Source organism: Achromobacter sp. 1011811831, from assembly GCF_059760905.1.
The window spans coordinates 55,227-97,652 of the sequence record NZ_JCBANG010000014.1 but is presented as its reverse complement, the minus strand read 5'-3'; the positions used below and the strand labels follow the sequence as shown (position 1 = coordinate 97,652).

Annotated in this window: 40 protein-coding genes and 1 pseudogene (1 of these 41 cut by a window edge); 28 read left to right on the top strand and 13 right to left on the bottom strand. The window is 69.2% G+C overall.

Annotation, left to right across the window (positions count from 1 at the left end):
- Positions 1-3: 3 nt before the first annotated feature.
- From AC6LJ9_RS08310 to AC6LJ9_RS08295, 4 genes are read right to left on the bottom strand one after another with little or no spacing between them, the layout of a single operon-like run.
- A complete protein-coding gene (locus AC6LJ9_RS08310; protein ID WP_498147186.1) occupies positions 4-1,605 on the bottom strand; it encodes a GMC family oxidoreductase in 1,602 nt (533 codons plus the stop codon).
- 4 nt (positions 1,606-1,609) lie between these two features.
- On the bottom strand, positions 1,610-2,407 hold the full coding sequence (locus AC6LJ9_RS08305) for a shikimate dehydrogenase family protein (RefSeq protein ID WP_498147185.1): 798 nt from the start codon (positions 2,405-2,407) through the stop codon (positions 1,610-1,612).
- Between the two features lie 14 nt (positions 2,408-2,421).
- On the bottom strand, positions 2,422-3,447 hold the full coding sequence (locus tag AC6LJ9_RS08300) for a transketolase family protein (RefSeq protein ID WP_498147184.1): 1,026 nt from the start codon (positions 3,445-3,447) through the stop codon (positions 2,422-2,424).
- A 6-nt stretch (positions 3,448-3,453) separates the two neighbouring features.
- Complete coding sequence (locus AC6LJ9_RS08295) at positions 3,454-4,269, bottom strand: transketolase (protein ID WP_498147187.1); 816 nt, start codon at positions 4,267-4,269, stop codon at positions 3,454-3,456.
- A gap of 165 nt (positions 4,270-4,434) precedes the next feature.
- On the opposite strand from AC6LJ9_RS08295, the gene AC6LJ9_RS08290 reads away from it, so the two are divergent.
- Together AC6LJ9_RS08290 and AC6LJ9_RS08285 are read left to right on the top strand one after the other, a co-directional pair.
- Positions 4,435-5,139, top strand: a complete 705-nt coding sequence (locus AC6LJ9_RS08290) for a GntR family transcriptional regulator (RefSeq protein ID WP_103275669.1) — start codon at positions 4,435-4,437, stop codon at positions 5,137-5,139.
- Between the two features lie 8 nt (positions 5,140-5,147).
- Positions 5,148-6,215, top strand: coding sequence for a glycerol dehydrogenase (locus tag AC6LJ9_RS08285; RefSeq protein WP_498147183.1), 1,068 nt, complete (start codon positions 5,148-5,150; stop codon positions 6,213-6,215).
- A gap of 100 nt (positions 6,216-6,315) precedes the next feature.
- Here the strand turns inward: AC6LJ9_RS08285 and AC6LJ9_RS08280 are convergent, their stop codons facing one another.
- A complete protein-coding gene (locus AC6LJ9_RS08280) occupies positions 6,316-7,098 on the bottom strand; it encodes an SDR family oxidoreductase (protein ID WP_498147182.1) in 783 nt (260 codons plus the stop codon).
- 326 nt (positions 7,099-7,424) lie between these two features.
- Here AC6LJ9_RS08280 and AC6LJ9_RS08275 point away from each other — a divergent pair, with 326 nt between their 5' ends.
- From AC6LJ9_RS08275 to AC6LJ9_RS08250, 6 genes are all read left to right on the top strand, one after another.
- A complete protein-coding gene (locus AC6LJ9_RS08275; RefSeq protein ID WP_212320523.1) occupies positions 7,425-8,624 on the top strand; it encodes an ABC transporter substrate-binding protein in 1,200 nt (399 codons plus the stop codon).
- Between the two features lie 117 nt (positions 8,625-8,741).
- A complete protein-coding gene (locus tag AC6LJ9_RS08270; protein ID WP_103275673.1) occupies positions 8,742-9,608 on the top strand; it encodes a branched-chain amino acid ABC transporter permease in 867 nt (288 codons plus the stop codon).
- A 23-nt stretch (positions 9,609-9,631) separates the two neighbouring features.
- Positions 9,632-11,413, top strand: a complete 1,782-nt coding sequence (locus AC6LJ9_RS08265; protein ID WP_498147181.1) for a branched-chain amino acid ABC transporter ATP-binding protein/permease — start codon at positions 9,632-9,634, stop codon at positions 11,411-11,413.
- Positions 11,406-12,110 carry an ABC transporter ATP-binding protein gene (locus tag AC6LJ9_RS08260; RefSeq protein WP_212321208.1) on the top strand — a complete coding sequence of 235 codons (705 nt, stop codon included), beginning with the start codon at positions 11,406-11,408 and terminating at the stop codon, positions 12,108-12,110. The genes AC6LJ9_RS08265 and AC6LJ9_RS08260 overlap by 8 nt, the downstream gene beginning before the upstream one ends.
- Positions 12,111-12,135: 25 nt before the next feature.
- Positions 12,136-13,131, top strand: coding sequence for an NAD(P)H-quinone oxidoreductase (locus AC6LJ9_RS08255; RefSeq protein WP_498147180.1), 996 nt, complete (start codon positions 12,136-12,138; stop codon positions 13,129-13,131).
- A complete protein-coding gene (locus tag AC6LJ9_RS08250) occupies positions 13,128-13,937 on the top strand; it encodes an SDR family oxidoreductase (protein ID WP_212321210.1) in 810 nt (269 codons plus the stop codon). Before AC6LJ9_RS08255 ends, AC6LJ9_RS08250 begins: the two co-directional genes overlap by 4 nt.
- A 95-nt stretch (positions 13,938-14,032) precedes the next feature.
- Here AC6LJ9_RS08250 and AC6LJ9_RS08245 read toward each other — a convergent pair whose 3' ends face one another.
- The 5 genes from AC6LJ9_RS08245 to AC6LJ9_RS08225 form a co-directional block, all read right to left on the bottom strand.
- The gene (locus AC6LJ9_RS08245) at positions 14,033-15,472 is read right to left on the bottom strand and encodes an N-acyl-D-amino-acid deacylase family protein (RefSeq protein WP_498147179.1); all 1,440 of its coding nucleotides are present in this window, start codon (positions 15,470-15,472) and stop codon (positions 14,033-14,035) included.
- 144 nt (positions 15,473-15,616) lie between these two features.
- Positions 15,617-17,197 (bottom strand): ABC transporter substrate-binding protein, encoded by a 1,581-nt coding sequence (locus tag AC6LJ9_RS08240; protein WP_498147178.1) that lies wholly within the window; start codon positions 17,195-17,197, stop codon positions 15,617-15,619.
- Positions 17,198-17,234: 37 nt separating this feature from the next.
- Positions 17,235-18,467, bottom strand: a complete 1,233-nt coding sequence (locus tag AC6LJ9_RS08235) for a D-amino acid dehydrogenase (protein ID WP_498147177.1) — start codon at positions 18,465-18,467, stop codon at positions 17,235-17,237.
- Between the two features lie 93 nt (positions 18,468-18,560).
- Complete coding sequence (locus AC6LJ9_RS08230; RefSeq protein WP_498147176.1) at positions 18,561-19,487, bottom strand: DUF6963 family protein; 927 nt, start codon at positions 19,485-19,487, stop codon at positions 18,561-18,563.
- 123 nt (positions 19,488-19,610) lie between these two features.
- Complete coding sequence (locus AC6LJ9_RS08225) at positions 19,611-20,273, bottom strand: thiopurine S-methyltransferase (RefSeq protein WP_212321219.1); 663 nt, start codon at positions 20,271-20,273, stop codon at positions 19,611-19,613.
- 116 nt (positions 20,274-20,389) lie between these two features.
- On the opposite strand from AC6LJ9_RS08225, the gene AC6LJ9_RS08220 reads away from it, so the two are divergent.
- From AC6LJ9_RS08220 to AC6LJ9_RS08205, 4 genes are all read left to right on the top strand, one after another.
- Positions 20,390-20,971 carry an RNA polymerase sigma factor gene (locus AC6LJ9_RS08220; RefSeq protein ID WP_498147175.1) on the top strand — a complete coding sequence of 194 codons (582 nt, stop codon included), beginning with the start codon at positions 20,390-20,392 and terminating at the stop codon, positions 20,969-20,971.
- Positions 20,968-21,669, top strand: a complete 702-nt coding sequence (locus tag AC6LJ9_RS08215; protein ID WP_498147174.1) for an anti-sigma factor — start codon at positions 20,968-20,970, stop codon at positions 21,667-21,669. Before AC6LJ9_RS08220 ends, AC6LJ9_RS08215 begins: the two co-directional genes overlap by 4 nt.
- 103 nt (positions 21,670-21,772) lie before the next feature.
- Entirely contained in the window at positions 21,773-22,321 is a 549-nt protein-coding gene (locus AC6LJ9_RS08210) for a fasciclin domain-containing protein (RefSeq protein WP_498147173.1), read from the top strand.
- A 65-nt stretch (positions 22,322-22,386) separates the two neighbouring features.
- Positions 22,387-23,115 (top strand): tetratricopeptide repeat protein, encoded by a 729-nt coding sequence (locus AC6LJ9_RS08205; RefSeq protein ID WP_498147172.1) that lies wholly within the window; start codon positions 22,387-22,389, stop codon positions 23,113-23,115.
- Between the two features lie 74 nt (positions 23,116-23,189).
- Here AC6LJ9_RS08205 and AC6LJ9_RS08200 read toward each other — a convergent pair.
- Positions 23,190-23,939: pseudogene (locus AC6LJ9_RS08200) on the bottom strand (YoaK family protein); the annotation flags it as partial.
- A 143-nt stretch (positions 23,940-24,082) separates the two neighbouring features.
- Here AC6LJ9_RS08200 and AC6LJ9_RS08195 point away from each other — a divergent pair.
- On the top strand, positions 24,083-24,574 hold the full coding sequence (locus AC6LJ9_RS08195) for a GNAT family N-acetyltransferase (RefSeq protein WP_498147171.1): 492 nt from the start codon (positions 24,083-24,085) through the stop codon (positions 24,572-24,574).
- Here AC6LJ9_RS08195 and AC6LJ9_RS08190 read toward each other — a convergent pair.
- Positions 24,571-25,617 carry an aldo/keto reductase gene (locus AC6LJ9_RS08190; protein WP_498147170.1) on the bottom strand — a complete coding sequence of 349 codons (1,047 nt, stop codon included), beginning with the start codon at positions 25,615-25,617 and terminating at the stop codon, positions 24,571-24,573. The genes AC6LJ9_RS08195 and AC6LJ9_RS08190 overlap by 4 nt on opposite strands.
- Before the next feature lie 318 nt (positions 25,618-25,935).
- On the opposite strand from AC6LJ9_RS08190, the gene AC6LJ9_RS08185 reads away from it, so the two are divergent.
- From AC6LJ9_RS08185 to AC6LJ9_RS08135, 11 genes are all read left to right on the top strand, one after another.
- Entirely contained in the window at positions 25,936-26,871 is a 936-nt protein-coding gene (locus AC6LJ9_RS08185; protein WP_212317632.1) for an AraC family transcriptional regulator, read from the top strand.
- A gap of 167 nt (positions 26,872-27,038) precedes the next feature.
- Positions 27,039-28,340: an alanine racemase gene (locus AC6LJ9_RS08180; RefSeq protein WP_498147169.1), complete on the top strand. Its 1,302-nt coding sequence runs from the start codon at positions 27,039-27,041 to the stop codon at positions 28,338-28,340.
- A gap of 3 nt (positions 28,341-28,343) precedes the next feature.
- Entirely contained in the window at positions 28,344-29,012 is a 669-nt protein-coding gene (locus AC6LJ9_RS08175) for an amino acid ABC transporter permease (protein ID WP_498147168.1), read from the top strand.
- A 9-nt stretch (positions 29,013-29,021) separates the two neighbouring features.
- Complete coding sequence (locus AC6LJ9_RS08170) at positions 29,022-29,672, top strand: amino acid ABC transporter permease (RefSeq protein WP_498147167.1); 651 nt, start codon at positions 29,022-29,024, stop codon at positions 29,670-29,672.
- A complete protein-coding gene (locus tag AC6LJ9_RS08165) occupies positions 29,659-30,399 on the top strand; it encodes an amino acid ABC transporter ATP-binding protein (protein WP_498147166.1) in 741 nt (246 codons plus the stop codon). Before AC6LJ9_RS08170 ends, AC6LJ9_RS08165 begins: the two co-directional genes overlap by 14 nt.
- Positions 30,400-30,433: 34 nt before the next feature.
- The gene (locus AC6LJ9_RS08160; protein WP_498147165.1) at positions 30,434-31,219 is read left to right on the top strand and encodes a transporter substrate-binding domain-containing protein; all 786 of its coding nucleotides are present in this window, start codon (positions 30,434-30,436) and stop codon (positions 31,217-31,219) included.
- Between the two features lie 32 nt (positions 31,220-31,251).
- Positions 31,252-31,599, top strand: coding sequence for a RidA family protein (locus AC6LJ9_RS08155; RefSeq protein WP_103275696.1), 348 nt, complete (start codon positions 31,252-31,254; stop codon positions 31,597-31,599).
- A 55-nt stretch (positions 31,600-31,654) separates the two neighbouring features.
- The gene (locus AC6LJ9_RS08150; protein WP_498147164.1) at positions 31,655-32,686 is read left to right on the top strand and encodes a M14 family metallopeptidase; all 1,032 of its coding nucleotides are present in this window, start codon (positions 31,655-31,657) and stop codon (positions 32,684-32,686) included.
- A 32-nt stretch (positions 32,687-32,718) separates the two neighbouring features.
- Positions 32,719-33,807 (top strand): LacI family DNA-binding transcriptional regulator, encoded by a 1,089-nt coding sequence (locus AC6LJ9_RS08145; RefSeq protein WP_498147163.1) that lies wholly within the window; start codon positions 32,719-32,721, stop codon positions 33,805-33,807.
- A 91-nt stretch (positions 33,808-33,898) separates the two neighbouring features.
- Positions 33,899-34,840 (top strand): LysR substrate-binding domain-containing protein, encoded by a 942-nt coding sequence (locus AC6LJ9_RS08140; RefSeq protein WP_212317630.1) that lies wholly within the window; start codon positions 33,899-33,901, stop codon positions 34,838-34,840.
- 169 nt (positions 34,841-35,009) lie between these two features.
- Entirely contained in the window at positions 35,010-35,687 is a 678-nt protein-coding gene (locus tag AC6LJ9_RS08135; RefSeq protein WP_498147162.1) for an isochorismatase family protein, read from the top strand.
- Positions 35,688-35,714: 27 nt separating this feature from the next.
- On the opposite strand, the gene AC6LJ9_RS08130 is transcribed toward AC6LJ9_RS08135, so the two are convergent.
- Complete coding sequence (locus AC6LJ9_RS08130) at positions 35,715-36,860, bottom strand: sterol desaturase family protein (RefSeq protein WP_212317625.1); 1,146 nt, start codon at positions 36,858-36,860, stop codon at positions 35,715-35,717.
- Positions 36,861-37,132: 272 nt separating this feature from the next.
- Between AC6LJ9_RS08130 and AC6LJ9_RS08125 the strand changes: the two genes are divergently transcribed.
- The 4 genes from AC6LJ9_RS08125 to AC6LJ9_RS08110 all read left to right on the top strand — a co-directional run.
- On the top strand, positions 37,133-37,354 hold the full coding sequence (locus tag AC6LJ9_RS08125) for an HP1242/YdcH family protein (RefSeq protein ID WP_103275702.1): 222 nt from the start codon (positions 37,133-37,135) through the stop codon (positions 37,352-37,354).
- Positions 37,355-37,587: 233 nt separating this feature from the next.
- The gene (locus AC6LJ9_RS08120) at positions 37,588-38,190 is read left to right on the top strand and encodes a LysE/ArgO family amino acid transporter (protein ID WP_498147161.1); all 603 of its coding nucleotides are present in this window, start codon (positions 37,588-37,590) and stop codon (positions 38,188-38,190) included.
- Between the two features lie 211 nt (positions 38,191-38,401).
- Positions 38,402-41,740: an autotransporter outer membrane beta-barrel domain-containing protein gene (locus AC6LJ9_RS08115; protein ID WP_498147160.1), complete on the top strand. Its 3,339-nt coding sequence runs from the start codon at positions 38,402-38,404 to the stop codon at positions 41,738-41,740.
- Positions 41,741-41,873: 133 nt separating this feature from the next.
- A protein-coding gene (locus AC6LJ9_RS08110; RefSeq protein WP_498147159.1) for a C45 family autoproteolytic acyltransferase/hydrolase crosses the window boundary here: on the top strand, positions 41,874-42,426 show its 5' portion. The gene runs 584 nt beyond the window's last position; only the first 553 of its 1,137 coding nucleotides appear in the window; it begins with the start codon at positions 41,874-41,876; the stop codon falls past the right edge of the window.

Genomic DNA, 42,426 nt, shown 5'->3' with positions numbered 1-42,426 from the left:
GGCTCAGCCCGCCCGCGCCGCGTCCTCCAGGATCAGCTCGGCGCCGCGCTCGGCCACCATCATCACGGCGGCCTGGGTATTGCCGGACACCATCCTCGGCATGACCGAGGCGTCCACCACTCGCAGGCCGTCCAGCCCGTTCACGCGCAGCCGGGAATCCGTCACGGCATCCGCGTCCGCGCCCATGCGGCAGGTGCCGATCGGGTGATAGATGGTCTGGCCGTTCTGGCGCGCGAAGTCCAGCCATTCGTCGTCGCTCTGCACGTCCTTGCCCGGACTCAGCTCGGCCGCCACGAAGGGCTGCAGGGCCGGCCGCGAGACGATGCGGCGCGCCGCCCGCATGCCGCCGACCAGGCTGTCGCGGTCGATCCGCGCCGCCAGGAAGTTGGGGCGGATGGCGGGCGCGGCCAGCGGATCGGCCGACACCGCATGGATCGAGCCCACCGATTCTGGCCGCAGCTGCGCCACGCCGATGGTCATGCCGGGAAAGCGGTCCAGGATGCGCTCGGCCGCGTTGGCATAGCTGGCGTGCACGAAGAAGAATTGCACGTCGGGCAGCGCGAGCTGCGGCGCGCTCTTGACGAAACCGTGCGCCAGCCCCGTGCCCAGCGTCAGGATGCCCTGGCGCGACAGCGCGTAGCGCGCCACCTGGCGCGCCAGCCGCCAGCCGCGCGACATCTCGTTCAGCGTCACCGTATTCTTCACGCGCCAGTTCATGCGCGTGGCGTAGTGGTCGATGTAGTTCTCGCCCACCTGCGGCAGCGCGTGCGCCAGCGGAATGCCCAGGCGGGCCAGCAACGCGGGATCGCCCACGCCCGACAGCTCCAGCAACTGCGGCGATTGCACCGCGCCCAGGCACAGCAGCGTTTCGCGACGCGCGCGCACCACATGCTCGCCGTCCTTGCCGCGATAGGCCAGGCCGACGCAGCGCCTGCCCTCGAACAGCAGCCGCGTGATGCGCGCGCCGCACTCGACGGTCAGGTTGGGCCGGCCCGAGGCCGGTTTCAGGTAGCCGTCCACCACGCTCCAGCGTCGCCCCCGGTGCTGCAGCACCTGGTAGTAGCCCACGCCTTCCTGGCTGCCGGCGTTGTAATCGGGATTGAGCGGCTGGCCGTCCTGCTGCGCGGCCTTCAGGAAGGCCTCGGCCACCGGGTAGCGTTCCGAGACTTCATGCAGGCGCATGGGGCCGTCGCGGCCGCGCCCCGCGCCGCCTTTTTCATAGGTTTCGATCTTGCGGAACAGGCGTTCGGCCTGGGCCCAGTTCCAGCCCGCCGCGCCGGCCGCTTCCCAGCCGTCGTAGTCCGCCGGCTGGCCGCGCACGTAGATCATGCCGTTGATCAGGGTGGAGCCGCCCACGCCCTTGCCGCGCGGCACGGCGATGCGGCGGCCATGCACGTTGTCCTCGGGCTCGGTGGAGAAGCGCCAGTTGTAGTCGGGATCGACCAGCAGCTTGGAAAAGCCCGCCGGAATGCCGATCCAGGGGCTGCGGGCCTCGTGGCCGGCCTCCAGCATCAGCACGCGGTACTTGCCGTCGGCGCTCAGGCGGTTGGCCAGGATGCAGCCGGCGGTGCCGCCGCCGGCGATGATGAAATCGTAGTCGCCCATCTGCTCAGGCCCGCACGCCCATCATCTCGGCCATCAGCGCGATCTGGCAGGCCAGCATGGGCGCGCCATGGTGGATGCGGCAGCCGCGCGCCGCCGCCGCTTGCAGCAGCGCCGTGTCGCGCGGCTGCATGATGACCTCGCACACCAGCTGGTCCGGCGTCAGGCGGCCGGCATCCAGCGGCAGCGGATCCGCGTCGCGCATGCCCAGCGAGGTGCCGTTGACGACCAGGTCGTGGCCGGACGGATCCGCCGTGCCGATGTCGATGCGGGCATCCGGCAGCAGCGACAGGATGCGCGCCTTCAGGTCCTCGGCCTTGGCCGTCGTGCGGTTGGCGATCGTCAGCCGCGCCACGCCGGCCTGCGCCAGCGCGAAGCCGATGGCGTTGGCCGCGCCGCCGGCGCCGGCCAGGTAGGCGCTCTTGCCCTTCGGGTCCACGCCGGCTTCGATCAGGCCGCCGACGAAGCCCTCGCCGTCCAGCATGTGCGCCGTCAGCTGGCCGTCGGCGTCGCGCCGCACCACGTTGGCCGCGCCGATCTTGCGCGCCACCGGCGTGGCCTCGTCGACCAGGTCCAGGATGGCCGTCTTGTGCGGCATGGTGACGATGAAGCCGCCCAGGTTCCGCAACTGGCGCAGCCCCTGCACGATCTGAGCCAGCTCCGCCGGGCGCGCGTGGAACGGCACGCACACGCCGTCGAAGCCCAGGCGCGCGAAATGCTCGTTCATGCGCTGCGGCGTCTTCACGTGGTGGATGGGGTCGGCCAGGATGCCGAACAGCCGGGTATGGCCGCTGATTTCCTTCATGGTGTGCTCCGAGGCTATTTCTGTTCCAGCAGCTCGCGCGCCACGGCGGCGATGCCGTCGGCGTCCAGCCGGTAGTGGGCATACAGCGCGGTGGGCGGCGCGATCAGGCTGTATTCGTCATGAATGCCATGGCGGCGCAGGCGCACGCCCAGGCCGCCGTCGGCCAGCACCTCGGCCACGGCCGAGCCCAGCCCGCCCATCACATTGTGCTCTTCCACCGTCAGCATGCGGCCGGCGGCGCCGGCCGCGGCCAGCACCGCGTCGCGATCCAGCGGCTTGATGGTGGGCATGTCGATCACGCCGACCGACAGGCCGGCCTCGCGCAGCCGTTCGGCGGCCTGCAGCGCCGCGTGCACGGCGATGCCGCAGGCGATGATGTTCAGGTCGCCGCCCAGCGCGTGCGTGATGGCGCGGCCGAACTGGAACGGCGCGCCATCGGCGTAGACCTGCGGATCGCGGCCTCGGCCGATGCGGAAGTAGATGGGCTCGGGCCAGTCGACGCTGGCCTTGATGGCCGAGGCCAGCTGCGGGCCGTCTGCCGGCGACACCACGGTCAGCCCGGCGATGGCGCGCGTGGTGGAGATGTCTTCGGTGGCATGGTGCGAGGTGCCGTAAAAGCCCAGGCTGATGCCGGTGTGATGGCCGATCAGGCGCACCGGCAGCCGGGTATAGGCCACGTCCATGCGGATCTGCTCGCAGCACAGCAGGCCCAGGAAGGACGCGAAGGTGGCGACGAAGGGCATCAGCCCCGTGGTGGCCATGCCGGCGGCGGCCGAGACCATGTTCTGTTCCGAGATGCCGAACTGCACATAGCGTTCGGGAAAGGCGGACGCGTAGCGGTTCAGGCCGTTCGAGTATTGCAGGTCGGCCGAGCCGGCCACGACGGGATGGCCGGCGCGCGTCAGATCGATAAGCGCGTCGGACAGATAGGACAGGCCGGGCGTGACCGCGTTGAGCGCGCGGTACTGCCAGGAATCAGGGGAGAGCGGCGCGGACGGCGCCAAGGCGTGTGGCCGGGTGTGCTGCTGGGATTGCGGCATGGCGGTTCAGATCTCGCGGGACAGGATTTCGGCGACAGCGGCATCGGCATCGGACGGGGCCAGGTAGCCCAGGTGCCAGCCGGGTTCGGTTTCCATATGGGACACGCCCTTGCCCTTGACCGTGCGGGCGATCACGCAGGCGGGCCGCTCGCGCGCGCCGTCCGCGCGCAGCCGGCGCAACAGCGCGGTCAACGCGGACAGGTCGTGGCCGTCGACCTCGTGCACGTCCCAGCCGAAGGCGCGCCACTTGTCGGCCAGCGATTCCACGCCGATCACGTCGTCGACCCGGCCATCGAGCTGGTAGCCGTTGCGGTCGACGATGGCGATCAGGTTGGACAGCCGGTGATGGGCGGCGAACAGCGCCGCTTCCCAGACCTGCCCTTCCTGCATCTCGCCGTCGCCCAGCATGACGAAGACGCGGAAATCGCGCTGTCCCAGACGCGCGCCGACCGCCATGCCGGCGCCGTTGGACAGCGCGTGGCCGATGGAGCCGGAGCTGAAGTCCACGCCCGGCACCTTGCTCATGTCGGGATGGTCGCCCAGCGGGCTGCCCAGGCGGGTGTAGTCATCCAGCCAGTCGCGCGGAAAGAAATCATGGTCGGCCAGCACCGGGAACAGACCGACGGCGGCATGCCCCTTGCCCATGAGGAAGCGGTCGCGGTCCGGCCAGGCGGGTTCGCCCGGCCGCAGCCGCATCACGCCGTAGTACAGCGCGGCGAAGATCTCGGCGCAGGAAAAGACCGAGCTGTAGTGGCCGACCTTGGCGATTTCGATCAGGCGGATGGTTTCGAGCCGGATGTGACGGGCCTTGCCCCGCAGCATCCGAAGCTCGTCCTGGGTGGGCATTTCCAGGTCCTGGGGCATGGCGTCTCCTGCCGTTTTTAGATATATCATATATAATATACCCATCGCGCTCGAATTGGCTATGCCGGGCTAGAATTCGTTCCGGATTCACCCGTTCCTTCCCATACGCACGCCGCAACCGCCATGCCCAGCCTTAAACCGGTCAAGAAAGAGAACCTGTCCGTCAGGGTCTACAACGAAATCCGCAACGCCCTGATCAACGGGCAGTACGAGCCTGGCGAACGCCTGATCATCGGCGAGCTGGCCCAGGAAATGGGCGTGTCCATCACGCCCGTGCGCGAGGCCATCTTCCGGCTCATCAGCGAGCAGGGCCTGGAGATGCAGGCCGCCACCGCGGTCTACGTGCCCTATGTGAATTCCGAGAAGCTGCGCGAGATCCAGCAGATCCGCTTCCACCTTGAAGGCATGGGCGCGGCGGAAGCCGCCAAGCACATCACCCGCAAGCAGCTCGACAACCTGATCGCGCTGCAACAGGAATTCCTGTCCTACACGGCCAGCGATCCCAAGCGGGCCAGCTACCTGAACCGCAAGTTCCATTTCGGCATCCTCGAAGCCAGCAACAAGCCCATCCTGCGCAACACGGTGGAATCGTTCTGGGTCATCACCGGCCCCATCCTGAAGGTCTTCCACGTCAAGACCGCCGGCATCGACTACACCCAGGACGAGCATCGCCACGGGGCCGTGCTGGCCGCGCTGGAGGCGCGCGACTCCGAGGCCGCCGCCCGCGCCATCCAGGCCGACCTGGTCTGGGGCGGCAAGATCATGATCGACTGGCTGGTCGAGCGCGAGAAGGAAATGGACTACCGCCCGCCCGCCCCACGCAAATAGGAAACCGCATGCTGACGATCTTCGGCGCTCCCGGCCGCTACATACAGGGCCCCGACGCACTGGACACCCTGGGCGAGCAGGCCGCCCTCTTCGGCCGCCGCGCCGCGCTGGTGATCGACGGCCCCATGCATGCCATCCTGGGCGCGCGCGCCCAAGCGCTGTGCGCCGCCAGCCAGGTGCGGGCAATGCCGCTGATCGTCGAAGGCGACCTGACGCCCGGGACCATCGAAGCGCTGCGCGCGCAGGCCGGCAGGCTTGACGCCGACATGGTCATCGCGGTGGGTGGCGGCAAGGCGCTGGACGCCGGCAAGGCGGTGGCGCGCTCGCTGCACTGCCACCTGATCACCGTGCCGACCGCGGCGTCGAACGACGCCCCCACCAGCAAGAACTACGTGCTCTACGACGCCGACCACAACCTGCTGGCGGTCGAGCACATGCTGTTCAACCCCACCATCGTGCTGGTGGACACCACCGTCATCGCCAGCGCGCCGGCCGCCTTCTTCCGCGCCGGGCTGGGCGATGCCGTGTCCAAGAAGTTCGAGGCCGAGCAATGCCGGCGCCACGGCGGCGCCAATATGTATGGCGGCAAGCCGCCGCTGGCCGCGCAGCTGCTGGCCGAGGGCTGCCTGCGCATCCTGCTGGAAGACGGCGCCCAGGCGCTGGCCGTGGCCGGCACCGGCCGGCCCACGCCCGCCTTCGAGCGCGCGGTGGAAGCCATGATCCTGCTGAGCGGGCTGGGCTTTGAAAGCGGCGGCCTGTCCATCGCCCACGCGCTCACGCGCGGCCTGCCCCGCATCGCCGGCCTGGCCACCTCGGCCCACGGCATGCAGGTGGCGCTGGGACTGCTGGTGCAACTGGATCTGGAAGCGCGCGACGACGGCGTGCTGGCCGCGCTGACGAGCTGGTACGCGCAAGTGGGCCTGCCCGTCAGCCTGCGCGAGCTGGGCGCCACGGCGCCGACGGACGCAGAGCTGGAAACCGCCGCCACCCTGACCTTGAACGCGCGCCACGCGGCCAACTTCGACCGGACGCTGTCGGTGGCCGAACTGGCCGCCGCGCTGCGACGGCGCGCCTGAGACCGGCAGCCTGAAACGCGCGCCGCGCATTCCTGCCTTTGCCTGTCGCGTGATCGACAAACCGGCGCCGCGATCTTCGGCGCCGGCGGGCCTCATCCCATCAATAGAGTTTCTGCGTGAAGCCGTCCACCACGATGGCCTGGCCGCTGACGCTGCGCGCCGCCTCGCTGGCGTTGAACAGCACCATGTTGGCGATGTCGCGCGCCGTGACCATGCGGCCCATCGCGGCCTGGTTCTCGTAGAGCGCGGCGATCTCCTCCACCGGCTTGCCCAGCGTCTCGGCCTTGGCGGCGATGACGGCGCGGATGCGCGGCCCTTCCACCGCGCCCGGCAGGATCGCGTTGACGCGGATGCCGTGCGGGCCCAGCTCGATGGCCAGCGACTTGGTGAAGCCGATCACCGCCCATTTCGACGCCGAATAGACCGAACGGCCGGCGAAGCCCAGGTGGCCGGCGGCCGAGGACAGGTTGATCATCACGCCGGCCTTGGACGCTTTGAGCAGCGGGATGGCCTGGCGCGCGCACAGGAACTGGCCGGTGATGTTGACGGCCAGCGTGCGATCCCAATCTGCCTTGGACAGGGTCTCGACGAAGCCGGTGGGGCCGGCCACGCCGGCATTGTTCACCAGCACGTCCAGCCCGCCCAGCTCGCGCGCCACGGCCCGGAACAGGGCCGCCACGCTGTCCTCGTCCGATACGTCGGCGCGCAGCGCGCGCACGCCGGGCAGCTCGGACGGCAGCGCGGCCAGCCGGGGCTCGTTCACGTCGCAGACGAACACCTGGGCGCCGGCGCGGTGAAACACGCGGGCCATCTCCAGGCCCAGCCCGTCGGCGCCCGCGGTGATCAAGACCTTCTTTCCAGCGAAATCGACTTCTTCGAACATGCTAGCTGCCTCCTGGTTCTCACATGGCCAATGCCACTTGGTGATATACGATATATTTTTTCATTACGCGGAATAGGATTCCGAAATCAAAACAGGGACAGGCTTTCCGGCAGGCTGAAGCAGCCCGCAATCTTGCCTTTCGTTGCGCCAGAATCGGCCGCAAAGGCTTTATTCATGCGGCTTGAGGGAAATCCCCGATTCGTCCTCCTGGCACCGCCACTAGAATCCATGGCGAGGTTTCACGACCCGATATCACATATATCATATATTCAAAAGACGGACGCAGCACCGGCCAGTCCGCATCCCATACCGACAAAGGAGCGCAGATGTACAAGTTCAAGAAACTCGTCCTGGCCTTGGGGCTGTGCGGCGCGGTGGCGACCGGAACCGCGGCGGCGGACATGAAGGTGGGCGCCCTCTTCCCATTCAGCGGCGCGCTGGCGCTGCTCGGGCAGGAGAGCTATCGCGGCCTGGAGCTGGCCGTCAACGAGATCAACGCCGCGGGCGGCATCAACGGCGAGAAGATCCAGATCATCAAGGCCGACGCGGTCGACCCGACCCAGGCCGTGTCCGAAACCAAGCGCCTGATCTCGTCCAACGTGATCGGCGTGTTCGGCAGCTACGCGTCCGGCATTTCCTACGCCGCCTCGCCGGTCACCGAGCTGGCGGGCGTGCCCTACTTCGAGCTGGGCGCCACCGCCCACAAGATCACCACGCGCGGCTACAAGTACCTGTTCCGCAGCAATCCCAACACGGCGCTGTACGGCGTGTCCGTGGTCAACGCGCTGCACGAGACCATCGCGCCGGGCATGGGGCTGAACCCTAAGGACATCAAGATCGGCATCATCCACGAGGACGGCCCCTACGGCACCGACGTGGCCGCCACCGAGAAGAAGCGCGCGCAGGAACTGGGCTACACGGTGGCCGAGGTGCTGCCCTATTCCGCCAAGACGGTGGACCTGTCCTCGCTCATCCTGCGCCTGAAGGGCGCCAAGGTGGACGTGGTGCTGCAGACGGCCTACCAGAACGACGCCATCCTGTTCTTCAGCCAGGCGCGCGCGGCGGGCTTCAAGCCCAAGGTCGTGATCGGCGCGGGCGGCGGCTATTCGCTGGCCGACACCGCCAAGGCGGTGGGCGCCGACATGAACGGCGTGTTCGACCTGGACTTCCCGCAGTCCTCGATCAATCCGGCCGGCGCACCGGGGCTGGACAAGTTCCTGGAAGCCTACAAGTCCACCTACAAGAGCGATCCGCAGTCGGGCCACAGCCTGACCAACTACGTGGGCGCCAAGGCCTTCTTCGACGCCATCGCCAAGGCCAAGTCCACCGACAAGGACAAGATCCGCGCCGCGGTGCTGGCCTACAAGGTGCCGGCGGGCCAGACCGCCAACGGCTGGGCCTTCGACTTCGGCGAGGACGGCCAGAACAACGCATCGACCTTCTACGTGATGCAGTGGCAGGACGGCAAGCTGGTCACCATCGCGCCCAGCAACCTCGCCCTCGGCAAGCCGGTATTCAACAAGTAAACGCCGAGCCGGCATCCGGCGCCAGGACCGCCCGCGGGGGCTCCTCGCGCCGGCCGCCGGACACACGCGGCCCCGCCGTCGCCCGGCCGGGGCCGTGCATCGACTAGAGGTTGCATCATGGATATCTTCATACAACTGGTCATCAACGGCCTGTTGCTGGGCGGCGCGTACACCATCATCAGCCTGGGGCTGACGCTGATCTTCGGCGTGGTGCGCGTGGTCAACTTCGCGCACGGCGAGTTCCTGATGGTGGGCATGTACCTGGTCTACCTGATCGCCGCGCAGTTCGGCGTCCATCCCTACCTGGGCCTGGCGCCGGTCGCCGTCATCCTGTTCGCGCTGGGCGCGCTGACGCAGAAGGGCATCATCCAGCCGCTGCTCAACGCCGACCAGCACATCCAGATCTTCGCCACGGTGGGCGTGTCCACCATCCTGCTGAACCTGGCCCTGGTGCTGTTCGGCGCCAACGTGCTGCGCGCGCCGGTACAGCTGGGCACCAGCGCCATCGACGTGGGCAGCTACTCGATGGTGAGCGGCCAGATCATCACCTTCGTGGTGGGCATCAGCCTGGCGGTGCTGCTGCACCTGTTCATGCACCGCACCTACCTGGGCCGCGCGCTGCGCGCCGTGGCCCAGCACCGCTACGCCGCCACGCTGATGGGCGTGAACGTGAACAACGTCTACGCCATTGCGTTCGGCCTGGGCACGGCCTTCGTCGGCATCGCCGCCGGCCTGCTGGCGCCGCAGTACCCGGTGTTCCCGACCGTGGGCACGTACTTCGTGCTGACGGCCTTCGTCATCGTGGTGCTGGGCGGGCTGGGCAGCCTGTACGGCGCCGTGGCCGGCTCGATGATCATCGGCATCGTCGACACGCTGGCCGGCTACTACGTCGCGCCCGACCTCAAGGAGGTCGTGTATTTCGGGATCTTCCTGCTGATCCTCGTCCTGCGTCCGACCGGCCTGTTCGGCGTCGGCACGGAATGAACGGAACGACAAGGAGAAAAAACATGTTCCCCGATCTACGCAGCCCCAAGGGCTATGTCGGCCTGATCCTGATGCTGGCCATGCTGGCCGCGCCGCTGGCGCTGGGCACGCCGTTCTGGACCAACCTGTTCGTGCTGCTGTTCGTGTTCTCGGCCCTGTCGGTGGCCTGGAACATCGTCGGCGGCTACGCCGGCCAGCTGTCGCTGGGCCACGCCGTGTTCTACGGCATCGGCGGCTACACCGCCACGCTACTGACGCAGAACTTCGGCATCTCGCCCTGGTTCGGCATGCTCGCCGGCGCCGTGATCTCGGCGGCCGTGGCCGTCGTGATCAGCTATCCCACGCTGCGCCTGCGCGGCCCCTTCTTCGCGCTGGCGACCATCGCCATCCTGGAGGTGGTGCGCCTGCTGGTGATCCACGAGGAAAGCTGGACCGGCGGCTCCAGCGGCATCAGCCTGCCGCTGAACATCGGCTGGACCTGGATCGTGTTCCGCGAGAAGGCCAACTACGTGCTGATCGCCTTCGCGCTGTTCGCGCTGGTGACCTGGGTGTCCTGGTACATGCGCAAATCGCGCATCGGCCACTACCTGATCGCCATCCGCGAGCGCGAGGACGCGGCGCTGGCCGTGGGCATCCACACCGTGCGCATGAAGATCATCGCCGCCGTGGTGTCGGCCATGCTGACCAGCATCGTCGGCGCCTTCCACATCACCTACCTGACCTTCGTCGACCCCAGTTCGGCCTTCTCGCTGGAGCTGTCGGTGCAGGTGGCCATGTTCGCGCTGATCGGCGGGCTGGGCACGGTGGCCGGTCCCATCGCCGGCACCTTCCTGGTGCTGCCCATCGCCGAACTGGCGCGCGGCTGGCTCAGCAGCGTGGGCAACGGCATGCACGGGCTGATCTACGGCCTGATCCTGGTGGCCGTGGTGCTGACCATCCCGCGCGGGCTGGCCGGCGCGTTCGGCCCGATGATCGAGCGCTGGCTGGCGCGCCTGCCCTACCTGGGCGCGCCGCGCCGCCCCGCTCCACCGCCGCAGCAGGCGCGGCCGGCGGGACCGGCGGCCGCCGGCCAGCCGGTGCTCAAGGCCGACAGGCTGTTCAAGAGCTTCGGCGGCCTGCGCGCCACCAACGACGTGTCGCTGACGCTGAACCAGAACGAGATCCTGGGCATGATCGGCCCCAACGGCGCGGGCAAGACCACGGTGTTCAACCTGCTGTCCGGCTTCCTGTCGCCGGACCAGGGTTCGGTGTCCATGCTGAACGCGCGCGGCGAGTGGGTCAGCTGCAAGACGCCGGATGCGTTCGCCCACCAGGGCCTGGGCCGCACCTTCCAGATCGCCAAGCCCTTCACCGGCCTGACGGTGCTGGAGAACATCATGCTGGGCGCGTTCATCCGCACGTCCAGCCGCGACGAGGCCGAGCAGATCGCGCTGCGGGTGGCCGAGCAGACCGACCTGACCCGGCACCTGGACACCGAGGCGCGCAACCTGACCGTGGGTGGCATGAAGCGCCTGGAAGTGGCGCGCGCGCTGGCGATCCAGCCGCGCATCCTGCTGCTGGACGAGGTGATGGCGGGCCTGAACCCCACCGACATCGAGAAGTCCATCCAGATGATCCGCCGCATCCGCGACTCGGGCGTGTCGGTGCTGCTGATCGAGCACATGATGCAGGCCACCATGGCGCTGTCCGACCGCATCGTGGTGCTGAACGAAGGCGCGGTGCTGGTCAGCGGCGCGCCCAGGGACGTGGTCGAGAACCCCGCCGTCATCGAGGCCTATCTGGGCAAGGAGTATCAGGATGCTTAAGGTTTCGAAGCTGTGCTCGGGCTATGGCAAGAGCCAGGTGCTCAACGGCCTGGATTTCGAGGTGCGCGCCGGCGAAATCGTCACGCTGATCGGCGCCAACGGCGCCGGCAAGACCACCACGCTCAAGACGCTGTGCGGCGTGGTCGCGGCCACCGGCGGCAAGGTCGAGTTCGAGGGCCGGGACCTGACCAACCGTCCGCCCTTCGACATCGTCGACGCCGGCATCACCATGATTCCGGAAGGCCGCCAGCTGTTCCCGCACTTCACCGTGAAGGACAACCTGCTGATGGGCTCGTACAAGCGCGCCGCGCGCCCCATCGTGCAGCGCAAGCTCGAAGAAGTGCTGCAGATCTTCCCGCGCGTGCGCGAGCGGCTGGCCCAGTACGCCGGCTCGCTGTCCGGCGGCGAGCAGCAGATGGTGGCGATCGCGCGCGGCATGATGGCCGACCCCAAGCTGCTGGTGTTCGACGAGCCCTCGCTGGGCCTGTCGCCGCTGCTGGTGCAGCAGATGTTCGACATCATCCGCGACGTCACCGCGCACGGCGTGACCGTGCTGCTGGTGGAGCAGAACGTGTTCCGCACGCTGCGCCTGGCCGACCGCGGCTACGTGCTGGAGAACGGCGCCATCGTGCGCGCCGGCACCGGCGCCGAGCTGCTCGGCGATCCCCATGTCAAGAAGGCCTACCTGGGCCACTGAACCTCACGCAAAGGAAACACGCGCCATGTCATTGCGCTGCGCTTACATCGACCACGGCAAGGGCGGCCCGCCCGACATCCTGCGCCTGGCCGAAAGAGAAATGGAACCCCCCGCCGGACGGCAGGTGCTGATCGAAGTGGCCTACGCCGGCGTCAACCGGCCCGACGTGCTGCAGCGGTCCGGCTCCTATCCGCCGCCGCCCGGCGCCTCGCCCCACCTGGGACTGGAAGTGTCCGGCACGGTCATCGCCACCGGACCGCAGGCCAGCCGCTGGCAGGTCGGCGACCAGGTCTGCGCGCTGACGCCCGGCGGCGGCTACGCGCAATACTGCCTGGCCGACGAGCGCCATTGCCTGCCGGTGCCGCGCGGCATGGACCTGCTGACCGCCGCCGCCATTCCCGAGAACTACTACACGGTCTGGACCAATGTGTTCGAGCGCGCGCGGCTGGCGGCGGGCGAGCGCTTCCTGGTGCACGGCGGCTCCAGCGGCATCGGCCTGACCGCCATCCAGCTGGCGCGCGCCTTCGGCGCCGAAGTCTGGACCACGGTGGGCAACGCCGAGAAGGCGGCGGCCTGCATCGAGGCCGGCGCGCGGCATGCGCTGATCTACCGCGACGCCGACTACGAGGACGCCATCCGCCAGGCCACCGGCGGCCAGGGCGTGGATGTGATCCTGGACATGGTGGGCGGCGCCTACCTCAACAAGAACATCCGCCTGCTGGCGCTGAACGGCCGGCTGGTGCAGATCGCTTTCCTGGAAGGCAGCAAGGCCGAGATCGACGCCCTGCCCATCATGACCAAGCGCCTGACCGTCACCGGCTCCACGCTGCGGCCGCGCTCGGACGAGGACAAGGGCGAGATCGCCCGCGCGCTGGCCGAGCGCGTGCTGCCGCTGATGGAGCAAGGGCGCTGCCTGCCGCGCATCCACCAGGTCTTTCCGCTGGCCGAGGCCGCCGGCGCGCACGCGCTGATGGAAAGCAGCCGCCACATCGGCAAGATCATGCTGCAGGTGCGGCCATGAGCGCGGGCACGCATGCGGCCCCGGCATCCGCCACGTCCGGCGCAGCGCGCTTCGCCGGCCAGACCGCCATCGTCACCGGCGCCGTCGGCGGCATCGGCTCGGCCATCGTCGAGGGCCTGCTGGCCGAGGGCGCGCGGGTCGGCCTGATCGACTTCAACGGCCAGGCCGGCGATGCCTGGGCCGGCCAGCTGCGCGGCCAGGGCCGCGCGGTCTGCTTCGCCCAGGCCGACGTGTCGCGCTACGAGGAATGCGAAGCCGCCTACGCCCGCATCAGCGACGAACTCGGCCCGGCCACGATCCTCATCAACAACGTCGGCATCTCGCCCAAGACCGAGGGGCGCGCGCTCAAGGTCTGGGAAATGGCGCCCGCCGAGTGGGACCGCGTGGTGTCGGTGAACCTGAACAGCGCGTTCTACATGACGCGCCTGGCGACGCCGCACATGGTGGCGCGGCGCCAGGGCCGCGTCATCAACATGTCCTCGGTGGCGGGCAAGGCCTATTGCGATATCGTGGCGGCGCACTATGCCGCCACCAAAGCCGCGCTGATCGGCCTGACGCGGCACTGGGCCGCCGAGCTGGGCGAGTACGACGTGACCGTCAACGGCCTCGCGCCGGGACGCATCAGCACGCCGCTGCTCAAGAGCGTGCCGCAGGAGATCAACGACGCCGTGGCCGGCGTGACGGCGCTGCGGCGGCTGGGCACGCCCGAGGAAGTGGCCGACGCCTGCCTGTTCTTCGCCTCCGACCAGGCCCGCTTCGTGACGGGCCAGGTGCTGGACGTGGCGGGCGGCTGGTTGATGACCTGAAAGGTCGAGATCTGAAGAAGTTGGCGGCCTGAAAGTCGATGGCCTGAAGCGCGCGGACGCCGGTCGGAACACCGACCGCGCGTCCCTGCCCCGCATCAGGCCTTGCGGCGCAGCACCTGCCCCGGCCGCTCGCCGGTGGTCTTGCCGTCCTGCCATACCGGCCGGCCATTGGTCCAGACCGACACGATGCCCGCCGACGGCGCGATCGGCTGCGCGAAGGTGGCGCGATCGGCCACCTGCCCCGCGTCCAGCAGCACCAGATCGGCATGCGCGCCCTCGCGCAGCACGCCCCGGTCCGCCAGGCCGAAGCGCGCGGCGGTCAGGCCGGTCATCTTGTGGATGGCCTTTTCCAGCGGGAACAGGCCGAGGCCGCGCGCGTAGTGGCCCAGCACGCGCGGGAAGCTGCCCCACAGGCGCGGGTGCGGCGTCTCGTCATGAGGCAGCCCGTCGGAACCGACCATGGTTTCATCGAACTGCAGGATGCGCGCCACGTCGTCTTCGTGCATGCGGAAGTAGATGGCGCCGGCCGGCTGCAGGCGGCGCACGGCCTCCTCGACCGGGCAGCCCAGCTCGCGCGCGACCTCGTCCAGGTCGCGGCCCGAGAACTGCGGATGGGCCTTGGACCAGGTGACGATGACGCGGGCGGCGCCATCGACCAGCGCCTGCTCCAGGATGGTGGACGAGGCGTTGTACGGATAGCAGTCCAGGCAGACCGGTTGCTTTTTCATCTGCTCGGCGATGCGCGCCAGCGTCTGGACTGAGCGTCCATGATTGGGCTGGCCCACCACCTTGTGGTGCGAGATCACCACCGGCACGCCCAGCTCGCGGCCGATGTGGAAGGTCTCCTCCAGGCAGTCCATCACCGTGTCGCCCTCGTCGCGCAGGTGCGTGGTGAAGATGCCGCCGTGCGCGCGCAGCGGCCGGCAGACCTCGATCACCTCTTGCGTGCTGGCGGCGCGCGACGGCGCGTAGGCCAGCCCGGTGGACACGCCGATGGCGCCGGCCTCCAGCGCCTCTTCGACGCGCGCGCGCATGACGGCGATCTCGGCCGGCGCGGCCTCGCGCTCCAGGTCCGGCACGGCGGCCACGCGCAGCGTGATGTGGCCCAGCAGCATGGCGCAGTTGGTGGCCGCCGGCTGCTCGCGCAGGGCCTGCAGATAATCGCCGTAGCGTTCGTAGCGGAACCAGCCGCCGTCGCCGTCCAGCAGGTCCAGCGGCGGCACCACGCGCGGCGGGCGCGGCGCCAGCGAGATGCCGCAATTGCCGCCGATCACGGTGGTGACGCCCTGGCTGACCTTGGGCGCCATGGCGCCGTCGGACAGCATGGCGCGGTCGTCATGGGTATGGGCGTCGATGACGCCCGGCGCCAGCACCAGGCCGCGCGCATCGATCTCGGCGCGCCCGCGCGCGCCGGCCAGGTCGCCGACGCGGACGATGCGACCGCCATCGACGGCCACGTCGCCCTCGAAACGCGGCGCGCCCGTGCCGTCGACGATCTCGGCGCCACGGATCAGCAGGTCATGGATGGCGGACATGCAGTTTCCTTGAGAGTCATCATTCGAGGCAGTTCCTTGATCGTCCATTCGAGGCAAAGTCGCCCCACTCGGGGCCGCGCAGATCCGGCTCCGCCGGTCTGCTGCGGCGCCCCCTGGGGGGAAGCGCGCAGCGCTTCGGGGGGGTCACTTCCCTATATTCCAGAATAGCGTCACGGGCGCGTCCAGCACCCCCGACAGCTTCTTGCTATAGGCCGCCGGAATCTGGAACTGCCCCAGCGGCGCCACCACGCCCTCGTCGATGGCCAGCTTCTGGATCTGCGCGGCGATCCGCTTGCGCTCGGCGGTGTCGGCGGCCTTGGCGTACTGCAGGCGCAGGGCCTCGATCTCGGGCACGTCCGGCCAGCCCGCCCAGGCCTTGCGGCCGTTGGCGGCCAGCGTGGTATTGCCGAACGGATCGCCGCTGGTGGCCAGGATGCTGTAGGTGGAAAAGATGTTCCAGCCGCCGTCGGCCGGCGATTTCTGGTTACCCTGCTGCGACACCACGCTCTGCCAGTCCATGGCCTTCATCACCACCTTGAAGCCGGCCTTGCGCAGCGCCGCGCCCACCACCACCGGCTGCGGCGAGACCATGGCGATGTCGGACGGCTGCAGGATGACCACGGGCGTGCCGTCATAGCCGGCTTCCTTGAGCAGCGCCTGGGCGCGGTCGATGCGCGCCGGCACCACCCAGTCCTCGCCGTAGTTGTCGCCCATGGGATTGCCGCAGCCCATCACGGCGGCGCAGGTCCGGTAGTACTTGGGGTTGCCCACCAGCGCCTTGAGCACGTCCTCCTGGCTGACGGCGGCGATGGCCGCCTGCCGCAGCAGCTTGTTGTCGAACGGCGGGTACAGATGATTCATGCGGAAGTAGGTCCAGGCGCCCAGCCTGTCCAGCACGCGGACCTGCAGGTTGTCCTGGCCCTCGACCATGGGCAGCAGGTCGAACGGCACCTGCTGCATGAAATCGACCTCGCCGTTCTGCAGCGCGCTGACCGCCGTCATCTGGTCGGGCATGGCCACCCATTCGACCCGCTCCACCTTGACCACCTTGCCGCCCGCCGTCCAGCTGGGCGGCTCGGCGCGCGGCACGTAGTCCTTGTTCTTCTCGTACACCACCTTCAGGCCGGGCTTGAATTCCGAGGCCACGAACTTGAACGGGCCCGAGCCGATGAATTCGGTGATGGGCTGGGCGCTGGGCGTGTCGGCGATGCGCTTGGGCATCATGAAGAGCGGACGCGAGCTGAGCTTGGCCAGGCCTTCCAGCAGCAAGGAGGTGGGCTGCTTGAGCACCACGCGGAACTGCTTCGCGTCGACCGCCTCGATGCGGTCGATCAGCGTCATCAGCACCTGCCCGGTGGCGTCGGCGTCGGCCCAGCGCTTGATCGAGGCGATGCAATCCTCCGACGTGACCGGCGCGCCGTCATGCCACTTCAGGCCGTCGCGCAGCGTGAAGACGTAGGTCTTCCTGTCCTCCGACTCGGTCCAGCTGGCCATCTGCGGCTGCACCTTGAAATGCTCGTCGGTGCCCAGCAGCGTGTCGTAGATCATGTAGCCGTGGTCGCGCGTCATGAACGCGGTGGTCATCACCGGATCCAGCACCCGCAGCCCGGACTGCATCACGGCCGTGACCGTCTGCGCCTGCCCCTGCGCGGCCGGCGCGAGCGCGGCCGCCAGGGCCAGCAACAGTGCGCCGGCCCCTTGCCGCAAGCGTCGTTTTTGTTTCATATCGTTCCCCTTGTGTCGTTGGTTGTGCTGCTCGCGGCTACCACTGGAAAAGCGTATCGGATATGAGGGACGGCCGTCCGGCGATGCGGTCGGCCAGCACGCCGGCGCTGCCCGCGGCCAGCGTGAAGCCCAGCGCGCCGTGGCCGGCGTTGATCCACAGCCCGCGCACGGGCGTGCGGCCGATCAGCGGCTTGCCATCGGGGCGCGCCGGCCGCAGGCCGGCCCATGCCTCGGGTTCGCCGGCCGGCGCCAGGCGCGGCAGATAGCGCCGCACCTGCTCCTTGAGTTGATGGATCCGGCCACCATCGATGCCCGCGTCACGATCGCCGATGTCGACCATGCCGGCCACGCGCAGCCGGTCGCCCAGGCGCGCGTAGACCACCTTGTTGTGCACGTCGCTCAGGCTGGTGCGCGGCGCGCGGCTGTCCGGTCCCAGCGCATAGGTGAGGCTGTAGCCCTTGAGCGGGTAGATCAGCGGCTGCAGGCCGGCCTGGCGGCACAGCGCCTGCGCGCCCACGCCATTGGCCACGACATAGGCGTCGGCCCGCATCTCGCCCGCGCTGGTTTCCAGCGCCTGGATCGCGCCGCCGCGCAGGCGCAGCCGCCGCACGCTCGTGCCCAGCCACAGCCGCGCGCCCAGCCCGCGCGCCAGGGACGCGCACAGCGCCTGGCAATCGGCCGCGTCCTCGCTGGGCGTGTAGACGCCGCCGACCACGCGCTGGCCGATATCGGCCAGGGCCGGCTCCAGCGCCAGGCATTCGTCGCGACCCAGCGCATGCTGTTCGCAACCCAGGCTGGCCTGGTAGCTCATCTGCGCGCGCGCGCCGGCAAAGGCGGCCGCGTCCTGATAGACCAGCAGCTTGCCGCTGGCGCTGAAGTCGCAAGACGGCGCGCCGTCTTGCACCAGCGCGCGCGTCAGTTGCCGGCTGTGCAGGCCCAGCTGCAACAGCTCGGCGGTCGTGCGCGCGGCGGTGTCGCGGCGGCAGGCCGCCAGGAAACTCAGGGCCCAGCGCCATTGCGCCGGATCGGCCCGCAGGCGCAGGCGCAGCGGCGCGTCGCGCCGCGTCAGCCAGCCCGGCAGCTTGCCCAGCACGGAAGGATCGGCCAGCGGCGCGACGAAGCTGTAGCTCAGCTGCGCGCCATTGGCCTTGCTGGTGCCGATGCCGGCCTGCGCGGCCTCGTCCAGCACGGTGACGTCGTGGCCGTCGGCCAGCAGCGCGCGCGCCGTGGTCAGGCCGATGATGCCGGCGCCGATGACGATGATGTTCATCGGGCCGCCTCCGTCGAGATGGCGACGGCGAGGGCCGGAGCAATGAGGGCGGCAACGGCTGCTATGGCAACGCGAGGCCGCGAGGCGAGCGGTTCAGCCATTGCCATCCAGCCCCCGCATCAGCATGAAGTCCTGCGCCGCGCCGCCGGCCGGCCAGGCCTGGCCGTCGCGGATCTCGACATACAGTTCGGTGCGCGCATGGCCGATCAAGCGGCCATCGCGCCAGATTTCCGCGCCCAGGTAGACCGCCGTGGCGCGCCGGTTCAATCCGGCCAGACGCGGGTCGGCCGTCTCCAGGCCGATGATGCGCCCCGCCTCGTCCACGGTCACGCGGTCGCAGGTGGCGGCGCGTAACGGCAGCGCCTGCTCCAGCCTCAGCCATTGGAGGACGCCGGCCTGCCCGGCCAGCCTGGCCCAGGCCAGCCCGCCCAGATCATCGGCCAGCGCGCCGCGTGCGTAGATGGAGTTGTGCAGCAGCGCTACGCGGCCCTGCTGTCCCTGGCGCTGGAAGGCGCCCAGGTCGTCGCGCCGCGCCGCGCGCGCGCTGTTGCCCAGGCCCAGCCCGTCTTGCGCGTGCAGCGCGATCAGGCCTGCGTCCCATTCGGGATGCGCGGCCAGCACGGCGTCGACCGCCTGCTGCGGCGTCGCGCCCTCGGCCATCAGATCCAGCGCCACCCGGTTCAGCGGACGGCCATCGGCGCCCGGCTGGTTCGGCAGGCGATGGCCGGTGACCAGGCCCAGGCCGTCGGCGCCGGCCAGGAATTGCGTCAGGGGTTCGGGGCGGTCGGGGCCGCTGGAAATGGCGGCCGCCGCGCGCGCGTCGCGCCAGGACGCCGGCAGGTCCAACGCCGTCACGCCGCCACGCTGGGTGGTCCGGTAGTGCAGCCGGCCCTGCTCGTCCAGCACGGCGAACACGGCGAAACCGCCGATGGCGCCACGCCCCAGCAGCTCGGCGCCCAGCACCGCGTCGAACACCGCCGCGCCGGCCTGGCCGCCCGCCGCCGCCACTCCTATCGTCATATCGCCCCCGAGATGATGTGACCATCAGGTCACAAAATCATGCTAGTGCGGCCGGGAACAAGACGGAAGCTCGGGAAAACCCGTTGCCCGCGCGGCGGCGGGCAACGGGGGAAAAGGAAAGCGTCAGGCGCGCTGCTGGCCCAGCCGGTACACCACGGTGTCGAGCCGGCTCACGCCCGCGGCCTGGAACTTGGGTTCCTTGTCCAGGATGTCGCGACGGTCGATGATGGCGGCCGGCGCCACGCCCTGGAACAGGGCCTGGGCCTCGCTGTCGGCGATGGCGAACGGCGGGCCGGGCATTTCTTCCTGCGGGTAGTCCAGCGTGATCAGCAGGCCGCGCCAGGACGGCGACAGCTGGCCGTAGACATGCCGCACATACGAGGCCCGCATGGATTCCGGCAGCGCCACCAGCGCGGCGCGGTCGTAGGCGCCGACGCAATGCGACAGGATCTGGGCGTCCAGGTTGTAGATGTCGCCGCAGATGATCTCGATATTGCCCGCCACGTAGTGGCGGCCATAGGACGATTCATGGATCACGGGCCTGAGCTCGTTCTCGGCGAAGAACTGCTCCACCGCGAGCGGCGCCAGCTCCACGCCCAGCACCTCGTGGCCCTGGGCCGCCAGCCACACCATGTCCAGCGACTTGCCGCAAAGCGGCACCAGCACCTTGCCGCCAGCCGGCACGTCCAGCCCGGGCCAATATTTCTGCAGCAGCGGGGTCACCCGCGTCTGGTGAAAGTGGGTACGCCCTTCGCGCCAGCGTTCCAGCCAGAATTCCGCGTCCATGACTGCCTGCTCCTCCGGGGGTGGGATTCAAATGGGCCTTGCGGCTGCGCGCAGGCCGGACGTATCGGCCATTGTAGTGCGCCGCCGCGAGCGTGACGCGCGCGCGCCGCGCCGGTATGCTGGAGCCCGCCTCGTCCTGTCCCAGGGATCCGATGACCGACGTCCAGCATCTGCAGGCCTTGCTCGCGCAGTGCGCCGCCCAGCGCGAATCCGCGCTGGAGGAGCTGTACCGCCTCGCGTCCCCGCATCTGTATGCGCTCGCCAGACGTATGTTGAGAGACCCGGCCTCGGCCGAGGACGTGCTGCAGGAGTGTTTTCTCTCGATCTGGCGACAGGCCGGACAATACCGGCCTGAACAGAGCCAGCCCATGACCTGGATGACCCGCATCGTGCGCAACCGCTGCATCGACCGCCTGCGTCGCCCGGGCCTGGAAGTGCCGGATCCGGACGACGCGCTGACGCTGGCCTTCGCCGACGAATCGCCCGGCCCGCTGGCGCGCCTGGCGGCCAGCCGGGAAGGCAGCCGCCTGGCGGGCTGCATGGGCGAACTGGACGGCCCGCAGCGCGCCGCCATCGCCATGGCGTTCTTCGACGACCTGGCGCATCCCGACATCGCGGCGCGCCTGGATGCGCCGCTGGGCACGGTGAAGAGCTGGATACGCCGCGGCCTGCAGCGGCTCAAGAGGTGCATGGAATGAACTACAGCGACCCCGATCTGCAGGACCGCCTGGCCGCGGATTACGTGGCCGGCGTGCTGCGCGCGGGCGCGCGGCGCCGCTTCGCCGGCCTGCTGCGCGAGGACGCCGCGCTGCGCCAGCGGGTGCGTGACTGGGAAGAACGGTTGCTGCCGCTGGCCCAGGCCTTGCCGCCGCAGGCGCCGCCCGAACATGTCTGGACCGCCATCGCGGCCCGCATCCGCTCGCGGCCGGAGACCGTGCCGCCCGCCCCCGCCGCCCGCCCCCGCCTGCGCGAATGGCGCGGCTGGTCCTGGTGGCGCACGCTGGGAGCCGGCCTGGCCGCGGCCATGGTGGTCCTGGCCTTCCTGGTGTTGATGCCGTCCACCCCGCGCGACGGGCTGCGCACGCTGGCGGTGCTGTCCGGCGACCAGGCGCCGGCCGCGCTGGTGCTGAACCGCCTGCCCGACAAGTCCCTGTCCGTCCAGCCCATGCGCGACCTGACGCAGCTGGCCGGCGGCCGCGCGCTGGAACTGTGGGCGATCACCCCGGGCCTGCCGCCGCGCTCGCTGGGCCTGATCGTTCCTGGCCAGATCAGCAAGCTCAGGCCGCGCCTGCCGCCCTTGCCGGGCGACACCGTGGCCGTCACGCTGGAACCGCCCGGGGGTTCGCCCACCGGCGGTCCCACCGGTCCGGTGGTGCTCAGCGGCCCCGTCATCTGACCGCGCTCGCCGGCATCAGGGTTTGTCCCAGGTCCGGCGCACGCATCCATGCTCGCGGTTCCCGCGTATCTCCTGGCGACGGCCAACCAAAAAGGAGATCGTCATGAAACGGATCGTTTGCATTGCCCTCGCCTGCTCCGCGCTTGCCCTGTCCTCCGCCCAGGCGGCCGACGTCATGGTGGGCGGACAGCCCATGATGCCCGGCAAGACCATCGTGGCCAACGCGCTGAACTCCGCCGACCACACCACCCTGGTGGCGGCGGTGAAGGCCGCCGGACTGGTCGACACCTTGCAGGGTAAGGGCCCGTTCACCGTGTTCGCCCCCACCAACGCCGCGTTCGGCAAACTGCCGGCGGGCACCGTGGACACGCTGGTCAAGCCCGAGAACAAGGCCACGCTGACCAAGATCCTCACGTACCACGTGGTGCCGGGCAAGCTGGATTTCGACGCCCTGGCGGCGCGGATCAAGAAGGCCGGCGGCGCGGCCGAACTCACCACCGCCAGCGGCGGCAAGCTGTGGGTGATGATGAACGGCAAGCACAACATCATGCTGAAGGACGAAAAGGGCGGCGTCGCCAATATCGGCCCCTATGACGTCTTCCAGTCCAACGGCGTGATCCACGTCATCGACACGGTGCTCATGCCGAAGTGACCCGGCCGGCGCGGCGGCGCGATAGCGGATATCGTAGAGTCCCCTGTCCACGCCTGTGCCGCGCCATGTCCGGACTTCCCCGCGCCCTCGCCCGCTTTATCCTGCCCGCCCTGCTGGCCTGCCTGTCCGCCAGCTTCGCGGCCCGCGCCCAGGGCGCCGAAGAACTCGACCAGGCCTACCAGGCCGAGCTGCAAACCGAAAGCGCCGCGCTGCGCGCGCGCGTCGCGCGCCTGGCGCCCGCCGTGCAGGCGCTGAACAAGCAAGTGGCGCAAGCGATCCTCGCGGGCGACTGGCCCGTCGCCGAACGGCTGGGCGCGGACATGGCGCGACTGGATCCGGCCAATGCCGACATCCGCCACTTCCAGGGCAGGCTGCTGGCGCTGCAGAAGCGCTATGCGCCGGCCATCGAGAAATTCGACCAGGCCATCGCGCTGGACGCCGGCAACCGCTGGTTCCTGGTCAGCAAGGCCGGCGCGCAGGCGGATGCCGGCGATCTGGAAGGCGCCTTGCGCAGCGCGCAGACCCTGTGCGAACGCTTTCCCGACTGGAGCATCGGCCACAACCTGCGGGCCGCGCTGCTGGACGGCCTGGACCGCGCGCCCGAGGCGCTGGCCGCGTATGAGCGCGCCATCGCCGCGCCCCCGCCCAGCGCGCAGATACTGGTCAACCAGGGCATGCTGTTGCGCCGGCTCGGCCGCCTGGCCGACGCACGCAGCGCGTTCAACGCCGCGTTGCGGCTGCAACCGGACTACGCGCGGGCGCAAGCCGAGCTGGACAGCCTGCCCGCGCGTTAGCGTCATCGGGTCGGCGCCAGGCAAGCTGCCAACTGCGCGGCCAACTGCGCGCCCGACCGCCGCGTCCCTCACGGGCGCAGCATGAAACCCCGGATATCGTCGGCGATGGGCACCATGGCCAGCAGCATCAGCGCGATCGCCAGCGGCAGGGTCGAGCCAAAGCCCACATGGAAGAATGCATAGGCGCCCGCCACCCCGCCGACGAAGAACAGGCTCACCATGCAGGTCAGCACCCGCAGCTTGGCGCGGTCCGCGCGCACGGGGACGCGCTCGTCGCTCTGTCCGGCGGCATTCCAGTAGAACAGCTTGCCCAGCTCGATGCCGATGTCCGTCACCATGCCGGTCACGTGCGTGGTGCGGATCTCGGACTTCGACACCTTGGTGATCATGGCGTTCTGCAGGCCCATGATGTAGCAGAGCAGCATCACGGTCGCCGGCAGGTAGAACCAGCGCAGCTGCTCGATATTGGCGCCCAGCAGGCCGAAGACCAGCAACAGCACGGCCTCCAGCAACAGCGGCAGGGCGTACTCGCTGGCCAGCCGCGAGCGGCGGCCGAAATTGATCATGAATGCGGAAGACGCCGCGCCGGCCAGGAACGACAGCAGCGCCGCCAAGCCCTGCAACACCACCAGCAAACCGCCCACCGCCAGGTGGTCGGCCATCATCGAGACGATGCCGGACATGTGCGAGGTGTACTGCTGCACGGCCAGGAAGCCGCCCGCATTGACCGCGCCGGCGACGAAGGTCAGCACATAGGCCAGGTGCCGGTTGGCCTCCGGGCTGCGCTGCGCGGCGGTCAGCTTGCGTAGATAGGGAATGGGCACGGGCGCGCCTCGGGGTGGCGGACAGTCGGGAAGAACATGGCTACCATTCTAGGCCTGCGGGCGCCGCCATGGCGCTCCAGGCCCACAATCCCGGCGGCCCGTCCCGGACGCGCCGCAACGCCAGACGCAGCATCCGCCCCGACATGCCCATACGCCCCGCCACGCTTTCCGACCTGCCGCAACTGGCCGCGCTGGCCATGGCATCCAAGGCCGTGTGGGGCTACCCGCCCGAGCTGCTGGCGCAATGGCGCGACGACCTGACGCTTGCGCCCGCGGACCTGGGCCGCTGGCGCGTGCGCCTCATGCGTGACGAGCAGGGCATCGCGGGCTTCTATGCGCTGGCGCCGGACACGGCGGACTGGCGGCTGGAGCATCTGTGGATCGCGCCGCGCGCCTTGCGGCAGGGGCTGGGCCGGCGCCTGCTGGCGCATGCCGCCCGCGTGGCGCGGCTTGCGGGCGCCCGGGGGATCGCGATCGAGGCCGATCCGCAGGCCGAGCCCTTCTATCTGGCGCAAGGCGCGGTGCGCGTCGGCGCGCGCGCCGCGCCGATTCCCGGCGAGCCCGGACGCGCGCTGCCGCTGCTGCGCCTGCCGCTGAACGGCGGCCCGCGCGCGTCCATCAGCCAAGCGCGCTAAGCCAGGCCGGCCTCGCGCAGCTGCTGGCGCCGGTACTCGCCCTGGCGCACATGCATCCAGCCCGGATACTCCGGAGGCAGGGCGCTGACCTTGTCCAGCTCGGCCAACTCGTCCGCCGTCAGCGCCAGCCCGACGGCGGCCAGGTTGTCGTCCAGCTGGTCGACCCGCTTGGCGCCGATGATGACCGAGCTGACCACCGGCTGCGCCAGCAGCCAGGCCAGCGCCACCTGGGCCGGCGACACGCCGCGCGCCTCGGCCACGCGGCGCAGCACGTCGACGCAGTCGTAGGCGCGATCGCGATCGACCGGCGGGAAGTCGAATTCCAGGCGCCGGCTGCCGGCGTCGACGCTGCCGTCGCGCCCGTACTTGCCGCTGAGCAGGCCGCCGGCCAGCGGGCTCCAGACCATCAGCCCGACGTTCTCGCTCCGGAGCATGGGCACCAGTTCCCGTTCCAGGTCACGGCCCGCGACGGTGTAGTAGGCCTGCAGCGACTCGAAGCGCGCCAGGCCGCGGCGCTCGGCAATGCCCAGCGCCTTCATGATCTGCCAGGCCGACCAGTTCGACACGCCGACGTAGCGCACATGGCCCTGGCGCACCAGATCGTCCAGCGCGCGCACGGTTTCCTCGATCGGCGTGGCCGGATCGAAGCCGTGGATCTGGTACAGGTCGATATGGTCGGTGCCCAGCCGCGCCAGGCTGCGCTTGACGCCCTCCATGATGTGATGGCGCGAGTTGCCGCGCGCATTGGGGCCGGCGCCGGTCGGGCCGAACACCTTGGTGGCGAGCACCACCTCGTCGCGCGCCACCTTCAGGTCGCGCAGGGCCTGGCCGGTGATGGTCTCGGAACGGCCTTCGGCATAGACATCCGCCGTGTCGATGAAATTGACGCCGGCCTCCAGCGCGCGCCCCACCAGCCGGTTGGCCTCTTCCTGCTGCAGCTGGCCGATCTGGCCCCACAGCCCATCCTGGCCGCCGAAGGTCATGGCGCCCAGGCATAGCTCCGAAACAAACAGTCCCGTATTGCCGAATTTCTTGTATCGCATGCGTGTGCTCCTGATAGGGTACGGCGGCCGTCGCCGCGCCGGGATGGCGCGCGAGGCCTGCGTAAGCCCGGCCAGTATGCGGCGACGGTCTGGCGCGCGCGATGCCGGATCCTGCCCTTTTTTTGCCCGATCCTGCCGCGTCCCGGCGGCTCGTCCGCCTTGCGCCCATTCCTCCGCGCCTTCTGCCTATTTCTCCGGATTCAATCTCCCACATTGGAAAGAGGCCCCCGGCCAGGCATACACTGACCGCACCCGATCCTGCCGCCAGCGTTCTTGCCGCTGGCGCGCCCCCGCCGCGATCCGCCTTTCCCCGCCGACATGATCCCTGCCCAATCCTCCACTCTCGCCACCGCCTCCGCCCGCGCCGAAGTGCTGCGCCTGCTGGAGCGTATGACGGGCACGCTGGAAGGCTCGATGGAAACGCCCATCGACGGCCTGCACCTGCACCGCCTGTCCCAGCCTGTCGGCCCCAAGCCCGGCTTCCAGGCCGCCGCGCTGGCGGTCATCGCCCAGGGCACCAAGCTGCTGCTGGTCGGCGACGAAGCCTACGAGTACGACCCGTTCCACTACCTGATCTCGTCGGTGGACCTGCCCGTGGTCGCCAAGGTGTCGGTGGCCAGCCCGAGCCGGCCCTACCTGGGGCTGCGGCTGGACCTGCATCCCGAGGCCATCACCGCGCTCATCAGCGACGAGAACCTGCCGCCCGCGCCGCCGTCCGACACCTCGCGCGCGCTGAGCGTGAATCCGCTGGACGACACGTTGCTGGACGCCCTGCTGCGGCTGCTGCGCCTGTTGAACACGCCGCGCGACATTCCCTTCCTGGCGCCGATGATCAAGCGCGAACTGCTCTACCGCCTGATGATGGACGGCCAGGGCGCGGCGCTGCGCCAGACGGTGCTGCAGGACAGCCAGCTCAACCGCGTGGCCAAGGCCATCCGCATCCTGCGCGACAACTACGCCCAGCCCCTGCGCGTGGAGGACATCGCCCGCGACGTGCACATGAGCGTGTCCTCGCTGCACCATCATTTCAAGCAGGCCACGGCCATGAGCCCGCTGCAGTACCAGAAGCACCTGCGCCTGCAGGAGGCTCGCCGCATCATGCTGGCCGACGACGCCGGCGTGGCTCTGGCCGCGCACGCGGTGGGCTATGAAAGCTCGTCGCAGTTCAGCCGCGAGTACAGCCGCCTGTTCGGCGCGCCGCCGCTGCGCGACAAGCAACGCTGGCGGGACGAGGCGGCGCAGGCGCCGGCCTGAGCGATCGCCTCGCGCGCGCCGGCGGCGCCGTCATTGCACCGCTGTTCCGGATCTAGGGGATAGCCCCAATTCTTGATTTGACAACGTTACCATTAGACTGCCGGCCATTGGATGACAACGTTACCAAATCAGAGTTTCCCTCTGGCAACCTTTCTTTCGGCGGCCGCATGAACCCCTTCCTGGAATCCCTGCTCGACACTCCCCTGGACGACAGTTACCGAGGCGTGCCGCCCGGCGCGCCCCCGGTCGCGCTGCGCGACGTGGCCAGCCGCGGCTGGCGTCCGCGCGATGGCGACATGGCCCTGCCGGTGCTGACGCTGGACGAAGCCGCCTTCGCCCACAACACCGACAAGATCTTCCGCTACGTCCATGGCCACGGCGCCGCGCTGGCGCCGCACGCCAAGACGCCCATGTCGCCACAGATCGTGCAGCGCCTGCTCGACACCGGCGCCTGGGGCGCGACGGTCGCCAACCTGCAGCAGGCCGCCGTGCTGCTGCGCGCCGGCGTGCGCCGGCTGATGCTCGGCAACGAGATCGGCGGCCTGGCCAGCGGCGCTCGCCTCGGCCGGCTGCTGGCAGCCTATCCCGACGCCCGCCTGCTGGCCTTCGCGGACTCCGCCGACACGGTGCGCGCGCTGGCGGCCGCGGCAGGGGAAGCCGGACGGCCGGTAGACGTGCTGGTCGAAGTCGGCGGCGGCCGCGCCGGCGCGCGCGACGCGGCCGGCGTACGCGCCATCCTGGATGCCGTGCAGGCCCAGGGCGGCAAGCTGTCGCTGGCCGGCGTGGCCACCTACGAAGGCGCAGTCGCCTCGTCCGACCCCGAGGCCACGCGCCGCAATATCGCCGCCCTGATGGCGCGCGCGATCGACGCGCTGCATCAGGTCCGCGCGCTGGCGCCGGCCGCGCCTCTGGTCTTCACCGCTGGCGGCTCGGCCTTCTTCGACCAGGTCACGCAGGCGCTGGAACCCGCATTGCGCCAGGACGGCAACACGTTGCTGGTGCTGCGCAGCGGCGCCATCTTCTTCCATGACCACGGCGTGTACCGCCGCGCGCTCAACGCCATGGACCAGCGCGCCGGCTTCGAGTTCGGCGGCGAACGCCATAGCGCGGCGGATTTCCAGCCGGCGCTGCGGCTCTGGGGCGAGGTGCTGTCGCGTCCCGAACCGGGCCTGGCCATCTGCGGCTTCGGCATGCGCGACGTGTCCTACGACCAGGACCTGCCCACGCCGCTGGCCGCTTACCGCGACGGCCGGCCGGTGACGGGCTGGAACGCCGATGCCGCCCACATCGCCAAGCTGAACGACCAGCACGCCTTCCTGGCCCTGCCGGCCGATAGCACGCTGGCGCCCGGCGACGTGGTCGAGTTCGGCATCTCGCATCCGTGTACCTGCCTGGACCGCTGGCGCGTGTTCTTCGGGCTGGACGCCGACGGCCGCGTGAGCGGCGCCTACCGCACCTACTTCGGTTGAGCCATGCAGCAGCTGAATTTCCAACAGATCTGGCGCTATCGCGAACAGCTCTGGCAGGGCTTGCAAGTCACGCTGGAGCTGACGGCGATCGCCGTGCTGGCCGGGCTGGCGATCGGCCTGGCGGGCGTGCTGCTGTCGCGGCACGGTCCGCGTCCGGCGAAGCTGGCGCTGCGCGCCTATGTAGAAGTGTTCCGCAACACCCCCTCGCTGATCCAGCTGTTCGTCGTCTTCTTCATCCTGCCGGGCCTGGGCCTGAAGCTGCCGCCCTTCGCGGCGGCGGCCGTGGCGCTCAGTCTGTACTTTGGCGCCTATGCGACCGAAATCCTGCGCGCCGGGCTGGACTCGATTCCGCGCAGCCAGATCGAGGCCGGCCACTGCCTGGGCCTGAGCAGCTGGCAGGTCTACCGCCACATCGTGCTGGCACCGGCGCTGCGCAACGTCTACCCGGCGCTGGGCAGCCAGCTGGTGATCCTGCTGCTGGGCACCTCGCTGGCCTCGCAGGTTTCGGCCGAGGACCTGTTCCACGCCGGCAGCTTCATCGAAAGCCGCACCTACCGCAGCTTCGAGGTCTATGCGGTGATCTGCGCCCTCTATTTCGGGCTGGTGCTGATCGTCAAGGCCATCCTGGCGCTGGCCGCGAGCCGCGTCTTCACCTGGCCGGTCCGGCGCTAGGAGAAAAAGATGAGAACGTTCTCCTGGGCGGATTTCGCCTCGCTGTTCACCGCCATGCAATGGACCGTGGCGCTGGTATGCATCGCGCTGGCCGTGGGCGCGCCGCTGGGCCTGGGACTGGCGCTCCTGCGCGGCCACCGCCTGGCGCCGCTGCGCTGGCTGGCGGCGGCGCTGCAACAGCTGGTGCAGGGCGTGCCGCTGCTGGGCCTGCTGATGTTCTTCTACTTCGGCATGCCGGTGTTCCTTGGCGTCGAAGTCCCCGCGATCGCGGCGGTCAGCGTGGCCTTCATCATCTACGCGGCGGCCTTCCTGGGCCAGATCTGGCACGGCGGCATCCAGGCCGTCAAGCACGAGCAATGGGAAGCCGCCGCCTGCCTGGGCCTGTCGAAGTGGCATCAGTTCCGCCATGTGATCGCGCCGCAGGCGCTGCGCCTGTCGCTGCCGCCCACGGTGGGCTTCCTGGTGCAGCTGATCAAGGGCACCTCGCTGGCCTCGGTGGTGGGCTTCGTCGAACTCGCGCGCGCCGGCCAGATCGCCAGCGCCGCCACCTTCCAGCCGCTGCTGGTCTATTCATGCGTCGCGCTGCTGTACTTCGCGGCGTGCCTGCCCCTGACGATGTGGGCGCGTAACCTGGAGGACCGCCTGCATGGCGCTCGTTGAAGTCCGCAACATCCACAAGCGCTTCGGCGCCAACCATGTGCTCAATGGCGTGTCGCTCGACATCGACGAGGGCGAGATCGTCACCATCATCGGCCGCTCCGGCTCGGGCAAGTCCACGCTGCTGCGCTGCCTGAACGCGCTGGAGAACGTGGACGACGGCGAGATCCGCGTCGGCGGCGAGCATGTCCACGCCACCATGCCCGGGCTGCGGCAATTTCGCCAGCGCGTGGGCATCGTGTTCCAGCAGTTCAACCTGTTCCCGCACCTGAACGTGGAGCGCAACATCACGCTGGCGCCCGTGCTGAACGGCCGCATCAGCAAGCCGCAGGGCCGCGAGCTGGCGCTGGACGTGCTGCGCCGTGTCGGACTGGCCGAGAAGATCGACGCCTGGCCCGCGCTGCTGTCGGGCGGCCAGCAGCAGCGCGTGGCCATCGCCCGCTGCCTGGCGATGGCGCCGGCGCTGATGCTGTTCGACGAGGTCACCTCGGCGCTGGACCCCGAGCTGGTGGGCGAAGTGCTCAAGGTCATGGAAGACATGGCGCGCCAGGGCATGACGATGGTGCTGGTCACGCACGAGATGGCCTTCGCGCGCAACGTCGCGTCCAAGGTCGTGTTCATGCACCAGGGCCGCGTCTGGGAACAAGGCCCGCCCGCCGAACTGTTCGCCCATCCCCGCACGCCCGAGCTGCGCCAGTTCATCGGCACGGCCGCGTCCGCCGTCCACTGAAAAAAACCAAGCCATTCCATCCCGGAGACATCGCATGAAACTGTACGCAAGACTGGCCGCCGCGGCCGCCTTCTGTCTTTCCCTGGCCGCGCCCGCGTCGGCCGCCGACAAACTGCAGGACGTGCTGGGCGCGGGCAAGCTGCGCGTGGGCGTGCTGATGGACGCCGCGCCCTGGGGCTTCAAGGACGCCAAGGGCGAGGCGGCCGGCCTGGACATCGACCTGGCCCGGCTGATGGCGGCCGACATGGGCGTGAAGCTGGAGCTGGTGCAGGTCACCGGCGCCAGCCGCATTCCCAGCCTGCTGGCCGGCAAGGTCGACGTGCTGATCGCCGCCGCAGGCGCCACGCCCGAGCGGGCGCAGCAGGTCATGTTCTCGCAGCCCTACGCGGCCGTGAACCTGGGCGTGTACGGCGGCGACGCCATGCCGCAGGCCAAGACGGTCGACGAGCTGAAGGACCGCAGCATCGCGGTGGCCAAGGGCTCGACGCTGGACATCTGGCTGACCGACAACGCGCCCGGCGCCCGCCTGGTGCGCTTCGAGGACACGCCCTCGGCGGTCGCCGCCTATCTGGCGGGCCAGTCCGAGTCCTTCGCCGAGAACAGCGCCATCGCGCTCAAGGTCGCCGACGACAATCCCGCCAAGGCGCCGCAGCTCAAGTTCCTGATCCGCCAGTCGCCCGCCCACGCGGCGGTCCAGCAAGGCCAGCAGAACCTGCTGAACTGGATCAACACCTTCCTCTTCTACAACCGCCTGAACGGCAAGCTGCCCGCGTTGCAGACCAAGTGGTTCAAGGAAGCCCAGACGCTGCCGCAGATGTGAACGCCCATCAAATCCAGACACGAGAATCCATCATGATCAAGCGCTACAAATCCGGCTCGCGCATGAGCCAGGCCGTGACATACAACGGCTTCGTCTTCATCGCCGGCCAGGTCGCCGACAACCGCCAGGGCACGCTGGAATCGCAGACCCGCGAAGTGCTGGCCAAGATCGAGGCGCTGCTGGCCGAGGCCGGCAGCGACAAGTCCCGCCTGCTGGCCGTGGACGTGTTCCTGCCGGCCATCGGCGACTTCGACGCCATGAACCGCGTCTACGACGCCTGGGTGGACCCGGCCAACCCGCCGGCGCGCGCCTGCGTCGAGGCCCGCCTGGCCGATCCCGACCTGCGCGTGGAAATGACCGCCATCGCCGCGCTGCGCTGAGCGCCGCCCCCCCCTCCACTCCCACGCGCCGCCCGACGGCGCAGCAGCCCCCCCTATGCACACCGGCCTGTTTCACGAGATCGATTTCGACGCCGACGGCAAGACGCTCAGTTTCCTGGGCACGCCGTATTCGGTGGACCGTTCCCCCTACTACCAGATCAAGACCCCGGTCTGCCGCATCCGCAACGGCCAGGGGCCGCGCGTGCTGCTCATGGCCGGCAACCACGGCGACGAGTACGAGGGCGAGATCGCGCTGGGCCGCCTGATCCGCCAGCTGGACCCGGCCCGCGTGCGCGGCGAGATCACGATCCTGCCCATGGCCAACGTGCCGGCCGTGATGGCGGCGCGGCGCCGCTCGCCGCTGGACAACGGCAACCTGAACCGCGCTTTCCCCGGTTCACCGGGCGGCACGCCCACCGAGCGGCTGGCGCATTTCCTGGAGCATGAGCTATTCCCGCGCCACGACGTGGTCTTCGACATCCACTCCGGCGGCACCTCGATGGCGCACCTGCCCACCGCGCTGATCGAAAAGCAGGCGGACCCGGCGCGCATGGACCAGGCGCTGGCCCTGCTGGCCAGCCTGGGCATGGACCACGCCTTTGTCGCCGCCAACGGGCGCGACGCGCCCACCTCGATGGCGGCCGCCGCCCGCGCGGGCGCCATCGGCATCAGCGGCGAATTCGGCGGCGGCGGCACGCTGACGCCGGCCACGCTGGCCACGACCCAGCGCGCCATCGACCAGCTGCTGCTGGCGCTGGGCGTGATCGACGCCCCGGTGCTGGGACCGCACGCGCCGGCCGACGGCCGCATGCAGCTGCTGGCCCTGGACAGCCACGCCCAGGCCATCTTCGCCACGCGCCGAGGCTGGTTCGAGCCCGCCGTGGACATCGGCGCCCAGGTCCGCGCCGGCGACCTGGCCGGCTATTATCACGACCTGAACCGCCTGGACGCGCCCGAGGAAGCCCTGCATTTCGGGGTATCGGGTATCGTCATATCCCGGCGGCTGCACACCGACAGCGAAGCCGGCGACTGCCTGATCCAGGTGGCGCGCCCGGTCGAGCAAGCTGATATCCTGGCGGCCGCCTGACCCCGGCCCCGACCCACACGACTCCCACCAGCATGAGCGACCGGCACGCGCCCTCCTCCGCCCCCACCCACGACGACGTCCTGCGCCTGCGTCCCGACGCGCCGCCGCTGGCGCCGCGCGCGCTGCCGCCGGCCAAGCCGCCGCGCATCGAGGAAGTGGCCAGGCTGGCGGGCGTGTCGCCGATCACGGTGTCGCGCGCGCTGCGCCAGCCCGAGAAGGTCGCCAAGGACAAGCGCGAACGCATCCTGCAAGTGGTGGCGCAAACCGGCTACGCGTCCAACCCGCACGCGCGGGCGCTGCGCTCGGGCCAGTCCAGCGTGGTGGCTGCCTTCGTCTCCAACATCTTCAGCCAGCAGTTCGCGCTTGCCGTGCAGGGCTGCGCCGAGGTGCTGGAGCCGCAGGGCTATCAGCTGATGGTGGGACAGACCTCGTACTCCTACGCCAAGGAGACCAGCATGATCGCCTCGCTGCGCGCGCTGCGGCCGGCGGCCGTGCTGTTCACCGGCGTCATCGAGCTGGAAGAGAACCGGCAGTCGCTGCGCGAGCTGGGCATTCCCATCATGGAAACCTGGGCCTATCCGCGCGATCCCATCGACATGCTGGTCGGCCTGTCCAATTACGACGCCGGCTTCATGGCGGCCAGCCACCTGGCCGAACACGGCTACCGGCGCGTGGCCTTCATGGCCCGCCACGGCGGCCGCGGCGAATTGCGCCGCCAGGGTTTCGCGGCCGCGGCCGCGCAGCGCGGCCTGGAGGTCGTCGCCGAACTGGCCGTGGACAATCCGCAGACCATCGCCGATGGCCGGGCCGCGCTGGCCCGGCTGCTGTCGCAAGGCGGCAAGTTCGACGCCGTATTCTGCGCCAACGACCTGCTGGCGGTCGGCGCCATGTTCGAAGCGCGCGACCGCAAGCTGGCCGTGCCGCGCGATCTCGCCGTGCTGGGCTTTGGCGAAACCGACATCGCCGGCGAGATCCAGCCTGGGCTGACCACCATCGGCGTGGACAGCCTGGGCCTGGGCCGGCGCGCCGGCGAAATGCTGCTGCAGCGCCTGGGCGGCGGCATGCCGGCCCATCCTCACCAAGTGATGCCGCTGCGCATCCACGCGCGCGCCAGCGTCTGACCACGCCCCTCCGGCGGGACGGGCGCCCGCCCCTGTCCTGGGTATATGCTTGCCGTACCGTTGTCCCATTTTCAGAACGGCAGGAAAACCCATGCACGACTTGAACGACCTCTATTACTTCGTGCAGGTCGTCCGGAACGGCGGCTTCGCGCCCGCCGGCCGGGCGCTGGGCATACCCAAGTCCCGCCTGAGCCGGCGCATCGCGCTGCTGGAGGAACGGTTGGGCGTGCGCCTGATCCAGCGCTCGACCCGCAGCTTCGCGGTCACGGAGCTGGGCCAGGAATACTACGAGCAGTGCCTGTCCATGCTGGCCGGCGCCGAGGCCGCGCAGGAAGTCATCGACCGCACCCACGCCGAGCCGCAAGGCACCATCCGCCTGAGCGCGCCGCCGGCGCTGATCCACTATTTCCTGGGCGAGCTGATCGCACGCTTCATGGTCAAGTGCCCGAAGGTGCAGGTCTACCTGAAGAGCTTCAGCCGTCCGGTGGACGTGCTGCGCGAGGGCTACGACCTGGCCGTGCGGGTGCGCTTCGGCCCCATCGAAAGCAGCGATCTGGTCATGAAGCCGCTGGGCATGAGCGGCCAGCGCCTGGTCGCCGCGCCCGCGCTGGCGCGCGCCGTGGCGCTGCCCGCGGATCCAGGCGCGCTCGGCCAGCTGCCGACGCTGGCGCTGGGCATCGACGGACGCGAAAGCCACTGGAAGCTGGACGGGCCGGACGGCGCCCGCCTGAGCGTGCCCTTCTCCCCGCGCCTGGTGACCGACGACATGATGGCGCTGAAGCAGGCCGCCGTACAGGGCGTGGGCGTGGCGGCGCTGCCCCTCCTGATGATCCGCGAGGAACTGGCGGACGGTCGGCTGGTCGACGTGGGCCGGCCCTGGGCGCCCGAGCCTGGCAGCGTGCATGCCGTGTTTCCATCGCGCCGGGGACTCTTGCCCGGCGTGCGCGAGCTGCTGGATTTCATGGGCGCCGAATACCAGAAGCTGGCCCGGCGCGAACGCGAGGAATGCCGGGAGCTGGGCGAACGCCCCTAGTCCGGCAGCGGGCTTGCCCGCCTGTCGCGGACTGCCGACTCGGAACAGATCCAGGCCTCATGTCCGGGCAGCGTCCTGCGGATAGGACGCTGCGGCCGGTTTTCGACGGCTACCGCCGCGGCGGGCCGGATTCTAGGATGAAGCCTCATTCTTCTTTTCGGAGTCCGCCATGACCCCCCCCGCCAACTTCAACGGCCAGCGCCCCGCGATCGATCCCGACGATGCCGCCATGCTGCTCATCGACCACCAGAGCGGCCTGTTCCAGACCGTGGGCGACATGCCCATGCCCGAGCTGCGCGCCCGCGCCGCCGCCCTGGCCAGCATGGCCACGCTGAGCAAGATGCCCGTCATCACCACGGCCTCGGTGCCGCAAGGTCCGAACGGCCCGCTGATCCCCGAGATCCACGACAACGCGCCGCATGCGCAATACGTCGCGCGCCGGGGCGAGATCAACGCCTGGGACAATCCGGAATTCGTCGCGGCGGTCAAGGCCACTGGCCGCAAAACCCTGATCATCGCCGGCACCATCACCAGCGTCTGCATGGCCTTTCCGTCGATCAGCGCGGTCGCCGACGGCTACCGCGTGTTCGCCGTGGTGGATGCCTCGGGCACCTACAGCAAGATGGCGCAGGAGATCACGCTGGCGCGCATCGTCCAGGCCGGCGTGGTGCCGATGGACACGGCCGCCGTGGCCTCGGAACTGCAACGCACCTGGAACCGCGAGGACGCGGCCCAGTGGGCGCAGGTCTACACCCGGATATTCCCCGCCTACCAGCTGCTGATCGAAAGCCACGCCAAGGCGCAGGACGTGGTGCGCAACGGCGAGGCGCTGGATTCACAGCGCTGAGCCCGAGTCCCGGCGGCGCGGCCGGACCTATTTCTTGCGGAAGGGATAGGCCTGCTGCGCCAGGAACGTGCCCGGCATGTCGTTGTCCAGGATGCCGTAGTTTTCCGGCAGGCGCCTGCTCACGCCGCGCACGGCGGTGCCGAACAGGTAGTCGATGAAGGACAGGTGCGCCGCGTAGTTGCGGTCGATGGCCTCGGTGTCCGACGAGTGATGCCAGTGGTGGAAGTCCGGCGTCACGATGATGTAGCGCAGCCAGCCCCAGGGCAGCTTGACGTTGGAGTGGATCAGCACCGCCTGGAAACCGACGATGATGATGTAGGCATCCAGCACCGGCTTGGAAAAGCCCAGCGCGAACAGCACGCCCAGCACGGCCACGCGCGTGATCAGCAACTCGACGATGTGCAGCCGCGATCCGGCCAGCCAGTCCAGCGTGCGGGTGCTGTGATGCACCGCGTGGATGCGCCACAGGAACGGCACCTCGTGATAGGCCCGGTGCGCCGCGTACTGCACCAGGTCCGCCACCAGCACCGCCAGGAACAGCTCCAGCGCGTAGGGCAGGCCGACGATGGCCTGCTGCAGCGGCTCATACGCGGCCCAGGAAAACAGCCGGTGCACGAAGAAGTTGATGCACAGCAGCACCGCGCCCACCGACAGGTGGTTGAACAGGAAGTGCTTCATGTCCACCTGCCATTCCGTGCGGAACACGGGCTGGCCGTCATACAGCGGGAACAGCTTCTCGAAGATGATGAAGACGGTGCTGGAGGCCAGCAGGTCCAGGATGAACCAGTCCAGGCCCAGGTAGGGATGGTGGCCGGTGTTGGAGGTGGTCACCACGACCTGGCTGCCGCCGGCCGCCACCGCCCCGCAGACCAGGGCGAAGGCAGCGATGTTGAGCCAGCGCTGGCGGCCGAAGACGATGTTGGCCAGCGCGATGGTGCCCGAGACAAGCAGCGCGCCGAACAGCAGCGCGCGCATCGCGTCCACGGAATAGAAGGCGCGCAGCTCGGGCGTGGTGAGATAGGCCGGGAAATGGAACGCCAGCACGCCCAGCACCGCCAATATCGCCAGGAACAGCGCGATCACGCCGCTGATCATGCCGGTGCCGGGACGAATGTGCCCGTCCTGCCTGAACAATTCCCAGATCTGGCGATAGATGGGCGCGCGCTGTTTCATTTCATTCCGATGACGACTCCACGGGGCTGCGAGTGTATCGCCGGGCCCGCCGGGCCATGTAAGCAAACGTGAGAAGACGCGTGCAGATCTGCCCCCTTGCCCCATCCGCCGCCGGCTTGCGGTCGGTCAAGCCCGATAAAACTGGCGGATACCCGCAAGATTGACAAGGGTTGCGGCTTGCGTTGTCATGGAACCGACACTTCCAAAGCTCGCGCGCGCCCTCCGTGGGTTCGTGCTTTTCCCTGACCCGGACCCAGCAGAGAGGCCGTCATATGTTCCCTGAATACCGTCAACTCATTACCCAGCTGAAATCCGAGAACGCCCATTTCTCGGCGCTGTTCCAGCGGCACAACGCGCTGGACCAGCAGATCCAGAACATGGAGGCCGGCATCGTCCCGGCGTCCGGCAACGATGTGGAAGTGCTCAAGAAGGAAAAGCTGCAACTGAAGGACAAGCTCTACGGCATGCTTCGGGCCGCCGACGGACACGCCTGAGCGGCCCCGCGCCTCGCGCCGGGCACGGTTCATGCCCGGCCCGCCCTTGATCTCCTGACTCGCTCGCCCCGGCCTGCGCGACCCCGCGCAAGCGCGGGGCGTTTCAATTGGGCCTCAAACCGCGCCCGCGCCATCAGCCAGAAAAATAAGCCGTACTAATCATGGATTAGGATATTTAGATTTTCTAATCCATCCCGCATCGATAGTCTGTCGCCCTTTCCCACAGGTGCGATATGACCCACGCTTTTCTTCCCGGCTTCCTGCTCGGCCTGAGCCTCATCCTCGCCATCGGCGCGCAGAACGCCTTCGTGCTGCGCCAGGGACTGCGCCAGCAGTACGTGTTCGCCGTGAGCCTGACTTGCGCCCTGTCCGACGCGATCCTGATCGCCGCCGGCGTCGCGGGCTTCGGCGCCGCGGTAGCGGCCTTGCCGTGGCTGGAAACCGCGATGCGTTACGGCGGCGCCGCCTTCCTGTTCCTGTATGCGGCGCGCAGCCTGCGCGCCGCGCTGCGCAGCAATCACGACAGCCTGACGCCGTCCGAGAATCAGGCGAACGGCCTGTGGACCACGCTCGCCACTTGCCTGGCCTTCACCTGGCTCAATCCGCACGTCTATCTGGATACCGTGGTGCTGCTGGGTTCGATTTCAAGCCAGTACGAAGGGCAGAAAATCGCCTTCGCCCTGGGCGCCATCTCGGCCTCGTTCCTGTTCTTCTTCACGCTGGGCTATGGCGCGCGCCTGCTGCGGCCGCTCTTCGCGCAGCCGAAGGCCTGGCGGGTGCTGGACCTGCTGGTGGCCGTGGCGATGTTCTGTATCGGCCTGGGACTGCTTATCTGAATTTAGATGGAACCCACACTGATCACTATGAAGCAAGAGTACTAGCTCTTTGAGAATCGTCTCATATATCTCCCCCTTTGCCCCGTCCATCATGAACCGCTCCACCACATGCGCTTCCCATTCATGAAGGAATTCACGGTGATATCGGCATAGGCAATCGCGTCCCTGCTGCGCTGGCGTTCCTTCCCCCAATGGGGCAAGGAATCCCTACATGCCGTTTCGTATCAATCCGATCATGGCGGGGCTGCTCGTCGCCCTGCCCAACCTGGTCCTGGCCGTCGAACACGGGCAGATCACCATCAACGACCCCGCGGGCGCCACCACCATCGTCCTGAATCCGGACGATACCGTCACCCATGCCGGCGCCGGCGCGGCGATCGACATTTCCATCGCGGGCAACAGCCTGAACGCGGACCGGGCCGTCATCACCGCGGGCGACCCCAACATCACAAACAGGTCGAGCGTCGGCCTGCGCGTCAGCGCGGGCGGCGCGGCCACGTTGACAGACAGCAACGTCTCGAATGTGGGAGCTGGCCAGAACTCCCATGCGCTGTCGGTCACGGGCGCGGGCAGTTCCATCAGCGCCCGCGATACCACGGTGAGCACCGCCGGGAACAATTCGCACGGTCTCCTGGCCGAATCCGGCGCGCGGGTCACCCTGCAAGGCGGCAGCATCGAGACGACGGGCATCGGGTCGCATGGCATCGACGCTTCCGGCGCGGACACGCTCGTCAAGGTGAATGGCACGACGATATCAACCACAAGCACTTCCTGGATCTCCACCGGAGTTCAGGCCTACCAAGGCGCGCGCGTCGAGCTGACCGACAGCACGATCTCGAGCCTGGGCGGCAAGGGCATCGAGATCTTCAATGCCGACAGCGTCGTCACGCTCAAGAATACCGACGTAAGCACGGACCAGAACGTGGGTATCACCGTCAACGGCGGCACGCTGACCATGACAGGCGGCTCGATATTTTCCCGGGGCGGCGCGGTCTACCTGGGTTCGAACGGCAACGCCAACGCCACCATTCGCGACGCGTCGCTACGCAATGAAGCCGGCATAGGCATCAACATCAACGCAAAAGATACGTCCGCCACCCTGGACAACGTCATCCTCGAGTCCATGGGCGCGCAGAGCACCGGCATCTGGATGCCCTCGCTCGGCAACACGCTGACAGCCAACCGGCTGACGCTGGAATCCGGACTCATCGGCATCGACAGCCGCGCTGGCGACGTCGTCCTGACGGACAGCGTCATCACCACGCGGGGCAACAACGGCCATGCGCTGTACATGTCGCTCCAAGACGGCAACGGCGGCACCATCGAGGCAAGCAACACCACGATCCGGACCCACGGCGACCTTGCCGTAGGCGCCCTGGCCCGCCTGCGCGGCGCGAACATCGTGCTGCGCGACTCGACCATCGACACATCCGGCACGACCGCGCATGGCCTGTTCGCCAGCGGCGGCGGCAGCGGCATCAGGACGCGCGGCACCGCCATCAAGACCCTGGGCAACAGCGCTGCCGGCCTGGCCATGAGCAACAACACGGCAGTCTCGCTGGACAGCAGCAGCATCGACACCGCCGGCGCCGATGCGCGCGGCGTCTGGAGCTATGGAACCGCCGCCAGCGTCAGCAACACGCTGAGCCTGGGCAATGGCTCGCGCATCGACACGCAAGACGCGGTGGGCCTGCTGGTGAGCGGCGGCAGCCACCGGATCACGCTGGACCGCAGCGACATCACGGCGCGCAGGGACGGCAGCACTGACGATGGCATGCTGCTATATGCGCGCTCCATCGATGTGACTTCCGGCGGCGTCACCACCACGGTCGAAACTGGCCAGATCCGCCTGGACGCCAGCGCCTCGGCGCTGACCGGCGACGTGCTGATCGAAAGCGGCGCGCTGGACATGGATCTCACGAACGGCGCCACGCTCACCGGCGCCGTCTGGCAGCGCGGCAACGGACGCGTCAACAGCCTCGCGCTGGACGGTAGCAGCGCCTGGAACGTGCGCGGCGACTCCACGCTGGACACGCTGAAGAACGCCGGCAGCGTGACCTTCACGCAGCCGCAATCCGGCGCGTTCAAGACCCTGACGGTCAAGAATTACGAAGGCGGCGGCACGCTGGCGATCAATACCCGGCTCGGCGACGACAACTCGCCCACCGACCGGCTCGTGATCGACGGCGGCGCGGCCACCGGCAATACGGGATTGCGCGTCATCAATGCCGGCGGCGTCGGCGGCCAGACCACGCTGGGCATCCGCGTGGTGGAAACCATCAACGGCGGCGTCACCGCCAGCGACGCCTTCCACCTGGACGCCGGCTCCACCGGCTACCGCGCCAGCATCGGCACCCTCGCCCTCAATGGCTACGACTACAGCCTGGTGCGCGGCGGCAACGGCGGCGTGGCCGACGACTGGTATCTGACCTCGGAATACACCGAACCCACCACGCCGCCTGGCCCGACCGATCCCCTCGATCCCATAGATCCGACGGATCCGACGGGTCCCACCGATCCTACCGGCCCCGTCACGCCCACCGACCCGGTCGCGCCGCCGGAAATCGATCCGTCCGGCTTCAGGAACGTGTCACCGGAAACCGGCGCCTACGCCGGCAACCAGCGCGCCGCCATGAACCTGTTCTCGCATGGCCTGCGCGACCGCGTCGCCGTCTCCGATGCCGACAACGGCAGCCGACTCTGGACCCGCGTCCTGGCCCGCCACGACGGCGGCCTGCGCATGGCCGAGGGCAAGGTCGAGGTCGATACCGACAGCACCCTGCTGCAGATCGGCGGCGACGTGGTGCGCGCCCGCCTGGGTCATTCCGGCGTGCTGCAAGCCGGACTGATGGCCGGCTACGGCGACGCCCGCACGCGCTCGGACGCCACGCTGCGCCTGCCCGGCTCCGGCCAGACCGCCCAGGCCCGCGCGCGCGGCAAGGTCTCCGGCTATTCGGTCGGCCTGTATGCCACCGCCTATGCCAACGACGCCACCCGCCTGGGCGCCTATGCCGACGCGTGGCTGCAATACGGCCGCTACGACAATCGCATCAGCAGCGACCTGGGCGCCGTGCGCTACGACGCCGACGTCTGGTCCGCCTCGCTGGAAACCGGCTACGCCCTGCGGCCCTTCGCCGCCGGGTCGGCGCTGGCCGATGTCGTGGTCGAGCCCAAGGCCCAGCTGCTCTACAGCCACTACAAGGCCCAGGACGCCACGCTGCAGGGCACCCGCATGCAGAGCGGCAAGCGCAACGCCGTCACGACACGCGCCGGCGTGCGCGTCTACCCCAAGGCCGCGCCCGACGCGCCGCAGCCGAAGATCCGGCCGTTCCTGGAAGCCAACTGGGTCCACGCGCCCGGCACCCCGTCCGTGCGCATGGGCGCGAACACGCTGGATACGGCCCCGTCTCGCAACGCGCTCGAACTCAAGCTCGGCGCGCAGGGACAGATCGGACGCAATGTGCAGGTCTCGGCCCAGGCCATCGGCCAGCTCGGCAGCGGCGGCCAGCGCGGCTATGGCGGCATGCTGAACGTCAGCTATCGCTGGTAGTTTCCGTTGGCGGCGCGGCGCGCCGCCAGCTTGGGTAAACCCTTGCTATTTTTGGCGCCAAAATAGATTTATATTTTCGCCAAAACCCATCCGTTTCCCCAAGCTTCGCGGCGCCCGACGCCGCCCCACGCCCATGACCCAGATCACGCAATTCCCCTTCGTATCCGTATCGGGCGCGCCCGAGGCGCGTGGCCGTTCGTATGGCCAGCAGGCGGCGGACCGCGTCCGCAAGAGCGCCGCCATGTACGGCCAGACCCTGGTCTCGCTGGGCTACGACGCCATGGCGCGCGGCCAGCTGATCCAGGGCTTCGCGCGCGAGATCGAGCAATTCGCGCCGCACTACCTGGAGGAAATGCGCGGCATCGCCGCCGGCGCCGGCGTGACGTTCGAAGACGTGGTCATGATCAACGCGCGCACCGAAGTGATCGCCAAGGCCCGCGCCGAAAAGAAGAAGGCGGCCGAGCTGGAGCCGGGCGACGGCTGCACCGGCGCGCTGATCCTGCCCTCGCGCTCGGCCAACGGCCGGCTGATCCACGGCCAGAACTGGGACTGGCGCGCCGAATGCGCCGACACCGCGATCGTGCTGCGCGTGCGCAACGACAACGGCCCGGACATCCTCACCTTCGTCGAGGCCGGCGGCCTGGCGCGCAGCGGCCTGAACGGCGCCGGCATCTCCATCACCGCCA

Coding starts and splice junctions, on each gene's coding strand:
- AC6LJ9_RS08225 (WP_212321219.1), bottom strand. CDS start 20,273: ATGGACGCGGAATTCTGGCTGGAACGCTGGCGCGAAGGGCGTACCCAC.
- AC6LJ9_RS08130 (WP_212317625.1), bottom strand. CDS start 36,860: ATGAAACAGCGCGCGCCCATCTATCGCCAGATCTGGGAATTGTTCAGG.
- AC6LJ9_RS08115 (WP_498147160.1), top strand. CDS start 38,402: ATGCCGTTTCGTATCAATCCGATCATGGCGGGGCTGCTCGTCGCCCTG.
- AC6LJ9_RS08310 (WP_498147186.1), bottom strand. CDS start 1,605: ATGGGCGACTACGATTTCATCATCGCCGGCGGCGGCACCGCCGGCTGC.
- AC6LJ9_RS08150 (WP_498147164.1), top strand. CDS start 31,655: ATGCACACCGGCCTGTTTCACGAGATCGATTTCGACGCCGACGGCAAG.
- AC6LJ9_RS08230 (WP_498147176.1), bottom strand. CDS start 19,487: ATGACGATAGGAGTGGCGGCGGCGGGCGGCCAGGCCGGCGCGGCGGTG.
- AC6LJ9_RS08235 (WP_498147177.1), bottom strand. CDS start 18,467: ATGAACATCATCGTCATCGGCGCCGGCATCATCGGCCTGACCACGGCG.
- AC6LJ9_RS08250 (WP_212321210.1), top strand. CDS start 13,128: ATGAGCGCGGGCACGCATGCGGCCCCGGCATCCGCCACGTCCGGCGCA.
- AC6LJ9_RS08220 (WP_498147175.1), top strand. CDS start 20,390: ATGCTGGAGCCCGCCTCGTCCTGTCCCAGGGATCCGATGACCGACGTC.
- AC6LJ9_RS08120 (WP_498147161.1), top strand. CDS start 37,588: ATGACCCACGCTTTTCTTCCCGGCTTCCTGCTCGGCCTGAGCCTCATC.
- AC6LJ9_RS08210 (WP_498147173.1), top strand. CDS start 21,773: ATGAAACGGATCGTTTGCATTGCCCTCGCCTGCTCCGCGCTTGCCCTG.
- AC6LJ9_RS08195 (WP_498147171.1), top strand. CDS start 24,083: ATGCCCATACGCCCCGCCACGCTTTCCGACCTGCCGCAACTGGCCGCG.
- AC6LJ9_RS08180 (WP_498147169.1), top strand. CDS start 27,039: ATGAACCCCTTCCTGGAATCCCTGCTCGACACTCCCCTGGACGACAGT.
- AC6LJ9_RS08170 (WP_498147167.1), top strand. CDS start 29,022: ATGAGAACGTTCTCCTGGGCGGATTTCGCCTCGCTGTTCACCGCCATG.
- AC6LJ9_RS08165 (WP_498147166.1), top strand. CDS start 29,659: ATGGCGCTCGTTGAAGTCCGCAACATCCACAAGCGCTTCGGCGCCAAC.
- AC6LJ9_RS08155 (WP_103275696.1), top strand. CDS start 31,252: ATGATCAAGCGCTACAAATCCGGCTCGCGCATGAGCCAGGCCGTGACA.
- AC6LJ9_RS08285 (WP_498147183.1), top strand. CDS start 5,148: ATGCTGACGATCTTCGGCGCTCCCGGCCGCTACATACAGGGCCCCGAC.
- AC6LJ9_RS08270 (WP_103275673.1), top strand. CDS start 8,742: ATGGATATCTTCATACAACTGGTCATCAACGGCCTGTTGCTGGGCGGC.
- AC6LJ9_RS08190 (WP_498147170.1), bottom strand. CDS start 25,617: ATGCGATACAAGAAATTCGGCAATACGGGACTGTTTGTTTCGGAGCTA.
- AC6LJ9_RS08255 (WP_498147180.1), top strand. CDS start 12,136: ATGTCATTGCGCTGCGCTTACATCGACCACGGCAAGGGCGGCCCGCCC.
- AC6LJ9_RS08305 (WP_498147185.1), bottom strand. CDS start 2,407: ATGAAGGAAATCAGCGGCCATACCCGGCTGTTCGGCATCCTGGCCGAC.
- AC6LJ9_RS08145 (WP_498147163.1), top strand. CDS start 32,719: ATGAGCGACCGGCACGCGCCCTCCTCCGCCCCCACCCACGACGACGTC.
- AC6LJ9_RS08295 (WP_498147187.1), bottom strand. CDS start 4,269: ATGCTGCGGGGCAAGGCCCGTCACATCCGGCTCGAAACCATCCGCCTG.
- AC6LJ9_RS08160 (WP_498147165.1), top strand. CDS start 30,434: ATGAAACTGTACGCAAGACTGGCCGCCGCGGCCGCCTTCTGTCTTTCC.
- AC6LJ9_RS08175 (WP_498147168.1), top strand. CDS start 28,344: ATGCAGCAGCTGAATTTCCAACAGATCTGGCGCTATCGCGAACAGCTC.
- AC6LJ9_RS08140 (WP_212317630.1), top strand. CDS start 33,899: ATGCACGACTTGAACGACCTCTATTACTTCGTGCAGGTCGTCCGGAAC.
- AC6LJ9_RS08185 (WP_212317632.1), top strand. CDS start 25,936: ATGATCCCTGCCCAATCCTCCACTCTCGCCACCGCCTCCGCCCGCGCC.
- AC6LJ9_RS08245 (WP_498147179.1), bottom strand. CDS start 15,472: ATGTCCGCCATCCATGACCTGCTGATCCGTGGCGCCGAGATCGTCGAC.
- AC6LJ9_RS08205 (WP_498147172.1), top strand. CDS start 22,387: ATGTCCGGACTTCCCCGCGCCCTCGCCCGCTTTATCCTGCCCGCCCTG.
- AC6LJ9_RS08215 (WP_498147174.1), top strand. CDS start 20,968: ATGAACTACAGCGACCCCGATCTGCAGGACCGCCTGGCCGCGGATTAC.
- AC6LJ9_RS08290 (WP_103275669.1), top strand. CDS start 4,435: ATGCCCAGCCTTAAACCGGTCAAGAAAGAGAACCTGTCCGTCAGGGTC.
- AC6LJ9_RS08280 (WP_498147182.1), bottom strand. CDS start 7,098: ATGTTCGAAGAAGTCGATTTCGCTGGAAAGAAGGTCTTGATCACCGCG.
- AC6LJ9_RS08135 (WP_498147162.1), top strand. CDS start 35,010: ATGACCCCCCCCGCCAACTTCAACGGCCAGCGCCCCGCGATCGATCCC.
- AC6LJ9_RS08300 (WP_498147184.1), bottom strand. CDS start 3,447: ATGCCGCAATCCCAGCAGCACACCCGGCCACACGCCTTGGCGCCGTCC.
- AC6LJ9_RS08275 (WP_212320523.1), top strand. CDS start 7,425: ATGTACAAGTTCAAGAAACTCGTCCTGGCCTTGGGGCTGTGCGGCGCG.
- AC6LJ9_RS08125 (WP_103275702.1), top strand. CDS start 37,133: ATGTTCCCTGAATACCGTCAACTCATTACCCAGCTGAAATCCGAGAAC.
- AC6LJ9_RS08240 (WP_498147178.1), bottom strand. CDS start 17,197: ATGAAACAAAAACGACGCTTGCGGCAAGGGGCCGGCGCACTGTTGCTG.
- AC6LJ9_RS08265 (WP_498147181.1), top strand. CDS start 9,632: ATGTTCCCCGATCTACGCAGCCCCAAGGGCTATGTCGGCCTGATCCTG.
- AC6LJ9_RS08260 (WP_212321208.1), top strand. CDS start 11,406: ATGCTTAAGGTTTCGAAGCTGTGCTCGGGCTATGGCAAGAGCCAGGTG.